Here is a 53,291-nt window from a genome sequence, read left to right on the forward strand (position 1 = left end):
CGTGGTCAGGGCGGCGAGCGCGACCAGCATCGGCCGGCGCAGCAGCGCCCGCAGCGGGCGGGCGTCGTCGGCGTCGGTCAGGGGACGGGGGGAGGGGCGCACCCCTGTGGTGTCGGCCGCCGGGCCCGCGTCCTTGAGGCCCGACGGCCCGGCCCGGGACGCTTCAGTTCCGCGCCGTGCGTGCCGATGCCGGGGAGGTCCGCCCCCTCCGATCGGAGCCCCATGACCCACGTGCTCGTCGTCGACGACGACCCCGTCATCGCCGACCTCGTCGCGTTCCGCCTCGGCCGGATGGGCCTCGAGGTGTCGGTCGAGCGCGACGGCGAGGCCGGCCTGGCGGCCGCCCGCGAGCTGCGCCCGGACCTCGTCGTCCTCGACTGGATGATGCCGCGGATGAACGGCCTGGAGGTGTGCCGCGCCCTGCGCGAGGACGGCGACGCCGCGCTCGCCCGCACCCCCGTGCTGCTGCTGACGGCCAAGGCCCAGGAGCCGGACCTGGAGCGGGGGTTCGCCGCGGGGGCCACCGACTTCGTCGCCAAGCCGTTCAGCACCCGCGAGCTGGTCAGCCGCGTCACCGCGGCCCTGCCGCCGGGCAGCGTCGTCACGTGACCGTCCCGCTCGCACCGGCGCTCGTGGCCGGGGCGGCGGTGACCGCGCTGATCGTCGTCCTGCTGGTCCTGGTCGGGGCAGCCCACCTCCTGCGCGGACGCCGCGTCGCCCGGGACGCCCGGCGCAAGCGGGAGCTCACCCCGCTGGTGCACGCCCTGCTGGACGACGGCCCCGCGGGCGGCGCGCCCCTCCCCGAGGCCGTCGGCGCGCCCGCCGAGCTCGACGCCATCGTGCTGGAGCTCCTCCCCCAGCTCCGCGGCAGCGACCGCGAGGTGCTCCGCCGGCTGCTGACCGAGCGGGGCGTCGTGGCCCGCGCGGTCGCCGACCTCTCGGCGCGCACGCCCTGGCGGCGCGGCCGCGCGGTGACCCTGCTGGGCTCCGCCGCGGGGACCTCGCACGTCGCGGCGATGACCCCGCTGCTGCGCGACCGCTCGCTCGAGGTGCGCTGCGCCGCGGCCCGCGCCCTCGGCAAGGCCGGTGACCCCGCCGCCGTCGACCCCCTCCTCCGGGCCACCCGGGGCGCCGGCGGCCTGCCCCACGGCGTCGTCGGCATGGCCCTGCTCGACCTGGGGACCGCGGCCCTCCCCGTGCTGCGCGACGCCCTCGCCGGCTCCCGCGGCGTCGCCCGCGAGCTCGTGGCCGAGCTGCTCGGCGTGCACGGCGACGCCTCCGCCGCCCCGCTGCTCGAGGACCTGCTCCGCGACGTCCGGGAGGACCTCGGCGTACGCCGTGCCGCGGCCGCCGCGCTCGGCCGCATCGGCTCGCCGACGTCGACCGAGCCGCTCGTCGCCGCGCTGACCCACTCCCCCGACGCCCGGCTCCAGCGCACCAGCGCCGAGGCCCTCGGGCGGGTCGGCGACCCGGTCGCGACCATCCCGCTGCTCGCCGGCCTGGCCGCCCCCGGGATCGCCGTCCGCAGCGCCTGCGCCGATGCGCTCGGCCGGCTCGGCGCCGAGGGGCGCCTCGCCCTCCGCGAGGTGGCCGACGGCCCCGGGGCCGCCGCCGACGTCGCCCGGGCCGCGCTCGACGAGCTCGACGGCGGGCTGCGCCGTCCCGAGCCGGTCGGTGCCCGGTGAGCGGCCTCCTCACCGACGTCGTCCTGACCGCGAGCTGGACCGTCCTCGGCTACACGCTGCTGCTCGACCTGAGCATGCTGGCCCTGGTGCTCCTGGGAGCCCGGCGGGTCGCCGAGGCCCGCCGGTGGCGCGGTGCCGAGGGGCACGGCGAGATCTTCGCCAGCCCGCTCACCCCGGCCGTCTCGCTGCTGATCCCGGCGCACGACGAGGAGGCGGGCATCCTCGACACGCTGCGCGCGGCCCTCGGCCAGCGCTACCCGGCGCTCGAGGTGGTGCTCGTCGACGACGGCTCCACCGACCGGACCTTCGCGCTGGTCGCCGAGCGCTACGGGCTCACCGAGATCGCCCCTCGCCGCACCGCGGAGCTCCCGGTCGACGGCGAGATCCTCTCGGTGCACCGGGCCACCACCGGCGACCCGCTGGTCGTCGTCCGCAAGACCAGCGTCGGCCGCCGCTCCGACGCCCTCAACGCGGCGCTGAACGTCGCCCGCCACCCGCTGGTCTGCATGGTCGACGCCGACTCGCTGCTGGAGGAGGACGCGCTGCTGCGGGTGGCCCGCCCGTTCGTGGAGGACCCGGCGAACGTCATCGCCGCCGGCGGGGTGATCCGCGCGGCCAACGGCGCCGTCACCGACCGCGGGACCGTGCTGGAGCCGCGGTTGTCGCGCAACTGGCTGGTCCGCATCCAGGCGGTGGAGTACCTGCGCTCGTTCCTGCTCGGTCGCACGGGCTGGGCCGACGCCAACGCGCTGCTGATCATCTCCGGCGCCTTCGGGCTGTTCCGCCGCGACCTGCTGCTGGAGATCGGCGGGCTGGACGCCCGGTCCCTGGCCGAGGACGCCGAGCTGGTCATCAGCCTGATCGAGCACCAGCGCCGGGCCGGCGCGCCGCACCGCGTCGTCTTCGTCCCCGAGCCGGTCTGCTGGACCGAGGTCCCCGAGACGTGGGGTGTGCTGGCGCGGCAGCGGCGGCGCTGGTCGCACGGGCTGGCGCAGCTGCTGTGGAAGCACCGGCGGATGGTCGGCAACCCGCGCTTCGGCGCCGTCGGCACGATGGCGCTGCCGTTCTTCGTGCTGTTCGAGCTGCTGGGCCCGGTCGTGGAGGTGTTCGGGCTGGCCTCGGTCGTCCTGGCCGCGGGGCTGGGCATCCTCGACCACGGCACCGCCGCGCTGATGGTCGGGCTGGCGCTCGCCGTCGGGACGCTGCTGTCGACCACGGCCATCGCCGTCGAGGAGCTGACCTACCACCGGTACCGGCGGGGGCGGGACCTGTGCGCCCTCCTGCTGGCCGCCCTCGTCGAGAACGTGGGGTACCGGCAGGCGCACGCCTGGTTCCGGCTGCGCGGCCTGGTGGCGGCGCTGACCTCCCGCGACCCGGTGTGGTCGGCCATGCCGCGCGTGGGCTTCGCCGCGGACCCGCGGCGAAGGCAGCTCGCCCCCGCGCGCTCGCTGTACTGACCGGAGACGTTGGTCGAGGAGCGCGTCCTGCCACCGCGTCCACTGCTCGTGGTCGACGCCGGCCGCGATCCGGCTCCTCGCCCGCTCCACCCACCCCGGAGGTCCCCACCCGAGCAGTACCTCTCTGCCCACCCGGGCGGGGCAGAGAGGTACAGCCCGCAGGGCACCACGGGCCGGGCCGGGGATCGGGGACAATGGGCCCCATGCGCTTCCTGCAGCGGCCCTCGCACGACCTCACCTACTCCGACGTCTTCATGGTGCCGGCGCGCTCCACCGTCGGGTCGCGGCTGGAGGTCGACCTGCGCACGCCCGACGGCGTGGGCACCACGATCCCGATCGTCGTGGCCAACATGACGGCGATCTCGGGCCGCCGCATGGCCGAGACGGTGGCCCGCCGCGGCGGCCTCGCCGTCCTGCCGCAGGACATCCCGGTCGACGTCGTCGCCGAGGTCGTCTCCTGGGTCAAGACCCGGCACCCCGTCTACGACACCCCGATCACCCTCTCCCCCACGTCCACGGTGGGCGAGGCGCTGTCGCTGCTGACCAAGCGCGCCCACGGCATCGTCGTCGTGGTCGAGGGCGGCTCCCCGGTCGGCGTCGTCACCGACGGGCAGTGCCAGGGCGTCGACCGCTTCACCCAGCTCTCCGAGGTGATGACCCGGCAGCCGCTGACGATCCCGGCCGGCACCGACCTCACCAAGATCTTCGACGTGCTCTCCGGCGAGCGGGTGAGCGCCGCCCCCGTGGTCGAGGGCGACCGCCTGGTCGGGGTCATCACCCGCAAGGGCGCGCTGCGCTCCTCGCTCTACCTCCCGGCGGTGAACGCCGACGGGCACCTGCTCACCTCGGCCGCCGTCGGCATCAACGGCGACGTCGCCGGCAAGGCCGGCGCACTCCTGGCCGCCGGCGTCGACGTGCTGGTCGTCGACACCGCGCACGGGCACCAGGAGAAGGCGATCGAGGCGGTGCGCGCGGTCCGCTCGGTCGCCGGCTCCGTGCCGGTCGTCGCCGGCAACGTGGTGACGGCGCAGGGCACCCGCGACCTGGTCGAGGCCGGCGCCGACGTGGTCAAGGTCGGCGTGGGCCCGGGCGCCATGTGCACCACCCGGATGATGACCGGGGTGGGGCGACCGCAGTTCTCCGCCGTCGAGGAGTGCGCCGCCGAGGCCCGCTCGCTGGGCAAGCACGTGTGGGCCGACGGCGGCGTGCGGCACCCCCGCGACATCGCCCTGGCGCTGGCGGCCGGCGCGGCGAACGTGATGGTGGGCTCCTGGTTCGCCGGCACCTTCGAAAGCGCCGGCGACATCCACGACGACGCCGGCCGGCTGTACAAGGAGTCCTTCGGGATGGCGTCGGCGCGCGCGGTCAAGGCACGGACGGCGACGCAGAGCGGCTTCGAACGGGCGCGGGCCGGGCTGTTCGAGGAGGGCATCTCCTCCTCCCGCATGTACCTGGACCCCCAGCGCCCCGGCGTCGAGGACCTGATCGACCAGATCGTCGCCGGCGTGCGCTCCTCCTGCACCTACGCCGGTGCGCGCACCGTCGACGAGCTGCACGAGCGGGCGGTGCTGGGGGTGCAGAGCTCGGCCGGGTACGAGGAGGGCCGGCCGCTGCCGACCAGCTGGTGACGCCGCTCCCGCTCCCGGTCTTCGAGGACCTCGTCGCCGACGCGCTGGACCAGGTGCCGCCCGAGCTGATGGCGCTGCTGGACAACGTCGTCGTCCTGGTCGAGGACCGGAACCCCGACGAGCCCGAGCTGCTCGGGCTCTACGAGGGCTACGCGCTGACCGAGCGCGGCTGGGACTACGGCGGGGCGCTGCCCGACCGGATCATGATCTACCGCGAGGCGATCTGCGACATCTGCGAGACCGAGGACGAGGTGGTCGACGAGGTGACGATCACCGTCGTCCACGAGATCGCGCACCACTTCGGCATCGAGGAGGACCGCCTCCACGAGCTCGGCTGGGGGTGAACGTAGCCTTGCCCCCCGTGCCCGAGAACAGCGCCGGACGGCTGCCGATCAAGATGCTGCACGACCGCATCCTGGTGTCGCTGCGCCGGGAGGACGGCGAGCGGCGCTCGACCGGCGGCATCCTCATCCCCGCGACCGCCCAGGTCGCCAAGCGGCTGGTCTGGGGCGAGGCCAAGGGGGTCGGGCCCAGCGTCCGGCAGGTGAAGGTCGGCGACCAGGTGCTCTTCTCCCCCGAGGACCAGCACGAGGTCGAGGTGCACGGCGAGGACCTGGTCATCCTGCGCGAGCGGGACGTGCACGCCGTCGCCGCCGAGCGCATCGAGGAGTCGACCGGCCTCTACCTCTGAGACAGGACCCCCTCGCCCCCCGCCCTTCGCGCGCTCAGGGCGGGACCCTGCGAGGGGGCCGCACGGTCACGGGGCGTCGCGGGCGTGCGCCTCGATCACCTCGGTCATCCCCAGGAGGAACCGGCGGACGACGGTGAGCTCGTCGTCCGAGAACCCCTCCATCGCGGCGAGCAGGTCCCGCTGCAGCCCGCCGAAGAACTCCGCGCCGGCAGCCATCGAACCGGCCGACATCTCCAGGGTCACCCGACGGCGGTCGGCGTCGTCCCGCACCCGGCGCAGGTGACCGGCCCGCTCCAGCCGGTCGACCAGCGCGGTCACCGACGCCGAGCTCAGCTCCACGGCCGACCCGAGCCGCCCGGCGGTGAGCGCCTCCCCGCGCCGCGCGGCGTCCATGACGGCGACGAGCGCCCGGACGTCGGTGCGCCCGAGCCCGTGCAGATCGGCGAACCGCTGCCCGACCGCATCCAGCTCCACGGTCAGCCGGCGAAGGAGCAGTGCGAGCTCCTGCCGGTCGACGTCCTCGGCCACCGCACCTCCACTCGCCATCGTGGTCCCGCCGTCCTATCATCTCGACGATCGAGATGATCGAGCATCTAGGGGAATCATGCCCGGCCGCCGCTCCGCCCGCTGGATCCTCCCGCTCCTGGTCCTCGTCGTCTGGCTCGGCGGCGCCGGCCCGCTCAGCGCCCTGGGCGCCGGGCTCACCGGCCTGCAGGAGAACGACGTCGCCGCGTTCCTGCCCGACAGCGCCGAGAGCACGCGGGTGCAGGAGCTGCAGCAGGGCTTCGCGCCGACGCAGTCGATCCCGGCGATCCTGCTGTGGGAGGGCGAGGGCGGCATCGACCCCGCAACCCTCGCCACCATCGCCGAGCGGGTGCAGCAGGCCGCCGACGTCGCCCGCGAGGCCGACGCGCTGGCCGGCGAGCCCAGCCCGCCGATCCCCTCGCAGGACGGCGAGGCGGTGCAGGCGGTCCTGCCGCTGAGCCCCGAGCTCGGCGACGAGATCATCCCCGTCGTCGCCGACCTCCGCGACACCCTGCCGGTCGAGGGCACCGACTCCTACGTCACCGGCCCCGGCGGGATCTTCGCCGACTTCGCCAACGGCTTCGCCGGCATCGACGGGCTGCTGCTGGCCGCCGCCTTCGGCGTGGTGCTGCTGATCCTCCTCGTCGTGTACCGCAGCCCGATCCTGCCCTTCCTGGTCATCGGCACCGCCGGGCTCGCCCTCACCGCGGCCAACGCCGTCGCCTACCTGCTGGCCGACGCCGGCGCCATCACCGTCAACGGCCAGAGCCAGGGCATCGCCGCGATCCTGGTGGTGGGTGCGGCCACGGACTACGGGCTGCTCCTGGTGGCCCGCTTCCGCGAGGAGCTCCGGTCCCAGCAGTCCGCGTACGCCGCGATGGGGACGGCGTTGCGCCGGTCGTGGGAGCCGATCGTCGCCTCGGGGGCCACCGTCGTCCTGGGCGTCCTCTGCCTGCTGCTCTCCGACCTGGGCTCGAACCGGGGCCTCGGCCCGATCTCGGCGGTGAGCGTGACCCTCGCGGTCGTCGCCGCGCTCACCTTCCTCCCGGCGGCGCTGACCCTGCTCGGCCGGGCCGCCTTCTGGCCGTTCCGCCCGGCGTACGGGGTGCAGCCGCCGGAGGGCCGTGGCTGGCAGCGGGTCGCCGCGCTGGTCGGCCGCCGGCCGCGCCGGGTCCTCGCGCTCAGCACGCTCGCGCTCGTCGCCGCCGCCGTGTTCGCGCCGGCCTACGACGCCAGCGGCATCACGTTCTCCGACGCGATCCGGGGCGAGTCCGACGCCGTCGCGGGGCAGGAGGCCCTGGGCCGCCACTTCCCCGCCGGGGCCGGCAGCCCCACGGTGGTCCTGACCCCGGAGGAGAACTGGCCCGCCGTCGCCGAGGCGGCCGCGGCGACCGAGGGGGTGGCCGCCGTGCTGCCCTTCACCGGGGCGGAGGGGCCGCCGCAGCCGGGAGCCGAGCCGCTGGTGGTCGACGGGCTGGTCCGGCTCGACGTCGTGCTCGCCGTCCCAGCCGACAGCGTAGAGGCCATCGAGACGGTGCAGGACCTGCGCACGAGCCTGGACGGCGCCGACCCCGCCGCCCTCGTCGGGGGCGACACCGCGAGCAACCTGGACACCCGCGAGACCGCCGCACGCGACCTCCAGGTGATCGTGCCCGCCGTGCTGGTGGTGATCACCGTGGTCCTCGCGCTGCTGCTGCGCTCCCTCGTGGCCCCGCTGCTGCTCCTCGGCACCGTGGTGCTCAGCGTCGGCGCCACCGTCGGCGTCGCCGCGCTGCTGTTCGACGGCGTCTTCGGCTTCCCCGGCAGCGATCCCACGATCCTGCTGATCGCCTTCGTGTTCCTCGTCGCGCTCGGGATCGACTACAACATCTTCCTCATGACCCGGGCCCGCGAGGAGGCCACGCGGCACGGCACGCGGGACGGCGTCCTGCGGGCCCTGGCGGTCACCGGCGGGGTCATCACGTCGGCGGGCCTGGTGCTGGCCGCGACCTTCGGCGCGCTCTCGGTGCTGCCGCTGCTGTTCCTGGTGCAGCTGGCGTTCCTCGTCGGCTTCGGCGTGCTGCTGGACACCTTCGTGGTGCGCTCCCTGGTGGTGCCGGCCGCCGTGCACCTCCTCGGCGACCGGGTGTGGTGGCCGAGCCGGCTGGCCCGGGGGCCGGACCGGGGCGCCGAACCCGACCGCGAGCTCATCGGCGCGGCCGCGGGCTGACCGGCGGGGGCCGCGCCGCTCCGGGAGGACTTCGTGCAGGCTGGCCCCATGACGACTGCGGACGGGCTCCGCCTCGCCGTGCTCGGCCCCGGCGGGGTGGGCGGGCTGCTCGCCGCTCTGCTCGCGCGGGACGGGCACGCGGTCACCTGCCTCGCCCGTCCGGGGACCGCCGCGCACCTGGACGCGCACGGCGTGCGGGTGGTCAGCGACCGGTACGGCGAGCTGACGGCGCGGGTCCGCGGCGCCGAGCGGCTGGACGGCCCGGTCGACGTCCTCCTGGTGACGACGAAGGCCACCCAGCTGGACGAGGCGCTCGACCGCGTGCCGGCCGAGACGCTGGGCGGCGCCGTGGTGGTGCCGCTGCTCAACGGCGTGGAGCACCTGGCCGCGCTGCGGGAGCGCTACGCGGCGGCGCGGGTGGTCGCCGGGACGATCCGGGTGTTCGCCTCCCGCCCCGCGCCGGGCGAGGTCCGGCACGAGGGGCAGCTGTGCGCGGTGCAGCTGGCCCCGGGCGCCGAGCCCCTCGCCGCTGCGCTCGACGCCGCCGGGGTGGACGTCGCCGTCCGCACGGACGAGGCCGGGCTGCTCTGGGACAAGCTGTGCTTCCTGGCCCCCATGGCGCTGCTGACGACCCGGCACGCAACCGACCTCGGCACGGTGCGCGCGGAGCACGGCGAGGAGTTCACCGCCGTGATCGCCGAGGTGGCCGCGGTGGCGCGGGCCGACGGGGCGGCCGGGGACGCCGCGGCGACCCGGGAGTTCGCCTGGTCGCTGCCCGGGGGCATGCGGTCCTCCATGCAGCGCGACGCCGGGGCCGGGCTGCCCACCGAGCTCGAGGCGATCGGCGGCGCGGTGCTGCGGGCGGCGGACCGGCAGGGCGTCGAGGTCCCGGTCACCCGGGAGATCGTCGAGGAGCTGCGCGCCCGCCTGGGCTGAGCCGGGTCAGCTGGCGGTGGCGATCCAGCAGGAAGAGCACGGCGCCGCAGCGCGGCCACCCTGCGTGGCCTACGACGGCGGCGAGCCGCGGCTCAGAGCTCCCCTGCGCGCACCCGGGCCAGCCACTGCCCGGCCTCGACGAACGCGTCGTCGGACGACTCCGCCGGCACCGACCGGTTGTCCCGCCCGTCGGCGCGCGCGTACGAGCCGAGGAAGCGGACGTCGTCGCACACCCGGTGCAACGCGGCCAGCGCCTCCCCCACCCGGGAGTCCGCGACGTGCCCCTCGCAGTCCAGGGAGAAGGAGTAGACGCCGAGCCGCTGCCGGGTGGGGCGCGACTCGATGCGGGTCAGGCTGATGCCGCGGACGGCGAACTCCCGCAGCACGTCCAGCAGCGCACCGGTGCGGTCACCGACGACGACGGTCAGCGAGGTCTTGTCGTTGCCGGTCGGCGCGGGCAGCGGGCCGGGCGGCTGCACGAGCACGAACCGGGTCACCGCACCCGCGGTGTCGGCGACGTCGTCGGCGAGCACCTCCAGGCCGTAGCGGTCGGCTGCGATCCGCGCGCAGACCGCGGCGTCGACCTTCCCTGCGGCCACGGCCGAGGCGGCGGCGGCGGTCGAGGCCGTGGGCATCGGGGGAACGCCGGGCAGCAGCTCGGCCAGCCGGCCGCTGGTCTGGGCGAGGGCATGCGGGTGGCTGGCCACCGACCGGACGGCGTCGAGCGCCGTCCCGGGGCGGACGGCGATGACGAACGCCACCTCGAGGTAGACCTCGCGGGTGATGACGAGGGTGGCGCCGTCGGCCAGGCCGTCCATGGTGGCCGGCACGGACCCCTCGACCGAGTTCTCCAGCGGCACGAGCGCCGCGTCGGCGTCCCCCGAACGGACGGCGGAGAGCGCCGCGGAGACACTCGGGTGGGGGTCCCGCCGTCCCCCGGCAGTGGCGATCGCCCTGCTCAGGGCCGCTTCGGCGAAGGTACCCTCGGGCCCGAGATAGGCGAACCGCGTCGGAGACGGACTGGGTGGCATCCCGGGCATCCGACGAGGGTAGTGCGCACGGTACGAGGCGGTCGCCCGGCCCGGTAGGGGTGTCGGGAACCGGCAGGACCGGCCCTCCGGGGCCCCACCGCGGAGGGAGGGATGCGTGACCGCCCGTCCGGCCCGTGTCGCTCCCGGCGCCCTGCAGACCCTCCTGTGGCGGCTGCTCGACGCCAGCGACCGGGAGGACCACGCCCCCTTCCTCGCCCTCGTCGACGAGGCCGACGACGCCTTCGCCGACGACCTCGGCGCGCCGTGGCCGGCCTGGCGGCACGCGTTCGGCGCCCGTCGCGCCCTGGTGGACGGCGAACCCGGCGCGGCCGCCGCCGGGATCGCGGCCGCCCGCGAGCAGCTCGACGCCTGCCCGGTGTCGGCCGAGACGGCGCTGCTCATGGCCTACCTGGCGCACGTCGAGACGACCGCCGACCACCTCGACTCCGCGATGCTGCTCGCCGTCGACGCCAGCCTGCTCACCGACGGGCCGTCCGCGCCGCCGTCCCGTGCCCTGCTGCAGGCCCACCGCTGGCTGTCGATGGCGCTCTCCGGCCTGGACCTGGAGGAGCTCGCCGTCCACCACGCCGTCCGCGGGCACCAGGTGGCCGCGGCCCTGCCCGACGTCGACGACCGCGGGCGGCTGCTGCTGCTCTCGGCCCGCCAGCACGTCGAGCTCGCGCAGACGATGCGCCGCCGCGGGGAGACCGAGCGCTCCGCCGAGCTCGCCGGCGAGGCGATCACCTGCGCCACCGGCGCGCGGGAGCTGGACTGGTCGCCCGACCAGGCCGACGCCGACCTGCTCGACGTGGTGCAGGCCTGGGCGCTGATGTGCAGCGGCGACCCGGACGCCGCGCTCGGGCCGCTGCGCCGCGTGCGGCGCGCGCTGCAGCGGGACGGCGGCCTGTGGCTGCGGGGGTACGCCGACCTGGCGCTGGCCCGGGTGCTCTCGGCGCTCGCCGCGCGCGACGGGCGCACCGCTCCCGGCGAGGAGGCGATCGACCTGCTGGTCGAGGCCTCCGGTGCCTTCGCCGCCGCCGGTGACCGCCGCCGCTACCGGCAGAGCCTGCTCGAGCTCGGGCAGGGCAACGCCGACCTCGGTCGCCCTGCCGAGGCGCTGCACTGGCTGGAGGCCTACCGCGCCGACACCGGCCGGGCGCACGCCCGCGGCCGGGCGCTGTGGGCGGAGATGTTCGTCCGCCGCAGCCGGCTGCGCGAGGCCGAGCGCCAGGAGGCGGTGCTCCGGCGGCACGCGCTCGAGGACCCGCTCACCGGGCTGGGCAACCGGCGCAGCGCCGAGCGGCGGCTGGGCGCCCTGCGGCTGGGCGAGGAGCCGCTGTCGCTGGCCGTCGTCGACGTCGACCGGTTCAAGGAGGTCAACGACGACACCTCGCACACCCACGGGGACGCCGTCCTGCGCCGGGTCGCCGACCTGCTGCGCGAGCACAGCCGCACCGGCGACGAGGTCTACCGCTGGGCCGGTGACGAGTTCCTCGTCGTGCTGCCGACGGCGACCGAGGCGCAGGCCGTGGTGGTGATGGAGCGGCTGCGCTCGGCGGTCGCCGAGGCCGACTGGCGGGACCTGGAGCTCTCCGCGCCGGTGACGGTCAGCATCGGCGTCGCGACCGCGCCCGCGGTGACCGACGGCCAGCCGAGCCCGGTCACCGGCTGGCGGTCGCTGTTCGACACCGCCGACCTGCACCTCTTCTCCGCCAAGCGCCTCGGCCGCAACCGGGTCCGCGCGCACGGGCCGGCCGAGGTGGGGCCGGCGGATCGCGGGGCGAGTGCGTGACCATCCTGCACGCGTGGGGCGGGAGGGACGAGGGACGGCGCGTTCAGCGTGACGTCCTCGACACTGTCGGTGACGACATGCACAGTGCGCTCGTGCCACCGGGAGCCCTGCACCACCGGGTGACCGCCGCCCTCAGCAACTGGCAGCTCGACGACGCCGAGCAGCTGCTCGCCGGGGTCGAGCGGGACCCGTCGCCCTACGTCGCAGCCACCCCGGCCGCCGACGCGCCCGAGGGCGCCCCGGTGTCGCTGGGCCGCGCGTGGGCCGACACCCTGCGCGCCGAGCTGCTGGTGCGCCGGCTCCGCGTCGCCGGGTTCACGCTCGTCGGCGACCCGGTCTCCGCCGCCGAGCCGGCCCTCGACCTGCACGCGGGCGTCGCCGGGCTGATCGACGGCGCCGGCGAGGGCTCCCCCGACGGCACGGAGCCCGACGCGCGGTCGGAGTCCGCCTCGCGCGCGGCGCTGGCCATCGCCCTGGTCCGCTCGGCGAAGGCCGCGTTCGACGCCTCCGACGACGCCCTGCAGCGCGCCGCCGGCCTGGCCCGGCATGCCCGCATCGAGCTGCTCTCGCGCCGGATCGACGCCGCGATGGACGAGGCCGTCGAGGCCGCCAGCCTGCTCGACCCGGGGCTGGCGCCGAGCCCGCTGCTGGTGGACACGCTCGGGACGCTGGCCGGGGTGCTCGCCGACCTCGAGCTGATGCCGCTGGCCCTGGACTACCAGCGCCGCTCGCTCGAGGCCGCCCAGGCGGTCGCCACCGGCCCCGCCGCCGCGGAGGGCGACCCCGACGTGCTCGTCGCCGTCGCCGCCACCCGCCTCGGCGAGCTCTGCGCCGAGCTGGGCGAGGGGCTCCTGGACGACGGCGCTCCCGAGTCGGCCGCACCGTACTTCGCCGAGGCCCGCGCGCTGGCCGAGCAGGCGCTCGTGCAGCTGCCGCCGGACTCCCCCGGCGTCGTCCCCGCCCAGGTCGTGCACGGGTGGGCCCTGGTCGGCATGGGGGAGCAGACGGCCGCGGTCGGGCCGCTGCGCGCCGCCGTGCGGCTCTCCGCCGCCACCGCCGACCGCGACCGCATGGCCTCGGCGCAGCTGGCCCTGGGGCGCGCGCTGCGCCGGCAGGGCGAGGGCCACGCCGCCGACGAGCACCTGGTCGCCGCGCTGACCCTGGCCACCGAGCACGGCCTGCCGCGGCTGCGCCGCGCCGCCCTCCGCGAGCTGTGCACGCTGCACGCCGACCTCGACGACGCCGGGCGGGCGCTCCCGTACCTGCAGGCCTACCTCGCCGACGAGCTGGACCGGGTCGACGAGCGGCGCACCCGCTGGGTCGAGCTGTTCGGCCGGCGCAAGAGCCTGCTGGAGACCGAGCGCGCCGCCGGTCAGCTGCGCCGGCAGGCCTACGAGGACCCGCTCACCCACCTGCCCAACCGGCGCTACGCCGAGGCGCGGCTGGACGGGCTGCTGGCGGCGGGCGACGTCCCGGCGCTGGCCGTGGTCGACGTCGACACCTTCAAGGCGATCAACGACACCGCCGGGCACCCCGCCGGCGATGCCGTGCTGCGGACCATCGGCGAGCTGCTGGTCGCCGGGGTCCGCGACACCGACGAGGTGTGCCGCTGGGCCGGCGACGAGTTCGTCATCCTGCTGCCCGAGACGACCGCCGAGCAGGCCGAGCGGGCGCTGGAGCGGATCCGGGCCTCGGTCGCCCGCTACCCGTGGGTGGATCTCGGCCTGGACGTCCCGGTGACCATCAGCGCCGGCATCGCCTCGGCCACCCGGGGTGACGACCGCAAGACCCTGTTCGCGGCCGCCGACGGCGTGCTCTACGAGGCCAAGCGCGGCGGCCGGGACCGCGTGGTGCGGCTGTCGGCGCTCACCCAGACGAGAGCCACCGACGGCGTCGCGCAGCCGTCCCCCGCCGCTCCCGTGCGCCAGGTGCCCGACGGGCCCAGCCCGGCGGAGGACGCCGCCCGCGCCGCCGCGGCCGTCCGGGAGGAGGCGGCCGGCTTCGCCGCGCTGCTCGGCGACGCGCACGCCCCGCTGGGTACCGCGCGCCCGGGGGAGCCGCTGCTCGTGCCGACCCCGCCCGCGCACCGCCCCGCCGAGGAGGTCGGCCCGGCGGTGGTCCGGGCTCCGGGCCGCACGGTCGACGAGGTGCTGGCCCTGGTCCGCCAGGCGCGCCGCGACACCCCCGACCGCCCGGTGCTCGTGCTGCGCGCCGCCGCGGAGACGCTGGTGGCGGTGGCCGGCGAGCACGGACCGGTCACCACCATGGACGGCGCCGCGATGGCCGCCGTCGTCGGCCCGCTGCCCGAGCCGGCCGGCCGCACCACCGTGCTGCGCGCCGCGGGCGCCGACCCCGTCGTCGCGGCCGAGGCGGCGTTCGTGGCCCGGGCCTCCGGCACGGAGGTGGTCCGCGTCGAGGACGGCTCCGTGCCCGACGGCACCGACTGCCTGGTCGTCGTCGCCGGCGCCGACGCCGCGGTCGTGACCTCGCTCGCCGCGCGCACCGACGTCCCGGTGGTCGCGGTGCCGACGTCGGCCGCGCACCCCGGCGGCCTCGGCGGGCTGGGCGCGCTCGTGTCGATGCTGCACCCCGCGGGGACCGGCGTGGTCGTCACCTCGGTCGACGACGGCTGCTCGGCCGGCATCTTCGCCGCCCGTGTCGCGCGGAGGAGCGCGCGGCGGCCGTGACCATCGGCTGGCTGGATCTCGCGGCCGGGGCCTCGGGCGACATGCTGCTGGGCGCCCTCGTCGACGCCGGGGTGCCGCTGGACGTGCCGGCCGAGGCGGTCGCCGCGCTCCCCGTCGAGCAGGTTCGGCTGACCACCGAGCAGGTGACCCGCCACGGGCTCGGCGCCACCCGGGTGCACGTGCACGCGCCGCCGTCGGACGTGCTGCGCACCTGGGCCGACGTCCGGGCGCTGCTGCACTCCTCGGCGCTGCCCCCACCGGTGCGCGACGGGGCGCTCGCGGTGTTCGGGCGGCTGGCCGTCGCGGAGGGCCGGGTGCACCGCATCGACCCGGCGCGCGTGCACTTCCACGAGGTCGGGGCGCTGGACGCCCTGGCCGACGTCGTGGGGGTGGTCGCCTCCTTCGAGTACCTGGAGCTGTCGCGGCTGACCGCCTCCCCCGTCGCGCTGGGCAGCGGCTCGGCCCGCGGGGCGCACGGCGTCGTCCCGCTCCCGGGCCCGGCGGTGCTGGAGCTTCTCGCCGGGGTGCCGGTGCACGCCGGCGCCGTGCCGGCCGAGATGTGCACGCCCACCGGCGCGGCCCTGCTCGCCGCCCGGGTGGAGGAGTGGACGACGCTGCCCGCGCTCCGCGTCGAGCGCGTGGGCGTGGGCGCCGGCGGCCGCGACCCGGAGCAGCTGCCCAACGTCGTCCGGCTCGTGCTGGGCGAGCCCGCCGAGCCCGCGCCGGCCCGCCCGGTGGTCCTGGAGGCCAACGTCGACGACCTCGACCCGCGGCTGTGGCCGGGCGTCCTCGACGCCCTCCTCGCCGCCGGCGCCTCGGACGCGTGGCTCACCCCGATCCTGATGAAGAAGGGCCGCCCGGCGCACACCCTGTCCGCGCTGTGCCGTCCCGAGGTGCTGCCCGCCGTGCAGGCCGCCGTCTTCGCGACGACGTCGACGATCGGGCTGCGGGTGGTCGAGGTCGGCAAGGTCGCCCTGGAGCGGGCGCACGCCACGGTCGAGGTGCTCGGCGCCCCCGTCGGCGTGAAGCTCGCCGTCTCCGGCGACCGGGTCGTGAACGTGAGCGTCGAGTACGAGGACGTCGCCGCGCTGGCCCGCGCCCGCGAGCTGCCGGTCAAGGAGGTGCTGCGGGCCGCCACGGCCGCCGCCGAGGCGGCCCACCCGGTCGCTCCGCCGGCCGAGGTCCCCCCGCTCTGGGGCTGAGCGCCGTCGCCGGCGCGGCCGGTCACCCCTGCGCCGCGCCCCACTCGGCCAGGCGGCGCTCCACCTCGGCCGGGGTCAGGTCCTCCACCCGGGTCATGACCGCCCAGCGGTGGCCGAACGGGTCGAGGACCGAGGCGAAGCGGTCACCGGTGACAAACGTGGACGGCGCCTCGCGCACCGTCGCCCCGCGCTCGACCGCGGCGGCGAAGACCGCGTCGACGTCGGCCACGTAGATGCACGTGGACCCGCTCACCCGGTCGCCGTCCCGGGTGGGCGCCACCAGGCCGTACTCGTCGTTCGGGTCGGACAGCTGCAGCCGTCCCTCGCCGAACTGGAGCTCGGCGTGCAGCACGGTGCCGCCGGGGCCGTCCATCCGGCTGACCAGCGTGGCGCCGAAGACCTCGCCGTAGAAGCCGATCGCCTCGGCGGCCGGGGCGCAGACGAGGAAGGGGGTGAGGGTCGTGTAGCCGGCGGGCTTCCAGGTCGTGGACATGCCGCGGATCGTCCCTACGCTCCGGCCGTGGCGTCTTGGACGAACACGACACCGCCCTCGATGCGCGGCGTCCTCCGGCCGGAGGAGACCGGGGAGGTGGCCGGGCTGCGCCGGGACGCCGCCGTCTCCGCCGCCCTCTCCCCCTTCGTGGAGCGCTACTGGTCGGTGCGCTGGGACCGCACCGGTCTGCCGCCCTTCCGCTCGGACGTGCTCAGCCACCCCTCGGTGAACGTGTCGGTCGAGAGCGGCACCCGGCCGCGCTTCGGCTTCGCGCTGCCCGCGGTGCTCGTGCACGGTGTCGTGTCCCGCCGGTTCACCGTCGAGCTCGTGGGAGTTGGAAGGGTCACCGCGGTGAAGTTCCGGCCCGGGGGCTTCGCCGCGTTCACCGGCAGGCGCCCCGGCCGCGAGACGGTGGCCCCGCTGGCCGGTGAGCTCGGGCTGGAGCCGGCCCCCCTGCTGGCCGCGGTGCTCGCCGAGGAGGACGACGCCGCGCGGGCCGCCGTCCTCGACGCCGCCCTGGCCCCGCGGGCTCCCGCGCCCGCACCGGAGTACCTCGACCTGCTCGCGCTGGTCGACCGGATGGCCACCGACCGTGAGCTGGTGCGGGTGGAGCAGGTCGCCGAGCTGGGCGGCACCGGCGTCCGCTCGCTGCAACGGTCGTTCGCGCGGTACGTGGGCCTGGGGCCGAAGGCGGTGCTGGCGCGCTACCGGCTGCAGGACGCCGCCGCGCTCATCGACTCCGGCGAGGTGACCGACCTCGCCGGGCTGGCCGCCTCGCTGGGCTGGTTCGACCAGGCGCACTTCAGCCGCGACTTCCGGGCGGTGGTGGGGCAGCCGCCGTCGGAGTACCTGCGCCGGGCGCGGGCGGCGCGCCCGGCGACGTGAGCCAATCCTCCCGATTGGCCTGCGGTCGCCGGGCCGGTCGTCACCGATGATCGCCGGGTGAACCAGCGTCTCCTGCTCGCCGGCGCCCCCGCCACCGTCGGGGGGACGCCCCGGCGGCTGCTGCAGCTCTACGCCGGGCTGGCCCTCTACGGCGCCTCCATGGCGCTCCTCGTCCGCTCGGCGCTGGGCGTGATGCCCTGGGACGTGCTGCACCAGGGGCTCGCGGGGCGACTCGGGTGGTCGCTGGGCACGGTCACGATCGCGGTGGGGGCGCTGGTGCTGCTGGCGTGGATCCCGCTGCGCCAGCGGCCCGGGCTCGGCACGGTGAGCAACGTCCTGGTCATCGGTCTGGCCGTCGACGCGACGCTCGCCGTCCTGCCCGCGCCGGGAGCGCCGGCGGCACGGGCCGGGTTCCTGGTCGCCGGCGTCCTGCTCAACGCGGTCGCCACGGCCGCCTACATCGGCGTCCGCCTCGGGCCCGGGCCGCGGGACGGCCTGATGACCGGCCTGGTGGAGCGCACCGGGCGGTCGGTGCGGCTCGTGCGGACCTCGGTGGAGCTCGGCGTCGTGGCGACCGGGTGGCTCCTCGGCGGCACCCTGGGTCTCGGCACCGTGGTCTACGCGCTGGCCATCGGCCCGCTCGTGCAGGTGCTCCTGCCGCGGCTGTCCCTGCCGCTGGCCGGATCAGCCCCGGCGGCGCAGCCCGAGGACCACGACGGGGACGACGGCGAGCACGAGCAGCGCGACCGCCCTGCCGCCGCCGCCGGCCCACGCTGCGAAGACCAGCAGTGACGACAGCTCGACCCCGGCGCCGGCGACCGAGGTGATGGTCGCGCGGTACGGGCCGCTGATCCGCCGCTGCAGCTCGGCCTCCGCGGCCACCAGCACCGCCAGGTAGACCCCGTAGGCCAGGCCCAGCACGACCACCACCGGCGGCCCGGCCGTCGCGGCGGCGAGCAGCAGCCCCGCGCCCGCGGCGACCAGCAGCCCGCCCAGCACGCGGCCCGGAGGGCGCACCAGCCGGCCGCCGAGCGCGGCGCCGGCGGCCCCGGCGAGCGAGACGACCAGCACGGCCGCCGGGACCGCGAGCCCGGGCACGCCGCGCTCGGCCACGAGCACCGGGAAGTACTCCTCCACCGCGTCCAGCCCGCCGACCAGGGCCACGGCCAGGACGGCGGCGAGCAGGGCCGGACGGCGCAGCAGCGCTCCGGGGCCCGGGGCCGCCTCCTCGCCGTCCCCGCCGTCGCTCTCCGCCTCGGGGAACCGCAGGGCCAGCCCGGCGGCGCCCAGGCAGGCGGCCGCGCTGACCCAGCCCACCAGCGGGTAGCCGCCGAGCGCGTGCAGGACCGTCGCCGCGAGCGCCGTCGGCACCTGCACGAGCAGCTCGGCGGCGGTCATGGCGGCGTGGACCCGGGCGAAGCAGTGCGCCGCGCCGATCTCGGCCAGCCCGTCGTGCACGAGCGCCTCCGCGGTGCCCGAGGTCCCCGCGCCGGCCAGGCCCCAGAGGACGAAGCCGACCGCGAAGGCGCCGGTCGACGGGGCCGCCGTCCAGACCACGAACGCCGCCGCCTGGAGCACCCCGGCGAGGACGAGCACGCCCCGCCGGGACCACCGGTCGGCGAGCAGCCCCGCCGGCACCTCGGCCACCAGGCCGGTGACCGACCAGAGGCCGAACAGCACCGAGAGCTCGGTGGCGGGCACCCCGGCGTCGAGGAACAGCAGGGCGTACAGCGGGTACAGCGGCACCCACTCGGAGAGCGCGGCCCAGCCGATGGCCAGGCGGGCGAGCGGCCTGGCCGCCGGGGGCAGCGGGGGCGGTGCGGATCAATGTCGGCGCATGACCGGGACGGTAGACCCGACGGCGCCCCGGCGCACCGGGGTTCTCGACCAGGGGGATGCCCGGGGGAGCCGCGGACCTACCCGTGCGGGGGAATCGACACGCCGTCCCTCAACCAGGCGGCGGCGCCCGCCGTTGCGAGACTGGACGGACCGGATGCGCCGGCCACGTCGGCGGGGGGACACAGGATGACCAGCACGGCCGGGCACACGCCGGCGCCCGGGCATCCGGACGTGGACCTCCCCCTCATGGACGCCGACCCCGCGCTCGAGGGCCTGGTGCGGGTGGCCGCCGCGGTCACGAACATGCCCTCCGCCGCGGTCATCACCATGGACACCGCCGTCATGCACGTCATGGCGGTCCACGGCTTCCGGGGTGCCGCCTGGCCGCGCGCGGGCTCGATCGTCTCGACGGTGCTCGAGCGGGGGCCCGGCGTCCAGACCTGCGACGACCTGACCGACGACCCCGGGTTCGCCCGCAGCCCCTGGGTGGACGGCCGCCGGGCGCGGATGCGCGCCTTCGGCACCGTCCCGGTGGTCGTCGACGGCCGCACGGTCGCCGCCATCTGCGTCTTCGACTCCACGCCGCACGCCTTCACCGACGAGGAGCGCGCCCGGCTCGCCGACGTCGCCGCCGCCGTGGGCACGCTGGTGCGAGCCGGGCAGCAGACCCGCGAGCTCGCCGACCTCGCCGCCGCCAGCCAGCTGGCCCGAGCCGAGACGGCGCGGGCGCACCAGGAGCTCGCCCGCTCCACCGCGTTCACGCAGTCGCTGCTGGAGGTGCTGCCCGTGGGGGTCATCGGCGGGGACGCCGAGGGGCGGGTCACCCTCTTCAACGCCGCCGCCCGCGCCTGGCACGGCCTCGACGCCGACCCGACCGTCGCGGTCGAGGACATCCCGAGGACCTTCGGGCTCACCGACGTCCACGGGACGCCCCTCGCCTACGGCGACGTGCCCTTCAGCCGGGTCTACACCGAGGGCCGCGTGGAGGACGCCGAGATGGGCATCGCCCTCCCCGACCGGCCCCTGCGCAGGGTGTCCGGCTCGGGCGTCCAGGTGCACGACGTCGACGGCTCGCTGCTGGGCATCGTCGTCACCCTCACCGACGTCACCGAGCAGCGGGCGCTCGAGGAGGCGCTGCGGGACGCCGCGCTGCACGACCCGCTCACCGGCCTGCCCAACCGGAACCTGCTGCTCGACCGGCTCGACCAGACCCTCGCCGCCGCGGAGCGGGCGCGCCGGCAGATGGCCGTCCTCTACTGCGACCTCGACGGGTTCAAGCCGGTCAACGACACCGCCGGGCACGCCGCCGGCGACGAGGTGCTGGTGGTGGCCGCCCGCCGGCTGGCCGCCGCGATCCGCCCCGGCGACACCGTCGCGCGCATCGGCGGTGACGAGTTCGTCGTCCTGTGCCCGGAGGCCGGCTCCGAGGGGGCCGCCCAGGTCATCGCCGACCGGATCACCGCCGCCTTCGACGAGCCCCTGCGCCAGGCCGACGGCGCGGAGCACGCCGTCGGCATCAGCATCGGGGTGGCGCTGTGCGGTCCCGGCGAGACGCCGGACTCCGCGCTGGCCGCCTCGGACGCCGCCATGTACCGGGTCAAGGCCGCCCGGCGGGAGGCGCGCGTCCCCGCGCCGCGGCCGGAGCCCGGCCCCGTCGTCCCCGCCCCCTGACCCCACGTCGCGCACCGCCCGGCGGCCGCTACGGTGGTCCACCGAGAGGTCGCCTGCCCGAGCCCCGCCCGGCAGTGCCGTGCGAGAAGGGTTCGTCGTGATCTGGTCGGTCGTCCTGGCCGCGTTCGTCCTGGTGCTGCCGGTCGAGCTCCCCGACAAGACGCTCTTCGCCAGCCTGGTGCTGGCCACCCGCTTCCCGCCGCTGCCGGTGTTCGTCGGCGTCGGCACCGCGTTCGGCCTGCAGGTGGCGATCGCGGTCACCGCGGGCTCGCTGCTGTCGCTGCTGCCCCAGGCGCTGGTCACCGGCGTCGTCGCGCTGCTGTTCCTGGTCGGCGCGGTGATCCTCTGGCGCAGCGCCACCGCGGGCGCCGAGGACGCCGGCGAGGCCGCCGACGTCCGCGAGCAGACGTCGTTCCTCCGGGCGGCCGCCATCTCCTTCGGCGTGCTCTTCGCCGCCGAGTGGGGCGACCTCTCCCAGCTCGCCACCGCGGGCCTGGCCGCGCGCTACGACGCGCCGCTCTCGGTGTTCGTCGGCTCCTGGGCCGCCCTGCTCGTCGTCTCCGGCCTCGCGGTGTTCCTCGGCAAGAACCTCGCCGACCGGCTGCCGATCGCGCTCATCCGCCGGGTGGCCGCGGGGTTGTTCCTGGTCTTCGCCGTCATCGCCGCCGTGGAGACCGTCCGCGCGCTGGTCTGACTACGCGAGCGTGGGGAGCCAGTCGGCCACCGCGCGCCCGATCTCGTGCGGCGAGTCCTCCGGGACGAAGTGGCTGCCCGCCACGGTGACCTCGGTGAGCGCCGGCCAGCTGCGCACGAACTCCCGCTGGCGGCCGACCAGGATCGAGCCGGGGTCGGCGTCGATGAACAGCTTGGGGACGTCGCTGCCGGCCAGCCACTCCCCGTACTGCTGGACCCGCTCCACCACGGCCGCCGGCTCGCCCTCGATCGGCAGCTGACGGGGCCACTCGAGCGTCGGCCAGCGGTCCTCGCGCCCCGGGAACGGCGCGCGGTACCGGTCGTGCGCCTCGGGGGTGAGCCCGCGGGCCACCGACGCCGGCAGGATCTTCTCGACGAACACGTTCTTGTCCAGCACGGCGGCCTCCCCGTTCGGGCCGCGCATCAGCTGGAAGATGTTGCGCGCGTCGGCGGGCCAGTCGTCCCAGGTGACCGGCATGACGATCGCCTCGGTGAAGGCGATGCCGCGGACCCGGTCCGGGTGGCGGGCGGCCCAGTCGAAGCCGAGCCCGGAGCCCCAGTCGTGCAGGACGAGCGTGATGCGGTCGCCGACGAAGACCCGGTCCAGGAACTCCTCCAGGTAGGCGGCGTGCGTGTCGAACGAGTACGTGCCCGGGGCCGGGTCGGGCAGCTTCTCGGACTCCCCCATGCCGATGAGGTCGGGGGCGACGCAGCGGCCGAGGTGCTGGACGTGCGGGATCACGTTGCGCCACAGGTAGGACGACGTCGGGTTGCCGTGCAGGAAGACGATCGACTCCCCGGTGCCGACGTCCACGTACGCCATCTCGGCGTCCTTGACGGTGATCCGCGTGCGCGGGAACGGGTCCTCGGGGGAGATGGCGTCGGGCATGCGCCGATCCTCACACGGACCGCGGCCGGTCCGCCGGGTCGGCCCGCCCGGCGCCCGCAGGCCCGTTCCTGGCGTTCGCCGTCGCCGCCGTGGAGACGGTCCGCGCCCTCAGCTGACCGGCGGGGTCAGCAGCGCCAGCCGCTCCACCAGCGCCGACAGCTGCCCGTCGAGGTCCGGCCAGCCCGGCGCGGGCGCGGCCGACCGCAGGGTGACCACGCCGTGCAGCGCCGTCCACACCAGCGTGGCCTCCTCGCGCGGGTCGATGCTGCGGGATCGGCCCGCCCCGACGCAGGCCTCGATGCCCTGGACCAGGACGGCGAACGCCATCTCGGCGCTGTCGGGCTTCCTCGGGCCGAACATGGCGCGGTACCGCGCCGGTGCGGCGAGGCCGGCCAGCACGTAGGTCCGGCACCCGGCGAGCAGCCGTCGCACCGGGTCGGACTCGCGCTCGACGGCTACCAGCACCGCCGACCGCAGCTGCTCGAAGCCCTCGTCCAGGACGGCGCGCAGCAGCTCGTCCAGGTCGGCGAAGTGGCCGTAGACGGCGGGCGCGCTGACGCCGGCCTCGCGCGCCACGCCGCGCAGGCTGACGGCGGCGATCGAGCCCTCGCGCTCGAGCAGCGTGGTGGCCGCGGCGAGGAGGTCGGCGCGGAGGTCGCGGGCGGGCACGAAGACAACTTTACAGGCGTTAAGGAAAGGGCCTACGCTGCTTTACACCCGTTAAGTCGAAGGAGGAGTCATGGGCCTGATCCCCGACCTCGCCTGGACCTCGCCCGCTCCGGGCCCCGGACCCGGCGTCGTGGTCGACACCCGCCTGCACCTGCGGCGGCTCCGGGACGTGCCGATGTTCTTCCGCACGTCCCTCGCCACGTACCGGCAGGCCGTGCGGAGCCCCGGTGCCCGCTCGGTGCGCATGCGCGCCCAGCCGCTGGCGCGCCGGTTCACGACGGTGTCGTGGTGGGACGACGCCGGGGCGGCGCGGGCCTTCGCGATCGCGGAGCCGCACCGCTCGGCGATGCGGTCCTGGCGCCCGCGCATGGACCAGGCGGACATCACCTGGCGGCCGGGCGTCGCCGGCGAGATCCCGGCGCTGGCGGTCCTCGAGCCCACGACCTCCTAGACCTGCCGCGCCACCAGCACCCGGAAGAGGTTCTGCAGCCGGTAGCCGCCGTCGCCGGTGCGGTAGGGCTCGAGGTGCTCCAGCACCGTGTCGCGCAGCGCCTCCGGTTCGGTCCGCCGCACGGCCGAGCGGGCGAGCGGGGTGACCATGAGCGGCCCGACCAGCTCGTCGGCACCGGCGTAGTCGAAGGGCACGACCACCTCGTCGAGCCGCTCGACCGCCAGCCCCGCCCGCTCGGCCATCGCCCGCAGCCGGGCCGGCTCGCTCACCGCCGGCCCGCGGCGGGGCCGGCCCGGCGCCAGCGCCTCCTGCAGCACCCGCAGGTCGCACTCCCGGTCCCGGCCCCACACCGTCGCGGCGACGACCCCACCCGCGCGCCCGGCCCGGTGCAGCACCGCGACCGGGTCGGCGACGTGCATCAGCAACTGGACGGCGGTGACGACGTCGAACGGCCCGGGCGGAGGGTCCTGCGCGTGCCGGACGAGGAAGGTCCCGCCGGGCACCGCCGCGGCCGCCTCCGCGACGGCGGCCGGATCGGTGTCGACGCCGGTCACGCGGGCGCCCCGGCCGGCCGCGCGCCGGGCAAGCTCGCCCGCGCCGCAACCCAGGTCGAGCAGGCGGGTGCCGGCGGTCACCGCGGTGGCGTCGAGCACGGCCTCGTGCAGCGCCGCGCCCCAGCTCTCCGCTCCCCCGCTCACCGGGCGACCATAAACGTGCTTGACCCTGACGCGACGTCAGGCTGTTGCCTTCTCCTCGTCAGATGGAGGGAGGGATCCGATGAACGTGGGCGAGGTCGCCGCGATGGCCGGCGTCACGGTACGCACGCTGCACCACTACGACCGGATCGGCCTGCTACGGCCGTCCGGGCGGACGTCGGCCGGCTACCGGCAGTACGCGCGGGCCGACCTGGACCGGCTGCACCAGGTGCTGGTCTACCGCGAGCTCGGGTTCCCCCTCGAGGAGGTCGCGGCCCTGCTGGACGACCCGTCCGCCGACCCCGCCGAGCACCTGCGCCGGCAGCACCGGCTGCTGCGGGACCGGCTGGACCGGACGCAGGCGATGGTCGCGGCCGTGGAGAAGGAGATGGAGGCGAGAGCCATGGGAACCGGACTGACCCCGGAGGAGCGGTTCGCGGTGTTCGGGGAGCACGACCCCGAGCAGTACGAGGCCGAGGTCGAGGAGCGCTGGGGCGAGACGGAGGCCTACGCGCAGACGAAGCGCCGGACCGCGGCGTACTCCAAGGAGGACTGGCTGCAGATCCTGGCCGAGGGGGAGGACGTCGAGGCCCGCTTCGCCGCCGCCCTGCGGGCCGGGGTCCCGGCCGACTCGGCGCAGGCGATGGACCTCGCGGAGGAGCACCGGCAGCAGATCAGCCGGAACTTCTACGACTGCCCGCCCGAGATGCACGCCGACCTGGGCCGGATGTACGTCGAGGACGAGCGGTTCGCCGCCCACTACGACCAGCGCGCGCCCGGCCTGGCGCAGTACGTCAGCTCCGCCGTCCAGGCCAACGCCGCCCGCCAGGGGTGACCGCCCTGGACCAGTGGCCGGCCGGCGAGATCGGCGATCCGGCCCTCTCCAGCGCCGGGATCCGGGCGGGATCGCCGATCTCGCGTGGTCACACCCGGATCAGCAGCTCCCCGTGCAGCATGCCGAGCCAGCCGTCGTCGGCGTCGGCCCAGCGCAGCCACGCATCGGCGATACCCTGGAGGTCGCCCGGCGTCGCCAGGCCGTAGGCCACAGCCTGCTCGGCGAAGGACGACGCCGTCGCCCGCCCCGCCCACGAGCCGCCCCACCACCGCCGCTCGGCCGGGGACGCGTAGCACCACGCCGAGGTGGACGCGGTCAGGTCGCGGAGCCCCGCCGCGTGCGCCCATGCCAGCAGCCGGCGACCGGCGTCGGGCTCGGCGCGGTTGCGGCGGGCCACCTGCTGGTAGAGCGCCAGCCACCGGTCGAGCCCCTCGTCGGCGGGGAACCAGGTGGTGGCCGCGTAGTCGACGTCCCGGACGGCGACCAGCCCGCCCGGCCGGCAGACCCGCGCCATCTCCCGCAGTGCGGCCACCGGGTCGGTGAGGTGCTGCAGCACCTGGTGGGCGTGGACGACGTCGAACGAGGCGTCGGGCAGGTCGAGGGCGTAGACGTCGCCGACGGCGAAGGCGACCTCGACGCCGGCGCGGTCGGCAGCGGTCCGCGCCTCGTCCAGCGGGTCCGCCGAGAGGTCGAGCCCGAGCACGCGTCCGGGCGCCACCCGGGCGGCGAGGTCGACGGTGATCGTGCCGGGCCCGCACCCGACGTCGAGCAGGTCGAGCCCCGGGCGCAGCGCGGGCAGCAGGTGCGCGGCGGAGTTCTCGGCGGTGCGCCACCGGTGCGACTGCAGGACCGGCTCGGCGTGCCCGTGGGTGTAGGTGTCCACGGGCGCAGTGTGGCCCGGCGTCCCGAGTAGTGGAACCGGCATCCTGCCTGATGAGATGCCGCCGTCCTCCCCCGTCGCAGCGCGTCCTCCCTCAGCGCCCACCGTGCGGGAGGACGCGCCATGATCAGGGAACCTGATCCCGGCGGACGGGCTCAGCCCTCGGCGAGGACCTGCTCGGCCACCGGCACCGCCCGCTCCCGGTCGGCGCGCACCAGCCCGATGCGGGAGCGGCGGTCGAGCAGGTCGGCCACCGTGCGCGCGCCCTCGTGCCGGACCGCGAAGCGCAGCTCCCCCACCGTCTCCGGCCGCCCGGCGACGACCAGCGCCGGTCCGAGCGCCTCCACCGCGGGCGCCTCGGTGCCGTACCGGGCGACCAGCCGCGCCGGTGCGGGCACCCGGTCCAGCGCCACCCGCGGCGCCGCCCCGGCGAGCGCGAGCCGCGCGGTGGTCGACCGCGCCGCGCCCCGCCCCAGCCGCGTCACGACGGCGTCCACGGCCTCCTCGGCCATCGCCCGGTAGGTGGTCAGCTTCCCGCCGACGACGGAGAGGACCGGTCCGTCCCACGCGAGCAGGTGCCGGCGGGAGAGGTCGGCGGTGGCGCCACCCGGCCCCGTGCCCGCCGACTCGGGCAGGACCAGCGGCCGGTAGCCGGAGTAGGCGCCCACCAGGTCGGCGCGGGTGAGCGGCTCGGCGAGCACCCGGTTCACGGTGTCGAGCAGCTGCCGCACCTCGGCGTCGGACGGTGCCGCGTCGTCGTCGGGGACCGGCCCCTCGACCGGCTCGTCGGTGAGCCCGAGGTAGACCAGGCCGTCGGGCTGCGGCAGCGCGAAGACGTACCGCGAGCGGGACCCCGGCAGCGGCACGGTCAGCGCGGCCGACGGCGAGCCCAGCCGCACGCCCGGCACGACGAGGTGGGAGCCGCGCGAGGGCACCAGCCGGATGCGGGGCGCGAGCCGCTGCGCCCACACCCCGGCGGCGTTCACCACCACCCCCGCCCGCACGGTGAGCGGGCCCTCGTCGGTGGTCACGTGCACGTCCGCGCCGTCGACGGCGGTGACGGTCGCGCCGGTGACCACCCGCGCGCCGTGGGCGGCCGCCGTCCGGGCCAGGGCGACGACGAGCCGCGCGTCGTCGGTCAGCTGCCCGTCCCAGAAGACGACGCCGCCACCGCCGGGCCGCACCGCGGGCACCAGCCGGCCGACGTCGGAGGCCTCCACCCGCCGGGTCGCGGGCAGCGAGCGCCGGCCGCCGGGCACCGAGAGCCGCACCGCGTCGCCGAGCCGACCGCCCAGCTCCGCGAGCGCGGTGACGTCGCGGCCGGCGGCATCGGGGACCAGGAAGGGCAGCGGGCGCACCAGGTGCGGCGCCGTCGCCCCCATGAGGACGGCGCGCTCGCGGGCGCTCTCCCGCGCCAGCCCGAGCTCGCCGTGGGCCAGGTACCGCAGGCCGCCGTGCACGAGCTTCGAGGACCACCGGCTGGTGCCCGCTGCCAGGTCGGTGCGCTCGCACAGCAGCACCGAGAGGCCGCGCGAGCCGGCGTCCAGGGCCACCCCGGCGCCGGTCACCCCGCCACCGACGACCACCACGTCGACGGCGGCCCCGGCGACGGCGGTTAGATCGCGGGCGCGGCGCTCGGGTGAGAGGGAGCCGATCACCCGGTCCCCCATCGCTGCGGCACCGGCAGACTGTAGCCGTGCCCGAGCAGCCGGAACTGACGATCCAGGGCTGGGGCCCGCGCCCCGCCACCCCGGGGGACGAGAGCCCCGACGGCGCCCTGACCAAGGCCGCGCGCCGCTACCTGACCCGCGAGCTGGGCTGGGAGCCCCGGCACACCCCGCCCGCCGCCGTGGACGAGATCCGCCTGGCGCCCTGCCGGCTGCCCGAGGAGGACCGGGCGGCCCTGGCCGGCCTGCTGGGCGAGGACCACGTGCGCACCGACCGCGACGCGCGGCTGCGCCGGGCCGGCGGCAAGAGCTACCTGGACCTGCTGCGCCGACGGGAGGGCGACGCCTCCGACGCGCCGGACGGCGTCGTGCTCCCGGGCACCACCCAGGAGACGGCGGCGCTGCTGGCGCTGTGCAGCGAGCGCGGCATCGTCGTCGTTCCGTTCGGCGGCGGCACCAGCGTCGTCGGCGGGCTGGCCGGCGTGGACGCCGACGACCGCCCGACCCTCGCCGTCGACCTCTCGCGCATGGCGTCGGTGCAGGCCCTCGACGTGCCGTCGTCGCTGGTCACCGTGGGTCCGGGCATGCGCGGGCCGGCCCTGGAGCAGGCCCTCGCCCGCGAGGGGCTGACCTTCGGCCACCTGCCGCAGAGCTGGGAGTTCGCCACGCTCGGCGGGTACGCCGCGACGCGGTCGGCGGGCCAGACCTCGACGGGGGTCGGCCGCTTCGACCAGCTCGTCGCGGGGCTCACCCTGGCGACGCCCTCGGGGGTGCTCCAGCTCGGCCACCCCCCGGCGTCGGCCGCCGGGCCCGACCTGCTCGGCCTGGCGCTGGGCTCGGAGGGGACGCTCGGCGTGATCACCGAGCTGACGCTGCGGGTGCGGCCCAAGCCCTCGGCCAGCTCCTACGAGGGCTGGTCGTTCCGCACCTGGGCGGCCGGGCTGGCCGCGCTCCAGCTGCTCGCCCGCCACGACCTGCTCCCCGACGTCGTCCGGCTCTCCGACGCCGACGAGACGAAGGCCAACCTGCTCATGGCCGCCGGCACCGGCGCGCGGGCGCTGCGGGGCGGGTTGCGGGCCCGGGGCCACGGCGAGGGGTGCCTGCTCGTCGTGGGCTGGGAGGGGGTGCCCGACCTGGTGCACGCCCGGACGCGCGCCGCCGCGGCACTGCTGCGCGACGGCGGCGCGGTGCGGCTCGGCCGCCGGGTGGGTGACTCGTGGCGCCGGCACCGGTTCGAGGCGCCCTACCTGCGCGACCGCCTCATGGACGGCGGCCTGCTGGTGGAGACGCTGGAGACCGCGGCCACCTGGACGGCGCTGCCCACCGTGTACGACACCACCCGCCGGGCGCTGCAGGAGTCGCTGGCCCGCGGCGGGCACCGGCCGTTGGTCATGGCCCACGTCTCGCACGGCTACGCCACGGGCGCCTCGCTCTACTTCACCGTGCTGGCCGACCGCGACGACGCGCTGCCCATCCAGCAGTGGCTGTCGGCCAAGCGGGCGGCGACCGACGCGCTCCTGGCCGCGGGCGGGACGCTCACCCACCACCACGCCGTCGGCGCCGACCACCGGCCGTGGCTGGAGCGCGAGGTGGGGGCGCTCGGCGTCGAGGTGCTGCGGGCGGTGAAGGAGCGGCTGGACCCCCGCGGCATCTGCAACCCCGGCGTCCTCCTCCCCGACTGAACGCCCCGCGCCATGATCAGGTGACCTGATCGTCGAGCGTCCTCCCTCACGGTGTGCGGTGAGGGAGGACGCTTCATGATCAGGTCACCTGATCGACGAGAGGCCGGCGCGGCGCCGGGAGGGCCGGGGTCAGGGGCCCGTGACGCCGGGGGCGATCTCTCAGAAGGCGTGGCCGAAGGAGAAGACGCGCTCCGGGTCGACCGCCGCCTTCACCTCGGCCAGCCGCTGGTAGACCCCGGGCGGGTAGGCCGCGGCCACCTCCCCGGGGCCGGAGACGTCACCCAGGAAGTTGGTCAGGCACCCGGGGGCCCGCCACGGCGCCATCGCCCCGAGCACGCCCCGCCCGACGGCGGGCACGATCTCGGCCAGCTCGGGCACGCCCGGCCCGAGGGCCAGCATCGAGAAACCCCCGTCGCGGCCGGCCACCGCGTTGGGCACCTTCGGCGCGCGGGCGAAGGCCCCGCCGAGCTTGCGCAGCTCGACCATCATGAGCGGGATCTCCGCCTGCGGGCCGGCCACGGCCAGCAGGGCGTCGATGCCGTCGTCGGTCAGCTCGGTGAGCAGCTGCCCCTTCTCCCACGCCGGCACGGGGTCGACCGGGTCCATGTGGATCGAGTCCATCTCGTCGGTCCGCATCGGCCCGATGAAGCCGAGCAGGATCCGGCCGGCCCGCATCATCGGCTCGACCAGCCGCTGGCCCTCGTCGAAGTCGGTGCCGCAGTAGGCGTAGCGGAGGTGGACGGCGGTCTGCCCACGCAGCGGCGGCGGGAGGAACTCCATGTCGGGCAGCCGGAGGATCGCGATCGAGGTGCCGACCTCCTCCGGCAGCTCGCGTGACCAGCGGCCGAAGGCGTGCAGGACGGCGGCCATGTCCTCACCGGCGAAGAAGACCCCGCCGGCGTACAGGCCGGTCAGCGGGACCAGGTCCATCTCCAGGGCGGTGACGACGCCGAAGTTGCCCTTGCCGCCGCGGACCGCCCAGAAGAGCTCGGGCTCGGAGTCGGGGGAGAGCGTGCGCTGCCGCCCGTCGGCGGTCACGATCTCCACCGCCCGGACGTGGTCGGCGGCGAACCCGTGCTTGCGGCCGAGGGAGCCCACGCCGCCGCCCAGCGTGTAGCCGATCACCCCGACGTCGGACGACGAGCCGCACAACCCCGCCAGGCCGAACTCGGCGGCGGACTCCATGAGCCGCTTCCACTTCACCCCGGCCTCGACGCGGACGGTCCGCCGCTCGGGGTCGATGAACAGCCCCTGCATGCGGCGGGTGGTGATCATCATGGAACCGGCGGCGTTGCGCACCGGGCCGTGGCCGGTGGCCTGGACGGCGACGCGCAGACCACGGGCGACGGCCCAGGAGACGGCGGCGGCGACGTCGGCGGCGCAGGTCGCGCCGACCGCGATCGACGGGGTGTGCTGTATCGCGACGTTCCAGGTGGCCACCTCGGCGGCCAGCCCGTCGTCGCCGGCGGCGTAGACGGGACCGTGGACGAGGCCGCGGAGCACGTCGACGTCCGCCGCGGGGAACGGCGGTACGAGGGCGTTCACGGCGTCGGCGTCCAGGAGGGCGACGGGCTGCTCGGGCTCGCGGGGGAGCTCGGTGAGGGACATGCGGATTCCTCTTCGCTGCCGCGGTGGTGACCGCGGGTGGGGCACCGCGGTCGGGCCGCGGCTTCTCGGGACGGCGGAAGCGTGCGCGGCCCCGCTTGCCGCGAGCTTGGAGCCGACTTGCACGAGCACCTTGCGGCCCGCTGCAGGCCCACCGCGCGAAAAGGGGTGCCCCCGGGGGCGCCGCGCTGGGAGCATCCTGCGGCGTGCGCTTCCGAGTCCTGGGGCCGCTCGAGGTCTCCGGCCCCGACGGCAGCCCCGCCGACGTGGGCGGGGCCAAGCCCCGGGCGCTGCTGACCCTGCTCCTGGCGGAGGCCGGCCGGGTCGTCGGCATCGACCGCATCGTGAGCACGCTCTGGGGCGAGGAGCCGCCCCCGACGGTCACCGGCACCCTCCAGGCCTACGTCTCGCACCTGCGGCGGGTGCTGGAACCGGGCCGCGGCCCGCGCGAGGCGCCGACCGTGCTGATCACCCGCCCACCGGGCTACCTGCTGCAGGTCGAGGCCGACGACCTGGACCTGCTGCGCTTCGCCCGGCTCATCGAGGAGGGCGACCGCGCGGTGACCGCCGGCGCACCCGCGCGGGGCGTGGCGCTGCTGGACGAGGCGCTGGGCCTCTGGCGCGGGGAACCGCTGGCCGAGCTGGGCGACCTGCCCGCGGCCGCGAGCGACCGGCTCCGCCTCACCGAGCTGCACGTGCGCGCCCGCGAACGGCGCTGCGACGCGCTGCTGGCGGTCGGCCGCCCGGAGGCCGCCGTCCCCGACCTGCAGCACCTGGTGTCCGAGCACCCCCTCCGCGAGCGGCTGTGGGCCCGTCTCGTGACGGCCCTGTACGCCGCCGACCGGCAGGCGGAGGCGCTGGACGCCTGCCGCCGGTGCGCCGACCTGTTGCGCGACGAGCTGGGCATCGACCCCGGGCCGGAGCTGCGCGACCTGGAGCAGGCCGTGCTGCGGCAGGACCCGCGACTGCTGGAGCGGCTGCCCCGCCCCGTGCTGCCGCCGGCTCCCGCGCCCGCGCCGAGCGCCTCGGTGGACGCGCTGGTCGGCCGCCGGGCGGAGCTCGACCAGGTGCGCGCGGTCGCCGAGCAGGTGGCCGGCGGGCGATCCGCCGTCGTCGTCATCGAGGGCGAGGCGGGCATCGGCAAGACCCGGCTCGCCGAGACGGTCGCCGACGGTGCCCGGCTCCTGGGGTGGCCGGTGGCGTGGAGCCGCTGCGCCGACGACACGGGTGCGCCGCCCCTGTGGCCGTGGACGCAGGTGCTCGAGCAGCTGGGCCAGCCGGAGCTGGTCCCCGACGAGGCGGCCGGGGACGACGCCGACGCAGCGCGCTTCCGGCTGTTCCAGGACCTGCGCGCCCGGCTGACCGCCGCGGCATCCCGCCCCGCGCTCGTCGTCCTCGAGGACCTGCAGGGCGCCGACACCACGTCGGTGCAGCTGCTCGGCCTGCTCGCCCGCCACCTCCCCCGGGCGCCGGTGCTGCTGGTCGTCACCGCGCGGACCGTCGGCGAGCCGCTGCCCGAGGCCGTCGCGGACTGCCTGGCCCGGCTCGCCCGCGAGCCCGCCGCCACCTGCCTGCGGCTGCGCGGGCTGGACGCCGACGACGTCGCCGCGCTCCTGACCGCTCAGCTGGGCTCCCCGGGCGACCGCGCGCTGGCCGCCACCGTGCACGACCGCACCGGCGGCAACCCGTTCTTCGTCGTCGAGCTGTCGCGCTGGATGGTCGGCGCCCACGACCTCCACCTGGACGTCGTCCCGGTGCCGCCGTCGGTCGGGGAGGTGCTGCGCACCCGGCTCGCCCGGCTGCCCGCGGGCGCCCGCGAGGTGCTCGAACTGGCCGCCGTCGTCGGCCGCGAGGTGTCCCTGGGCCTCCTGGAGGCGGCCGGCGTCGCCGTCGACGACGCGCTCACGGCGATGGACTCGGCCCTCGCCGTCGGCCTGGTGGTCGAGGGCGGGCGGCCGTGGAGCTGGCGGTTCGCCCACGCGCTCGTGCAGGAGGTGCTGGCCGGCGACCTGCCCGCGGTGCGGCGGGCGCGGCTGCACGCCCGCGTCGGCGAGGCGCTCGAACGGCGGATCACGACGTCCACGGACGACGGGCTCGTGGAACGGCTCACCCACCACTTCGTCGAGGCGCTCCCCGTGGTCGGGCCCGGCCCGGCGCTGCTCTACCTGGGGGCGGCCGCCCGCGCCGCGCGGGCCCGGCTGGCCCACGGCGAGGCCGCCGCGCACGGCCGGCGGGCGCTGCAGCTGCTCGACCCGGAGGCGCCGGACGCGGCGCGCACCCGGCACGACCTGCTCACCGCCCTGGGCAACGACCTGCTCCGCAGCGGCCAGCTGACCGAGGCGCGCGAGGTGGTGGCCGAGGCGATCTGCCTGGCCCGCCAGCTCGACGACCGGGAGTGCCTCGCCGAGGCGGCGGCGGTCTGGGGCAGCGTCACGCTGTGGAACTGGCGACCGCACGGGGTGGTCGACGAGGACATGGTCGCCGTCCTGGAGGACCTGCTCGCCGAGCGCGGGGACGGCGACGACCCGACCACGGCCCGGTTGCTGGGCACCCTCGGCGTCGAGCTGGCGTTCGGCCCCGACGACCGCGGCGTGCGGGCCGCCGGGCAGGCGGTCGCGATGGCGCGGCGGATCGGCGACCCGGAGCTGCTGGGCCGGACCCTGAACAACCTGAGCCTGGCGGTGTGGGGGCGTCCGGGCGCCGCCGAGCTGCGGCTGGCGGCGGCCGACGAGTCGTTGGAGCTGGCCGGTCGCGGGCTGCCGCGGCGCACCGAGTTCCTGGCGCACCTGCACCGGGCGGCGATCCGGCTGCACCTCGGCGACCTGGCCGGATTCGAGGCCGATCACGCCCAGGCCCGGCGGCTGGCGGTGTCGCTGAGCGGGCCGGAGGTGCGCCCGCACGTGCTCTGGCAGGCCGGCGGGCTGGCCTGGCTCCGCGGCAACGCCGCCCGCGCGGAGGAGCTGACCACCGAGGCCTACGAGCTCTTCCGGCGGGTCACCCCGCACGCGCGGCACGCCTACGCGGCGCACCAGTTCACCCTGCGGCGGGCCGACCACCGCCAGGGCGAGGCGCTGCCGCTGCTGGTCGAGACCGGGGACGAGGGCAACCCGCTGCTGCAGGAGATGGCGGTGCTGGCGGCCGCCGAATCGGGCGACCTGGCCGAGGCCCGCCGGCTGCGCGCGCGCTGGGGCCGCACGCTGGTGCGCGACTGGGCCAGTGACGTCGCGCTGTACCTGCAGGCCGAGAGCTCGCTGTGGCTGGGGGACGAGCGGGACTGGGCGTCGGCGGCGGAGTCGCTGCTCCCCTACCGCGGCAGGCAGGCGGTCCTCGGGACGCCGGCGCTCACGCTCGGCGCCTATGACGAGCTGCTGGGCCGGATCGCCGAGCGGCTGGCCGACCAGGCCGGCGCGCGGCGGTGGTGGACGGCGGCCCGGGAGCAGGGTGCGCTGGTCGGCTCACCGCACCAGGTGGCGCTGGCCGAGTCCCACCTGCGCCGGGTCGCGGCCGAGCCGACCCCCGCCTGACCCCGGACGCGGGGTCCCGGCCCCCCGGCAGTCCCGGCCCGGGGACGCCGTCCTCCCTCACCGTGGCGCGTCCTCCCTCACCGTCTGCAGTGAGGGAGGACGCTCGATGATCAGGTCACCTGATCATCGCGGGTGGGGCTCAGGCGGTGGTGGCGATGCCGCCGTCGACCGGGATGACCGCGCCGGTGACGTAGGCGCCCGCTCGCGAGGAGAGGTAGACGACGACGCCGGCCATGTCGTCGGGGCGCCCGATGCGGCCCAGCGGCGACTTGGCCGCGATCTCGGACCCGAAGGCGTCCAGCGTGGCGGCCATCATCTTCGACTCGAACGGCCCGGGCGCGACGGCGTTGACGGTGATGCCCTGGGGCCCGAGCTCCTTGGCCAGCACGCGGGTGAGCTGGTGCAGCCCGGCCTTGCTCGCGGCGTAGGAGTAGGTCGGCATCGGATTGACGTGCAGGCCGTCGATGCTGCCGACGTTGACGATGCGCGCCGGGTCGCCCTCGGCCGCCGCGGCCCGGAGCCTGGGCAGGAACGCGCGGGTGAGGAAGAAGGGCGACTTCAGGTTCAGGTCGAGCAGCTTGTCCCAGGCCGACTCGGGGAAGGTCTCGAGCGGCTCGCCCCAGGTGGCACCGGCGTTGTTCACGAGGATGTGCACCCGCTCCTCGTGCCGGCCCACCTCCTCGGCCAGACGGATGCACTCGGCCTCGGTGGAGAGGTCGGCCGGGATCGAGACGACGGTGCCGAACTCCGCGAGCTCCGCCGCCGCGGCGTCCCCGGCCTCGGCCTTCCGTGAGCTGATGTAGACCTTCGCCCCCGCCTGCAGCAGGCCCCGGGCCATCATCAGGCCGATGCCGCGGGTGCCCCCGGTGACCACAGCCACCTTGCCGGTCAGGTCGAACAGGTCCACGGGTACCTCCGGTTCGGCGTCGCGGCGCCGTCGTCGGCACCGACCCCGCACCCTAACGAGGCGGTCCGCACGCTCCTCCACGACGCCGTCGTCGCCGACCTGTGCCAGCCTGGCGGTCATGATCGAACCCGCCGCGACCCCGGGGGCCACGAGCGAGGTCGGCCCGCTGCGCACCGTGATGCTGCACCGCCCCGGCCCGGAGCTGCGCCGGCTGACGCCGCGGAACAACGACCAGCTCCTCTTCGACGGCGTCCCGTGGGTGGCCCGCGCCCAGGACGAGCACGACGCCTTCGCGCAGGCGCTCAGCGACCGCGGCGTCGAGGTGCTGCACCTGGCCATGTTGCTGGCCGAGGTGCTCGCGGTGCCCGCCGCGCGGGCCGACCTGATCGGTGCCGCCGTCGACGACCCGCGGCTGGGCGCGACCCTGCAGCGCGACGCCACCCGCCACCTGACGGGGCTCTCCCCGGAGGACCTGGCGACGGCGCTCATCGCGGGCCTGGCGCACGAAGAGCTGCGCGGCCACGGGCTGGCCTACCAGATCATGGACCGCTCGGACTTCGTCGTCCCCCCGCTGCCCAACCTGCTGTTCACCCGCGACTCGTCGGTGTGGATCGGCGGCGAGGTGGCGGTGACCTCCCTGGCCATGGCCGCGCGGCACCGGGAGAGCACCATCACCGCCGCCATCTACACCCACCACCCCCGCTTCGCCGGGTCCGGGCAGCTGTACTCGCCGGGGCTCGAGCACCTGGAGGGCGGGGACGTGCTGCTCCTGGCCGAGGGCGTGGTCGCCGTCGGCGTGGGCGAGCGGACGACGCCCGGCGGTGCCGAGCGGCTGGCGCGGCGGGTCTTCGCCCGCGGGCTGGCGCACACGGTGCTCGTCGTCCCCATCGCCCAGGAGCGGGCCACCATGCACCTGGACACGATCGCCACCATGGTCGACGTCGACGCGATGGTGATGTACCCGGCGGTGGCCGACTCGCTGGTCGCCTGGACGGTCACGGCGCCCGCCGGCTGCCCCGCCGACGACGCCGACACGACCGACCTCGTCGTCAGCGGCCCCGAACCGTTCGTCGCGGCGGCGGCGCACGCGATGGGCATCGACAAGCTGCGGGTGATCGACACCGGCCTGGACCCGGTGACCGCCGAGCGGGAGCAGTGGGACGACGGCAACAACACCCTCGCCCTGGCCCCGCGGCTGACGGTGGCCTACGAGCGCAACACGGTCACCAACGCCGCACTCGAGGCGGCCGGCATCGAGGTGGTGCGCATCGCGGGCTCGGAGCTCGGCAGCGGCCGCGGCGGTCCGCGCTGCATGTCCTGCCCGGTCTCCCGCGCCCCGCTCTGAGCCCTCCGCGGCGAGCGGCGGGCTACGACCGGGGGACCGCCCGCTCCGACGAGCCACACCGGTGATCCCGGCCACTACGCTGCCAACTTCCTGCGCCGGCCCGGCGCTCGGCGGAGGGACGGTGCGGTGGCAGGCACGGGGACGGCACGGCGGACCGGCCGGATCGCGGGGATCGGCGGCGGGCTCGTCGGCTACCTGGTCTTCGTCGAGTTCACCAGCGGCGTGCTGCAGGGCTACTACGTCCCGCTGCTGACCGACATCGCCCGCTACCTCGGGGTCAACGACGCCGACGTCAACTGGCTCGAGGCCGCCCAGCTGATGCTCTCGGCGATCGCGGTGCCGGTGCTGGCGAAGCTCGGTGACCTGCACGGGCACCGGCGGGTGCTGCTCTGGTCCTCCGTCGTCGTCGCGCTCTCCACCGTCGTGCTGGCCTTCGCGCAGAGCTTCCCGCTGTTCCTCGTCGCCTGGGCGCTGCAGGGCATGTACGTCGTGTGGCTGCCGCTGCAGGTGGCGCTCATCTGGGACCGGTCCCGCCGGACGCCCGGCGCGGCGAGCCAGACCCGCCGCGCGACCGGGCTGATCGTCGCCGCCCTGCAGGCCGGCGCGATCGTGGGGGCGCTCACCGGCGGGCAGATCGGGCAGAGCCTCGCCGACTCGTTCTGGCTGGTGCTCATGGCGCCGCTGGTCCTGGTCGTCGGCGTCTGCGTCGTCGTCGCCCTGCGCGTGCCGGAGAGCCAGGACCGCACCGGCGGCAGCATCGACACGACCGGCGCCGCGGTGCTGAGCCTCGTGCTGCTGGTCATCACCGGCGGCCTGAGCTTCGTCCGCCTCAACGAGGATGCGCTCTGGCCGTGGGCGGTCACCGCGCTCGGGCTGCTGCTGCTGGTCCCGTTCGTGCTCTACGAGCTGCGCCAGGACGACCCGCTGGTCGACTTCCGGGTGCTGCGCAGCTCCTCGATGTGGCCGGTGCAGCTCACCGCCGGGCTCTTCGGCATCAGCGTGCTCGGCGCCCAGGGCCCGCTGTCGACGTACGCGCGCACCGATCCGGAGGTGTACGGCTACGGGCTGGGCCTCTCCACCAGCGAGGTGTCGGTCGTCATCGGCGCCTACGTGATCTCCATGCTGGTCGGCGCGAGCCAGTTCTCCCGGGTGAGCCGGCTGACCACGCCCCGGCGCACGCTGATCGGGGCGGCCACCCTCACCGGCACCGGCTACCTGCTCCTCGTGCCCTTCCACGACACGCTCGCCCAGATGCTCACCTGCATCGCGATCGCCGGGCTGGGCTCCGGTGCGCTGGTCGCGGCCCTGCCGGCGGCCGCCGCAGCCGCGGCCCCGGTCGGCCGCACGGCGGTGGCCACCGGCCTGACCAACACGACCAAGGTGCTCGGCGGGTCGTTCGCCTCCGCGACCTTCGCCCTCGCGCTGGCCTCGAACGTGCCGCTCCTGCCCGACGGGTCGGCCGGCACCGCCGGATCGCTGTCGGGATACATCACCGTGTGGGTCGTCTGCGGCTCGGCGGCGCTGCTGGCCGCGCTGGCGCTGCTCGTCGTCCCGAAGCTGGCCTTCTCCGACCCGTCCGTCCCCGAGCCCACCGAGGAGTCCCGAGCATGAGGCGCGCGCTGGCCCTGGCCGCGACCGGAGCCGCCGCCGCGGCCGCCACCACGACCGCCCGGCGGGTCGCCCGCTTCCGGCCGGTGGAGCAGCCGGTTCCGCCGGTCGACCTGACCGGTCTGGACGCCGACGCCGCGGCGCAGCGGCTCGCCGAGCTGATCCGCATCCCGACGATCTCCTCCCGGGACGCCGACCAGGTGGACGCCGCGGCGTTCGAGGCCTACCGCGCCCGGCTCGCCGAGCTGTACCCGCGCACCCACGAGGCGCTGGAGCGCGAGGTGCTCGGGGCCGGCGCGCTGCTCTACCGCTGGCGCGGCACCACCGACGAGCCGCCGCTGGTGCTCATGGCGCACTACGACGTCGTCCCGGTCGCCGGCCAGGAGTGGACCCGCGACCCGTTCTCCGGGCTGGTCGAGGACGGCTGCGTGCACGGCCGCGGCGCGATCGACGACAAGGGTTCGATGGTCGCGATCCTCGAGGCGGTCGAGGCGCTGGTGGCCGAGGGCTTCGCGCCCCGGCGCGACGTCTACCTCTCGTTCGGCGACGACGAGGAGGTCGCCGGCGTCGGCGCCCGGCTCGCGGTCGAGGCGTTCACCTCCCGCGGCATCCGGCCCTGGGCCGTCGTCGACGAGGGCGGCGCGGTGGTGAGCGGGATGTTCCCCGGCGTCCCGGGGCAGGTCGCCGTCGTCGGGCTGGCGGAGAAGGGCCTGCTGGACGTCGAGCTCGTCACCACCGACCCCGGTGGGCACGCCTCCTCCCCGGCCCCCGGCGGCGCACCGGCGCGGCTGGCGAAGGCGATCCTCGCCCTCGAGGCCGACCCGTTCCCCGCCCGGCTGCACGACGTCGTCCTCGGCATGATCGACGCCGTCGGGCGGCGGGCCCCGCTCGGCCACCGCGCGCTGTTCGCGCACGCCGCCCAGCTGCGGCCGGTGCTGGCGTCCGTGCTGGCCCGGGCCGGCCGGGAGGCGGGTGCGATGGTGCGGACGACGGTCGCCGTGACCCGCCTCGAGGGCAGCCGGGCCTCCAACGTGCTGGCCACCCGGGCCCTGGCGCACCTGAACATCCGGATCGCGCTGGGCGAGAGCGTGCAGTCGACGGTGGAGCGGCTGCACCGCGTGATCGACGACCCGACGGTGGAGGTCCGGGTCGTGTCGGGCAACGACCCGTCACCGGTCTCACGGGCCGACAACGAGGCGTTCGCGCTGATCGGCGCGGCCGCGCGCGCGACCTACCCCGAGGCCGTCGTGGCGCCGTACGTGATGGTGCAGGCCAGCGACGCCAGGCACTTCAGCCAGATCTGCGACAGCGTGTACCGCTTCATGCCCTTCGACCTGAGCCGGGAGGAGCTGTCGGCGCTGCATGCAGCCGACGAGCGCATCTCGGTCGCCGCCCTGCACCGGGGTGCGGGGTTCTTCCGCCACCTGGTCCGCCACCTCTGAACCGCTCCCCGGGAGCTCCGCCCCTCCCCACACCGGGTGGGCAGAGGCGGAGCCGCCGGACCGGGTTCACAGTCGCTGGTTGAGGCGGTGGTAGGCCGCGCTCCAGCGCAGCTCGTTGGCCAGCGAGCGCCGGGTGGTGCCGGCGCCGATGAGCACCAGCTCGGTCGCGAAGATCTCGGCGAGGTCGGTGAGCTCGTCGGCGCCGAGCTGCGTGGTCAGCACCGTGTGGTGCGGGCCCCCGGCGGTCAGCCAGCCCTCGGTGGACGTCGAGAAGTCAGGCCGCGGCTCCCACACCGCCCGCGCAACGGGCAGGTTCGGCAGCGGCTCGGACGGCGGCACGACGTCGATCTCGTTGGCCACCCAGCGGAAGCGGTCGCCGAGGTCGGCCCAGCCGATCACGACGCCCTCAGCGGGCGCCGCGTCGAAGACCAGGCGGGCCGGGTCCTCGCGACCCCCGATCGAGAGCGGGTGCACCTCCAGCGAGGGCCGCCCGCCGGCGATGGTCGGGCAGACCTCGAGCATGTGGGCGCCGAGGATCTTCGGCGTCTCCGAGGCCAGGTCGTAGGTGTAGTCCTCCATGAACGAGGTGCCACCGGGGAGCCCGGTCGCGGCCGTCTTCAGCACGCGCAGCAGCGCGGCGGTCTTCCAGTCGCCCTCGCCGCCGAAGCCGTAGCCGTCGGCCATGAGCCGCTGCACGGCCAGTCCGGGCAGCTGCCGCAGACCGCCGAGGTCCTCGAAGTTGGTCGTGAACGCGCCGAATCCGCCTTCGGTGAGGAAGCGGCGCAGCGCCACCTCGATCCGCGCCTGGTACCGGACGGCGTCGTGCTGCGCGCCCCCGGGCCGGACGTCGGCCGCCATCTCGTACAGGTCGCCGTACTCCTGCACCAACGAGTCGACGTCCTCGTCCGCCACGGCGTCCACCACGGCCACCAGGTCGTTGACGCCCCAGGTGTTCACGGACATCCCGAACCGGAGCTGCGCCTCGACCTTGTCGCCCTCGGTCACCGCGACGTCGCGCATGTTGTCGCCGAAGCGCGCCAGCTTCAGCTCCCGCGCGGCGGCGGCGCCGACGGCCGCCCGCGCCCAGGAACCGACCCGTGCCCGCACGGCCGGGTTGCCGACGTGGCCGGCGACCGTCGCGCGCGGCTGGCGCAGCCGGGTGAGGACGAACCCGTGCTCCCGGTCGCCGTGGGCGGCCTGGTTGAGGTTCATGAAATCCATGTCGATCGTCGCCCACGGGAGGGCGGCGTCGGCCTGGGTGTGCAGGTGCAGCAGGGGTTTGCGCAGCGCGTCGACGCCGGCGATCCACATCTTCGCGGGCGAGAACGTGTGCATCCAGGTGATGACGCCGAGGCACGCAGGGTCCTCGTTGGCCTCGCCCATGATGCGCCGGATGGCGTCGGCGTCGGTCAGCACCGGCTTCCAGACCACGCGGACGGGCACCTCGGCGGCCTCGTCGAGGGCGGCGGCCACACGTCGGGACTGCTCCGCGACCTGCTGGAGGGTCTCGTCGCCGTACAGCCCCTGGCTGCCGGTCAGGAACCAGACCTCGCGGTCGTCGAACGGGGCAGTCACACGTTCCTCCATCAGCGTTGTCCGTACACGTTCTGGTACCGGGCGTAGAGCGAGTCGATGTCCGCCTGCGCGATCGGGATGGGCTCCCCGAGCTGGCGGGAGAGGTGGACCGTGCGCGCGACGTCCTCGGTCATGACGGCGGCCTTGACCGCGGCCTTGGCGTCGCGGCCGACGGTGAAGACGCCGTGGTTCTGCATGAGCACGGCCGGCGAGCGGGAGCCCCGCAGCGTGGCGACGACGCCCTGGCCGATCGAGTCGTCGCCGATGAGCGCGAACGGGCCGACCGGGATCGGCCCGCCGAACTCGTCGGCCATCGCCGTCAGCACGCACGGGATCTCCTCCCCGCGAGCGGCCCAGGCCGCGGCGTACGGGCTGTGCGTGTGCACCTGCCCGCCGACGTCGGCCATGTGGCGGTAGACGTAGGCGTGGGCGGCGGTGTCCGAGGACGGCGCCTTGACCCCGTCGACGACCTCCCCGTCCAGGTCGCAGACGGTGATGCCCTCCCACGTCAGCTCGTCGTAGGAGACTCCGCTGCCCTTGATCACGAACAGGTCCTCGCCGGGGACGCGGGCGGACACGTTGCCCGCCGTCCAGGTCACCAGCGCGTAGCGGGTGAGCTCGGCATGCAGGGCGGCGACGTGCTCGCGCAGCTCGCGGTGGGTGCCCCGCTCGGTGCGGGTCTGCGTGGCGGTCATGCCAACTCCTCGGTCGGGACGGCGGAGGGCGTCTCGGGTCCGCCGGTCCCCGGCGTACCGACCCCTACGTGCTCCACGGCTGCGCGCTCGACCGGGAGCGCGGCGACGTACCGCTGCATGAACGCGTCGAACCCCTCGACGTCGGCGGGGTCGGGCTCCACGGTCAGGCCCGTGCCGGTGAAGACCGTCCTGTCCAGGTAGTCCGCCAGGCTCTGCCCGGGCTCAGCCCGGGTGGCGAAGGCGGCCAGGACGGCGATGCCCCAGGCGCCCCCCTCGCCGGCGACGTCGCCGACGGAGACCGGGGTGTCGATCGCAGCGGCCAGGAAGCGTTGTGCGACGCCCTCGGTCTTGAACAGGCCACCGTGCGCGAACATCCGGTCCAGCCGCACGCCCTCGGTCTTCTGCAGGACGTCCATGCCGATCCTCAGCGTCGCCAGGGACGAGTACAGGTGGGCCCGCATGAAGGTTCCGAGGTCCAACCGGCTGTCCGGGGAGCGCAGGAACAGCGGCCGGCCCTCCTCGAGACCGGTGATCGGCTCCCCGGAGAGGTAGTTGTAGGCGAGCATCCCGCCGCCGTCGCTCGCCCCGCCCAGGGCGGCGGTGAAGAGGGTCGCGAAGACCTCCGACGGGCCGGCGTCGGAACCCAGCGCGCGGGCGAACTCGGTGAACAGCCCGGCCCAGGCGTCCAGCTCGCTGGCCCCGTTGTTGCAGTGCACCATCGCCACCGGGTCCCCGGCCGGCGTGGTGACCAGGTCCAGCTCGCGGTGCGGCCGGGCGAGGGCGCGCTCGAGCACGACCATGGCGAAGATCGACGTCCCGGCGGAGACGTTGCCGGTGCGCGGGGCGACCGAGTTGGTGGCGACCATCCCCGTGCCCGCGTCACCTTCGGGTGGGCACAGCGGGCTCCCGGGGCGCAGCCGCCCGGTCGGGTCCAGCAGGGCCGCGCCCTTCTCGGTGAGCGTCCCGGCCGGCCGGCCGGCGACCGCGATCGCGGGTAGCAGGTCGGCCAGGCTCAGCTCGACCCCGGCCTCGGCGGCCAGCTGGTCGAACCGGGCCAGCATCGTGGCGTCGTACGAACCGGTGGCGCCGTCGATCGGGAACATGCCGCTGGCATCCCCGATGCCCAGGACCTTCTCGCCGGTGAGCTGCTCGTGCACGTGGCCGGCCAGGGTCGTCAGGTGATCCAGGCGGCCGATGTGGTCCTCACCGTCCAGGATCGCCTGGTACAGGTGCGCGACGCTCCACCGGTGCGGGATGTTGACGCCGAACTCCGCGCTGAGCCGCTCGGCCGCGCGGCCCGTGTTCGTGTTGCGCCAGGTGCGGAAGGGCGTGAGCAGCTCGCCGTCGGCGTCGAACGCGAGGTAGCCGTGCATCATCGCCGACACGCCGAGGGAGCCGACCGCTCCCAGCTCGATCCCGTGACGGCGCCGAAGGTCCTCGGCCAGGGCCGCGACGCTCTGCTGCACACCCGTCCAGACGGCCTCCAGCGAGTACGTCCACAGCCGGTCCACGAGCTGGTTCTCCCAGTCGTGGCTGCCCACGGCGAGCGGAGCGTGGTCGGGACCGATCAGCACCGCCTTGATCCGGGTCGAGCCGAGCTCGATCCCCAGGGCCGTGCGACCGAGGGTGATCGCCTCACCGGGGTGCATGCCCGCACCGACCTCGCCCATCAGGCCTCCTGCCTCGTCGTTGTGATCGTTCACATCAGCCTGTCACGGTGCCGGCGGACCGGTGCTGGACCGGACCACCAGACTCGCCGGCACCGGGTCCGGGTGCGGCTCCTCACCCCGGAGCCGGCCCAGGACCAGGTCCACCCCGCGCCGGCCCAGCTCGGCGAAGTCCTGCCGGACGGTGGTCAGGGGCGGGACGAAGTACGGCGCCTCGGGCAGGTCGTCGAACCCGACGACGCTCAGATCGCCGGGCACCGAGAGACCGGCGTCGTGCAGCGCCGCCAGCAGGCCGAGGCTCATCTGGTCGTTGGCGGAGAACACCGCCGTGATCGGTTCACCGTCCCGGCGCCGCGCCACGACCGCCTGGCCGGCCGCGTAGCCGGAGGCCGGCGTCCAGTCGCCGCGCGGCAGCGCCTCGGGCACCGGCACGCCGGCGGTGCGCAGCTCGGCGCGCCAGCCGTCGGTACGGCCACGGGCCTCCTGGGAGTCGGCCGGCCCCGGTAGGTGGTGCACCGTCCGGTGCCCGAGGTCGAGCAGGTGCCGGACCGCCGTCCGGGCCCCCGCCACCTGGTCGATCGCCACCGCGGGCCGGTCGTCGGCACCACCCACCTGGACGGCGACGAGCGGGACCGGCGGCGCCAGCCGGCTCACCGCGTCGGCCGCGTCGTCGTAGGTGGACAGGGCGACGACGGCGTCCACCCCGTGGGCGACCAGGTCGTCGACCGCCGTCCGCATCGCCTCCGCGGTGGCCTCGTCGAGGATGGTCACCGACAGCGCGTACCCGGCTGCCCGGGCCGCCTTCTCCAGGCCGATCATCGTCTGCGCCGGCCCGTACTGGGCGATGTTGACGGTGACCAGCCCGAGGGTGCGGCTCGACCCGGTGACCAGGGCACGGGCAGCACGGTTCGGCCGGTAGCCGAGCTCGAGGATCGCCTGCCGCACGCGTTCCCGGGTGAGCGGGGCGACGCTCGGGTGATCGTTGATCACCCGCGACACCGTCTGGTAGGACACGCCCGCTCGCTGCGCGACGTCGGCCAGGCCGGGGGCGCGGGTCCCCGTCACCTCGGCAGCCATGGAGCCTCCCTCCTACGCGCCCGGAGCGGCGGGGTCGACGACGCGCCCGATCAGCGGGAGGCGCCGGCGCGGCGCTTGTTGTAGACGTCGAAGGCGACGGCCAGCAGCAGCACGAGCCCCTTGACCACGGACTGGATCTGCTGCTCGACGCCCATGAGCTGCATGCCGTTGCTCATCACCGCCATGATCAGGCCCCCGACCATGGCGCCGACGACCGTACCGACGCCACCGGTCACCGCCGCACCGCCGATGAAGGCCGCGGCGATCGCGTCGAGCTCGAACATGTTGCCCGCGGCGGGCTGGGCGCCGTTGGACCGGGAGGAGTAGATGACCCCGGCGACCCCGGCGAGGAAGCCCATGTTGACGAAGATCCAGAAGTTGACCTTCTTGACCTTCACGCCGGAGAGCTGCGCGGCGGCCAGGTTGCCGCCGATGGCGTAGACCTGGCGGCCGAAGACGGTGCGCTTGGTGACGATCCCGTAGGCGATGACCAGCACGGCCAGGATGATCAGCACGATCGGCAGCCCGCGGGCGTGGGCCAGCTGCCAGGCGAAGTACATGACGACGGCGCCGACCACGGCGATCCGGGCGATGAACGCCCCGAGGGACCCGACCGGCTGCTCGTAGCGCACGCGGGCCGCCCGGGTGCGCCAGGCGCTGACCGCGTAGCCGCCCACCGCGACCGCACCGATGAGCAGCGTGAACGCGTCGTAGCCGTAGCCGCCGAGCAGCCCGTTGAGGAACCCGGTGGCCACGTCGGTGTACCTGTCCGGGAAGGGCGACAGGGAGACGTTGTCGAGCACCTGCAGGGTCAGGCCGCGGAACAGCAGCATGCCGGCGAGGGTGACGATGAAGGCCGGTATCCCGACGTAGGCCACCCAGAACCCGTGCCAGGCCCCGACGAGGATGCCGACCCCCAGGGCGGCGACGATGCCCACCCACCAGGGCAGGCCCTGCTGGATGACCAGTACCGCGGAGACCGCCCCGGTGAGCGCGACCACCGACCCCACGGAGAGGTCGATGTGCCCGGCGATGATCACGATGACCATGCCGATGGCCAGCACCAGGATGTAGGAGTACTGCAGGATGATGTTCGTGATGTTGCCCGGGCGCAGCAGCGTCCCGTCGGTGAGGATCGTGAACAGCAGGACGATCGCGACGAAGGCGACGTAGATGCCGCTCTGCCGCATGTTGCTGGTCAGCTTGTGCCAGAGGTTCTTGTCGTCGTCGGGCCGCGTGCCGGGGGCGGCGGCGCCGGGAGCCGGGGTGATCGACTCCTCCTGGGGCACGGTCTTGGTCACGCCGCGGCCTCCTTGTTCTTCGTCATGAGCGCCATGAGGTTCTCCTGGGTCGCCTCGGCCACCGGCAGCTCACCGGTGATCCGGCCTTCGGCCAGCGTGTAGATGCGGTCACAGATGCCGAGCAGCTCCGGCAGCTCCGACGAGATGACGACGACGGCCTTCCCGTCCGCCACCAGCCGGTTGATGATCGTGTAGATCTCGTACTTCGCCCCGACGTCGATCCCGCGGGTCGGCTCGTCGAGGATCAGCACCTCGGGGTCGGTGTAGAGCCACTTGGACAGCACGACCTTCTGCTGGTTGCCGCCCGAGAGCTTGCCGACGATCGAGGAGACGCTCGGCGCCTTGATGTTCATGCTGCGCCGGCTGTCCTCGGCGACCTTGGTCTCCTCGTTGTCGTTCACCCAGCCGGCGCGCGACAGCTTGCCCAGGGCGGCGGCCGAGATGTTCTGCCGGATGTCCTGGATCAGGTTGAGGCCGTAGTGCTTGCGGTCCTCGGTCGCGTAGGCGATCCCGTGGTCGATCGCCTCGGCCACGGTGCGGGCCTTGATCTCCTTGCCGTGCAGGAGGAGCCGGCCGCCGGTGTACCGCCCCCAGGCGCGGCCGAAGATGCTCATCGCGAACTCGGTGCGCCCGGCGCCCATGAGACCGGCGATCCCGACGACCTCGCCGGCCCGCACGGAGATCGACGCCTGGTCGACCACCAGCCGGTCGTTGACCGGGTGCCTCACCGACCAGTCCTCGACGCGCAGGACCTCCTCGCCGGGGTGCGACTCGCGGTCGGGGTAGTAGCTCTCCAGGTCGCGGCCGACCATGCCGCGGATGATCCGGTCCTGGGTGACCTCACCGGCGTCGAGGTCGAGCGTCTCCACCGTCTTCCCGTCGCGGATCACGGTGACCTGGTCGGCGATCGCGGTGATCTCGTTGAGCTTGTGCGAGATCATGATGGAGGTGATCCCGCGCTCCCTGAGGTCGCGCAGCAGGCCGAGCAGGTGGGCGGAGTCGTTGTCGTTCAGCGCGGCCGTCGGCTCGTCGAGGATGAGCAGCTTGACGTCCTTGGACAGCGCCTTGGCGATCTCGACCAGCTGCTGCTTGCCGACGCCCAGCTGGCCGACCGGCGTCGTCGCGTTCTCCCGCAGGCCTACCGAGCGCAGCAGCTCGGCGGCCTCGGCGTTGGCCCTGTTCCAGTCGATCAGCCCGCCGCGGCCGCGGCGCTCGTTGCCCAGGAAGATGTTCTCGGCGATCGAGAGGTAGGGGACGAGCGCGAGCTCCTGGTGGATGATCGCGATCCCGGCGTGCTCGCTGTCGCGGATCCCCGAGAAGGAGACCGGCGTGCCGTCGAAGACGATCTCGCCGTCGTACTCCCCGGCCGGGTAGACGCCGGAGAGGACCTTCATCAGCGTGGACTTGCCGGCGCCGTTCTCTCCGCAGATCGCGTGGATCTCACCGCGGCGCACGGCCAGATTGACGTTCTCCAGCGCCTTCACACCGGGGAAGGTCTTGGTGATGGAGCGCATCTCCAGGATGTTGTCGTCCATGGACTCCGTCGTCCTCGTCCGTGTCATCGCGTGCTGCGGATGTGTGGGTCCAGGGGCCGGCGCCGGCCGGCGCGGTGGGGCAGCCGGCCGGCGCGCCCTCTGGTGGTGCGGCGCTCGTGCTGAGTGGACCTGCGGCGGTGCGGACGTGCGGTGGTGCGGTGGTGCTGAGGTTCCCGAGCCGGGCCCGGCGGCGCCGTCGGCAGGCCGCCGGGCCCGGAGCGGGAGGGCAGGTCAGTCGGCCTGGCCGGCGTCGACCTCTGCCTGGGTGTAGTACTCGGTGTCGATCAGGGTCTGCTGGATGTTGTCGGCGAACACGGTCTCGACGGGCAGCAGGTAGGACGGGACGACCTTCACGCCGTTGTCGTACGTGGTGGTGTCGTTGGCCTCCGGCTCCTCACCCTCGAGGAACGCCTCGGCGGCGATGACGGCCTGCTCGGCCAGCTGCCGGGTGTCCTTGAAGATCGTCGAACCCTGGGTGCCCTCGGCGATCAGCTTGACCGAGGCGATCTCGGCGTCCTGACCGGTGATGACCGGCATCGGCTTGGCGTCGGTGCCGTACCCGGCGTTGGCCAGCGCGGTGATGATGCCGCGGGACAGGCCGTCGTAGGGCGAGAGGACGCCGTCGACGACCGAGCCGTCGTTGTAGGCGGAGGTCAGCAGGTCCTCCATCCGCCGCTGGGCGGTCTCCTGCTGCCAGCGCAGGATCGCGGCCTGCTCGATGCTGGTCTGGCCCGACTTCACGACCAGGGTGCCGTCGTCGATGTAGGGCTGCAGCACCGACATGGCGCCCTCCCAGAAGAAGGTCGCGTTGTTGTCGTCCAGCGAGCCGGCGAACAGCTCGACGTTGAACGGACCCGCGACGTCGGTCTGCTCGCCCTCGCGGTCGAGGATGCCGAGCCCGGTCAGCAGGGCGTTGGCCTGCGCGACGCCGACCTCGAAGTTGTCGAAGCTGACGTAGAAGTCGACGTTCTCGCTGTCGCGGATCAGCCGGTCGTAGGAGATGACCGGGATGCCGGCGGCGGCCGCGGCGTCGAGCTGGCTGCTGAGCGCGGTCCCGTCGATGGCGGCGATGATCAGCGAGTCGGCGCCCTGGGTGATCATCTGGTCGATCTGCTGCGCCTGGGTGGGGATGTCGTCGTTCGCGTACGCCAGTTCGACCTGGTAGTCCAGGGCCTCCAGCTGCGACTCGACGGCCTCGCCGTCGGCGATCCAGCGCTCGGAGGTCTGGGTCGGCATCGAGACGCCGACCAACATGTCCTCGGCGCTGGCGTTCTCGTCGCCGGCGCTCGAGCCCCCGCCGGCGCCCTCGCCGCCGCACGCCGCCAGGGTGAGCGCCAGAGTGGCGCCCAGTGCGGTCAAGCCGAGCCGATTGCTCACATTGGCCTCCTCGTCGAAGCATCTGCCGCCGAGCCTCGGCGCTCAGACCCCGCACCTGCGGGAGCACCAATGTGAACGTTCACAACGGGTGTCGTCAAGAGGCCCGGACGTCACGGTCAGGTAACGCCGCGGCCATCTCCGCGTCACCCGTCCGAACGGAGGAGAGCCCGTCGGCCGGTGCAGCGCGTCGCTCGGGACGTCCTCCTCGCCGGGAACGTCAGCTCCGCCGCGCCGTGCGGTGCGTCCCCGAGGCGCCCCCGTCGGCGAGCGCCGCGACCGCCGGCAGCAGCACGCCGCGGCCCGGCCCGGGAGGCGGCGCGCGCGCACCGGTGGCCGTCGCGGCAGCCTCCGCACACAGCGCCCTGACCGGTCGCCGGCGGGCGGTGCCCGGTCCCGCGCCCCGGCGGTGCGGGGGGGGGTGGGGACGGGGGTCAGCGCAGGGTGATCTGGCGGGACAACAGCCCCGCGCGGGCACGCCGCTCGTCGGCGGTCAGCGGCGCGGTCTCGGTGAGAGCCTTCTCCAGCCGGCCCTGGAACTCGCGCGCCGGCGCGATCCAGTCCTCGGCGGGGGTGTCGGCAGGCAGGTCCCACACCGGGACGACGAGGCCGTGGGCGCGGAAGGCGCCGGCGTACCGGGTGCCCTCCCCGAGGAGGATCTGCTCGGCGGCCGACAGCCGGGCCAGCGCGTCGAGGAGCTGCTCCTCCTTCTCCGCCCGCACCCAGCGCAGGTGCGCCCGCTCGCTGCCCGGACGCACCCAGTAGGCGGCCTCCAGCCCCTCGAGCCGCACGGTCGGCAGGATCGCCTCGTTGGCCTGCGCCAGGCCCGCGCGCGCCGCAGGGCTCGGGTCGGTGCCCTCCAGCCAGAAGTCGAACGTGTCGTGCACGGTCACCTCGAGCGGCGCGGTGAGGTCCAGGACCTCCTGCAGCCGCGGGCCCGCCGACCCGGCGCCACCGATGGGGCCCGGGTCCACCGGCGCACCGGCCGGGGCCTCCAGCGCCGCGGCGATCGCGGTGCCGAGGTCGCGGCTGACGTCGTCCGACGAGGTCGCCAGCTGGGCACCGACGAGGATCTGGCCGTTGGCGCGGACCAGGCCCGGGGCGCCCCCGGGCAGCACGCTGGCCAGGGTCAGCTCGCGGCCGTCGGCCGAGCGCAGCGTCGCCGTCGCCGCCGGCACCAGCTCCCGCAGCGCCACCCAGTCCGCCTCGCCGGGCAGACCCTCGAAGGGCCGCGTCACCGGCGGGGCGTAGCCCGACCCGTGGCAGTGCTTGTAGCGGCGGCCCGACCCGCAGGCGCAGGGGGCCTTCGGGTTGACGCCGCCCTCGGCGACGGGGGCGGTGGCGGTGGAGCGCTTGCGGGAAGCCATGCGGGTCAGCGTAGGTGGCGGCGCGCGGGGCCCCGCCCCGAGGCTCCTAGGCTTCCCGGCATGACCGTGGCCGCCGATGCGCTCGACCTCCGCGCCCCGTCGTTCGTCGCCGACCCGTACCCGGCGTTCGCGCGGGCGCGGGCGCAGGCGCCCGTGCAGTGGCACGAGGGGCTGGGGCTGTGGCTGGCGCTCACCCACGCCGAGTCCAACGCCGTGCTGCGCGACCGGCGGCTGGGCCGCATCTGGCGGGACAGGGAGCCGGCCGAGCGGTTCGGCAGCTTCAACCTCATCCACCGCAACGCGATCCTGGAGATGGAGCCGCCGGACCACACCCGGCTGCGGCGGCTGATCACCAGCGCGTTCGCCCGGGGCCACGTGGAGCGGCTGCGGCCCTGGGTCGAGGAGCTGGCCGGCCGGCTGGCCGACGACCTGGTGGAGCGCTCGGCCGGGTCCGAGCCGGTCGACCTCCTCACCGGCATGGCCGAGCAGCTGCCCGTCGCCGTCATCGCCGAGCTGCTGGGCGTCCCCGAGGCCGACCGCCCGCTGCTGCGGCCGTGGTCGAACGCGATCGTGAAGATGTACGAGTACGGGCGCACGGCAGCCGTCGAGGAGGCGGCCGAGCGCGCGGCGGACGAGTTCGTCACGTACCTGCGCCGGCTCGCCGCGGAGCGGCGCACCTCCCCCGGCGAGGACCTGCTCTCCCACCTGGTGTCGGTCCGCGACACCGACGGCGACAAGCTCACCGAGGACGAGCTGGTCACCACCTGCATCCTGCTGCTCAACGCCGGCCACGAGGCGACGGTCAACGTGACCGGCAACGGCATGCTGGCCCTGCTCCGCCACCCCGACCAGCTGTCCGCCCTGCGCGCCGACCGCACCCTGCTCCCGGCCGCGCTGGAGGAGCTCATGCGCTTCGACCCGCCGCTGCAGCTGTTCGAGCGCACCGCCACCGCCGACGTGCAGATCGGCGGCGTCACCGTGGGCGAGGGGCAGAAGATCGCCGCGCTGCTCGGCGCGGCCAACCACGACCCCGCCGTCTTCGCCGAGCCCGAGACCCTCGACGTCCGGCGCACCGACAACCCGCACATCGCCTTCGGCGCGGGCATCCACTTCTGCATCGGGGCGCCGCTCGCGCGGGTAGAGCTGCAGGCCACGTTCGGCGCCCTCCTGGACCGGACGGCGGTGCTGGAGCTCGGCGGCGAGCCGGTGCGCCGCCCGGAGTTCGTGATCCGCGGCCTGGAGACGCTGCCCGTCGTCCTCGGTCGCTGACCGGCTCCCCGCCGTCCTGGCCCACCTGATCACCGAGAGGCCACGGCTAGATCGTGAGCGCGGTCACTGGCAGGATCCGGCCATGCGCGGCTTGATGCAGGACTACCCCCTCACGATCGACTCGATCTTCCGGCACGTCGAGCAGCACTACGGCGACGGGACGATCGTCACCAACAACCCCGGCGGGGTGACCCGGGCGACCTACGCGGAGTGGGCCCAGCGGACCCGCAAGCTGGGCGGCGTCCTCGACACCCTCGGCATCAGCGCCGAGGGGCGGGTCGGCACCTTCGGCTGGAACAGCCAACGGCACCTCGAGCTCTACTTCGCCGCCCCCTGCACCGGGCGGGTGCTGCACACACTCAACGTGCGGCTCTTCCCCGAGCAGCTGACCTACATCGCCAACCACGCCGAGGACGAGGTCGTCTTCGTCGACCGCACCGTGCTGCCGCTGCTGTGGCCGCTGATCGACACCATGAAGACGGTCAGGCACGTCGTGGTCATGGACGACGGCGGCGCCAACGAGGTCCCCGACGACCCGCGCGTGCTGGACTACGAGACCCTCCTGGCCGCCGCCCAGCCGGTCGAGTTCGCCGTCACGGACGAGTGGCGGGCCGCCTCGATGTGCTACACGTCGGGCACCACGGGCAACCCGAAGGGCGTCGTCTACTCGCACCGCTCGACGGTGCTGCACGCCATGGCCGCCATCGCGCCCAACGCCTTCAGCCTGAGCGTCCGCGACGTGGCGATGCCGGTCGTGCCGATGTTCCACGCCAACGCGTGGGGCATCGCGCAGGCGGCGCCCGCCGCCGGCGCCTCGCTGGTCATGCCGGGCGCGATGATGCAGCCCGAGAACCTGGCGAAGCTGATCGTCGACGAGGGCGTCACCTTCACCGCCGGCGTCCCGACCATCTGGCAGGGCGTGCTGCCCCACCTGGCCGGCCAGCCCCACAAGCTGCGCGACATCGGCTGCGGCGGCTCGGCCGTCCCGAAGGCGCTGAGCGAGGCCTACCGCGAGCAGGTGGGCATCCCGATCCTGCAGGCCTGGGGCATGACGGAGACGTCGCCGGTCGCGTCGTCGGGCATCCTGCCGCGCCGGTTCCAGGACGCCGACGACGCCACCAAGGCCGACCGCCGGGCCCGCGCCGGCGTCCCCCTGTTCGGGGTCGAGGCCCGCATCGTCGACGCCGACACCCTCCAGCCGCAGCCGTGGGACGACCAGGCCACCGGTGAGCTGCAGGTGCGCGGGCCGTGGTGCGCGCAGGAGTACTACAACCCCGACGCCGGGGTGGAGCTCACGACCGCCGACGGGTGGATGAAGACCGGCGACGTCGCGGCCATGGACGAGTACGGCTCGATCCGCATCGCCGACCGCACGAAGGACCTCATCAAGTCCGGCGGCGAGTGGATCAGCTCGGTCGACCTGGAGAACGCGATCATGAGCCACCCGAAGGTGAAGGAGGCCGCGGTCGTCGGCATCCCGCACCCGAAGTGGGACGAGCGCCCACTCGCCTGCGTGGTCCTCAAGGAGGGCGAGGAGTCCACGGAGGAGGAGATCCTCGACCACCTCCGGCCGCTGGTGGCCAAGTGGTGGATGCCCGACGCCGTCGAGTTCATCGACGAGGTGCCCAAGACCAGCGTCGGCAAGTTCTCCAAGAAGGACCTGCGCAGCCGCTTCGCGGAGTACGAGCTCAAGAGCTGAGCCGCGGGGGGGGGGGGGGGGGGGGGGGGGGGGGGGGGGGGGCGCGGCGGGCCGCGCGGCCGACCGGCCCCGGACCCGTGGGGGGGCGCTGGGGGGGGGGCGGGGGCTG

Annotated in this window: 44 protein-coding genes (1 of these 44 only partly in view); 24 read left to right on the forward strand and 20 right to left on the reverse strand. The window is 75.4% G+C overall.

Features of this window, described 5'->3' with window-relative positions; all coding sequences use genetic code 11:
* Nucleotides 1-102 carry the start of a response regulator gene (locus tag ACI794_RS17000; RefSeq protein WP_456616943.1) on the reverse strand. Its footprint begins 2,682 nt before the window's first position, so only the first 102 of its 2,784 coding nucleotides appear in the window; it begins with the start codon at nt 100-102; its stop codon lies off the left edge, out of view.
* Between the two features lie 120 nt (nt 103-222).
* On the opposite strand from ACI794_RS17000, the gene ACI794_RS17005 reads away from it, so the two are divergent.
* The 6 genes from ACI794_RS17005 (at nt 223) to ACI794_RS17030 (ending at nt 5,461) form a co-directional block, all read left to right on the forward strand.
* Nucleotides 223-609, forward strand: a complete 387-nt coding sequence (locus ACI794_RS17005) for a response regulator transcription factor (RefSeq protein WP_456600796.1) — start codon at nt 223-225, stop codon at nt 607-609.
* Complete coding sequence (locus ACI794_RS17010) at nt 606-1,685, forward strand: HEAT repeat domain-containing protein (protein ID WP_456616944.1); 1,080 nt, start codon at nt 606-608, stop codon at nt 1,683-1,685. Before ACI794_RS17005 ends, ACI794_RS17010 begins: the two co-directional genes overlap by 4 nt.
* Nucleotides 1,682-3,142, forward strand: a complete 1,461-nt coding sequence (locus ACI794_RS17015; protein ID WP_456600798.1) for a glycosyltransferase family 2 protein — start codon at nt 1,682-1,684, stop codon at nt 3,140-3,142. The genes ACI794_RS17010 and ACI794_RS17015 overlap by 4 nt, the downstream gene beginning before the upstream one ends.
* A gap of 203 nt (nt 3,143-3,345) precedes the next feature.
* Nucleotides 3,346-4,770 carry a GuaB1 family IMP dehydrogenase-related protein gene (locus tag ACI794_RS17020; RefSeq protein ID WP_456600799.1) on the forward strand — a complete coding sequence of 475 codons (1,425 nt, stop codon included), beginning with the start codon at nt 3,346-3,348 and terminating at the stop codon, nt 4,768-4,770.
* Nucleotides 4,767-5,114 carry a metallopeptidase family protein gene (locus ACI794_RS17025; protein WP_456582475.1) on the forward strand — a complete coding sequence of 116 codons (348 nt, stop codon included), beginning with the start codon at nt 4,767-4,769 and terminating at the stop codon, nt 5,112-5,114. Before ACI794_RS17020 ends, ACI794_RS17025 begins: the two co-directional genes overlap by 4 nt.
* Nucleotides 5,115-5,131: 17 nt before the next feature.
* A complete protein-coding gene (locus tag ACI794_RS17030) occupies nt 5,132-5,461 on the forward strand; it encodes a GroES family chaperonin (RefSeq protein ID WP_456582476.1) in 330 nt (109 codons plus the stop codon).
* Between the two features lie 66 nt (nt 5,462-5,527).
* Here the strand turns inward: ACI794_RS17030 and ACI794_RS17035 are convergent, their stop codons facing one another.
* Nucleotides 5,528-5,989: a MarR family transcriptional regulator gene (locus ACI794_RS17035; RefSeq protein WP_456600800.1), complete on the reverse strand. Its 462-nt coding sequence runs from the start codon at nt 5,987-5,989 to the stop codon at nt 5,528-5,530.
* Between the two features lie 76 nt (nt 5,990-6,065).
* On the opposite strand from ACI794_RS17035, the gene ACI794_RS17040 reads away from it, so the two are divergent.
* Nucleotides 6,066-8,195 carry an MMPL family transporter gene (locus ACI794_RS17040; protein ID WP_456600801.1) on the forward strand — a complete coding sequence of 710 codons (2,130 nt, stop codon included), beginning with the start codon at nt 6,066-6,068 and terminating at the stop codon, nt 8,193-8,195.
* A gap of 48 nt (nt 8,196-8,243) precedes the next feature.
* Nucleotides 8,244-9,131: a ketopantoate reductase family protein gene (locus ACI794_RS17045; protein ID WP_456616945.1), complete on the forward strand. Its 888-nt coding sequence runs from the start codon at nt 8,244-8,246 to the stop codon at nt 9,129-9,131.
* Nucleotides 9,132-9,223: 92 nt separating this feature from the next.
* Here the strand turns inward: ACI794_RS17045 and pheA are convergent, their stop codons facing one another.
* On the reverse strand, nt 9,224-10,171 hold the full coding sequence (gene pheA / locus ACI794_RS17050) for a prephenate dehydratase (protein WP_456600803.1): 948 nt from the start codon (nt 10,169-10,171) through the stop codon (nt 9,224-9,226).
* Nucleotides 10,172-10,277: 106 nt separating this feature from the next.
* Here pheA and ACI794_RS17055 point away from each other — a divergent pair, with 106 nt between their 5' ends.
* The 3 genes from ACI794_RS17055 (at nt 10,278) to larC (ending at nt 15,843) form a co-directional block, all read left to right on the forward strand.
* Nucleotides 10,278-11,954, forward strand: coding sequence for a diguanylate cyclase (locus ACI794_RS17055; RefSeq protein WP_456600804.1), 1,677 nt, complete (start codon nt 10,278-10,280; stop codon nt 11,952-11,954).
* A gap of 92 nt (nt 11,955-12,046) precedes the next feature.
* Complete coding sequence (locus tag ACI794_RS17060) at nt 12,047-14,641, forward strand: diguanylate cyclase domain-containing protein (RefSeq protein ID WP_456600805.1); 2,595 nt, start codon at nt 12,047-12,049, stop codon at nt 14,639-14,641.
* Nucleotides 14,638-15,843: a nickel pincer cofactor biosynthesis protein LarC gene (larC, locus tag ACI794_RS17065; protein WP_456616946.1), complete on the forward strand. Its 1,206-nt coding sequence runs from the start codon at nt 14,638-14,640 to the stop codon at nt 15,841-15,843. Before ACI794_RS17060 ends, larC begins: the two co-directional genes overlap by 4 nt.
* A gap of 22 nt (nt 15,844-15,865) precedes the next feature.
* Here the strand turns inward: larC and ACI794_RS17070 are convergent, their stop codons facing one another.
* The gene (locus tag ACI794_RS17070) at nt 15,866-16,336 is read right to left on the reverse strand and encodes a VOC family protein (RefSeq protein WP_456600807.1); all 471 of its coding nucleotides are present in this window, start codon (nt 16,334-16,336) and stop codon (nt 15,866-15,868) included.
* Between the two features lie 27 nt (nt 16,337-16,363).
* Here ACI794_RS17070 and ACI794_RS17075 point away from each other — a divergent pair, with 27 nt between their 5' ends.
* Both ACI794_RS17075 and yczE read left to right on the forward strand, forming a co-directional pair.
* Nucleotides 16,364-17,221 (forward strand): helix-turn-helix domain-containing protein, encoded by an 858-nt coding sequence (locus ACI794_RS17075; protein WP_456600808.1) that lies wholly within the window; start codon nt 16,364-16,366, stop codon nt 17,219-17,221.
* Between the two features lie 57 nt (nt 17,222-17,278).
* Nucleotides 17,279-18,013 carry a membrane protein YczE gene (gene yczE / locus ACI794_RS17080; RefSeq protein WP_456616947.1) on the forward strand — a complete coding sequence of 245 codons (735 nt, stop codon included), beginning with the start codon at nt 17,279-17,281 and terminating at the stop codon, nt 18,011-18,013.
* Here the strand turns inward: yczE and ACI794_RS17085 are convergent.
* Entirely contained in the window at nt 17,906-18,967 is a 1,062-nt protein-coding gene (locus ACI794_RS17085; protein WP_456616948.1) for an MFS transporter, read from the reverse strand. The genes yczE and ACI794_RS17085 overlap by 108 nt on opposite strands.
* A gap of 279 nt (nt 18,968-19,246) precedes the next feature.
* On the opposite strand from ACI794_RS17085, the gene ACI794_RS17090 reads away from it, so the two are divergent.
* Complete coding sequence (locus ACI794_RS17090) at nt 19,247-20,731, forward strand: diguanylate cyclase domain-containing protein (RefSeq protein ID WP_456616949.1); 1,485 nt, start codon at nt 19,247-19,249, stop codon at nt 20,729-20,731.
* A gap of 97 nt (nt 20,732-20,828) precedes the next feature.
* The gene (locus ACI794_RS17095) at nt 20,829-21,425 is read left to right on the forward strand and encodes a TMEM165/GDT1 family protein (RefSeq protein WP_456600813.1); all 597 of its coding nucleotides are present in this window, start codon (nt 20,829-20,831) and stop codon (nt 21,423-21,425) included.
* On the opposite strand, the gene ACI794_RS17100 is transcribed toward ACI794_RS17095, so the two are convergent.
* Both ACI794_RS17100 and ACI794_RS17105 read right to left on the reverse strand, forming a co-directional pair.
* Complete coding sequence (locus tag ACI794_RS17100; protein WP_456600814.1) at nt 21,426-22,313, reverse strand: haloalkane dehalogenase; 888 nt, start codon at nt 22,311-22,313, stop codon at nt 21,426-21,428.
* 108 nt (nt 22,314-22,421) lie between these two features.
* Nucleotides 22,422-22,982 (reverse strand): TetR/AcrR family transcriptional regulator, encoded by a 561-nt coding sequence (locus tag ACI794_RS17105; protein WP_456600815.1) that lies wholly within the window; start codon nt 22,980-22,982, stop codon nt 22,422-22,424.
* A gap of 70 nt (nt 22,983-23,052) precedes the next feature.
* On the opposite strand from ACI794_RS17105, the gene ACI794_RS17110 reads away from it, so the two are divergent.
* Complete coding sequence (locus ACI794_RS17110) at nt 23,053-23,433, forward strand: hypothetical protein (protein ID WP_456600816.1); 381 nt, start codon at nt 23,053-23,055, stop codon at nt 23,431-23,433.
* Here ACI794_RS17110 and ACI794_RS17115 read toward each other — a convergent pair.
* Entirely contained in the window at nt 23,430-24,131 is a 702-nt protein-coding gene (locus ACI794_RS17115) for a class I SAM-dependent methyltransferase (protein WP_456600817.1), read from the reverse strand. The two genes, ACI794_RS17110 and ACI794_RS17115, sit on opposite strands and share 4 nt — an antisense overlap.
* 79 nt (nt 24,132-24,210) lie before the next feature.
* On the opposite strand from ACI794_RS17115, the gene ACI794_RS17120 reads away from it, so the two are divergent.
* Nucleotides 24,211-24,963 (forward strand): MerR family transcriptional regulator, encoded by a 753-nt coding sequence (locus tag ACI794_RS17120; protein WP_456616950.1) that lies wholly within the window; start codon nt 24,211-24,213, stop codon nt 24,961-24,963.
* 88 nt (nt 24,964-25,051) lie between these two features.
* Here ACI794_RS17120 and ACI794_RS17125 read toward each other — a convergent pair whose 3' ends face one another.
* Nucleotides 25,052-25,846: a methyltransferase domain-containing protein gene (locus tag ACI794_RS17125; protein WP_456616951.1), complete on the reverse strand. Its 795-nt coding sequence runs from the start codon at nt 25,844-25,846 to the stop codon at nt 25,052-25,054.
* Nucleotides 25,847-25,998: 152 nt separating this feature from the next.
* A complete protein-coding gene (locus ACI794_RS17130) occupies nt 25,999-27,501 on the reverse strand; it encodes a glycerol-3-phosphate dehydrogenase/oxidase (protein WP_456616952.1) in 1,503 nt (500 codons plus the stop codon).
* 38 nt (nt 27,502-27,539) lie between these two features.
* On the opposite strand from ACI794_RS17130, the gene ACI794_RS17135 reads away from it, so the two are divergent.
* A complete protein-coding gene (locus ACI794_RS17135) occupies nt 27,540-29,192 on the forward strand; it encodes an FAD-binding oxidoreductase (RefSeq protein ID WP_456616953.1) in 1,653 nt (550 codons plus the stop codon).
* A gap of 159 nt (nt 29,193-29,351) precedes the next feature.
* Here ACI794_RS17135 and ACI794_RS17140 read toward each other — a convergent pair whose 3' ends face one another.
* Nucleotides 29,352-30,800, reverse strand: coding sequence for an FAD-binding oxidoreductase (locus ACI794_RS17140; protein WP_456616954.1), 1,449 nt, complete (start codon nt 30,798-30,800; stop codon nt 29,352-29,354).
* A 203-nt stretch (nt 30,801-31,003) separates the two neighbouring features.
* On the opposite strand from ACI794_RS17140, the gene ACI794_RS17145 reads away from it, so the two are divergent.
* Nucleotides 31,004-34,321, forward strand: coding sequence for a BTAD domain-containing putative transcriptional regulator (locus ACI794_RS17145; protein WP_456600823.1), 3,318 nt, complete (start codon nt 31,004-31,006; stop codon nt 34,319-34,321).
* Nucleotides 34,322-34,460: 139 nt separating this feature from the next.
* Here ACI794_RS17145 and ACI794_RS17150 read toward each other — a convergent pair whose 3' ends face one another.
* Nucleotides 34,461-35,228, reverse strand: coding sequence for an SDR family oxidoreductase (locus ACI794_RS17150; RefSeq protein WP_456616955.1), 768 nt, complete (start codon nt 35,226-35,228; stop codon nt 34,461-34,463).
* A 118-nt stretch (nt 35,229-35,346) separates the two neighbouring features.
* Between ACI794_RS17150 and ACI794_RS17155 the strand changes: the two genes are divergently transcribed.
* The 3 genes from ACI794_RS17155 (at nt 35,347) to ACI794_RS17165 (ending at nt 39,623) form a co-directional block, all read left to right on the forward strand.
* The gene (locus tag ACI794_RS17155; RefSeq protein ID WP_456616956.1) at nt 35,347-36,573 is read left to right on the forward strand and encodes an arginine deiminase; all 1,227 of its coding nucleotides are present in this window, start codon (nt 35,347-35,349) and stop codon (nt 36,571-36,573) included.
* Nucleotides 36,574-36,699: 126 nt separating this feature from the next.
* Nucleotides 36,700-38,184, forward strand: coding sequence for an MFS transporter (locus ACI794_RS17160; protein ID WP_456600826.1), 1,485 nt, complete (start codon nt 36,700-36,702; stop codon nt 38,182-38,184).
* A complete protein-coding gene (locus tag ACI794_RS17165; protein ID WP_456600827.1) occupies nt 38,181-39,623 on the forward strand; it encodes a M20/M25/M40 family metallo-hydrolase in 1,443 nt (480 codons plus the stop codon). The genes ACI794_RS17160 and ACI794_RS17165 overlap by 4 nt, the downstream gene beginning before the upstream one ends.
* Nucleotides 39,624-39,689: 66 nt before the next feature.
* Here ACI794_RS17165 and araA read toward each other — a convergent pair whose 3' ends face one another.
* The 8 genes from araA to ACI794_RS17205 form a co-directional block, all read right to left on the reverse strand.
* Complete coding sequence (gene araA / locus ACI794_RS17170) at nt 39,690-41,198, reverse strand: L-arabinose isomerase (RefSeq protein ID WP_456616957.1); 1,509 nt, start codon at nt 41,196-41,198, stop codon at nt 39,690-39,692.
* A gap of 11 nt (nt 41,199-41,209) precedes the next feature.
* Nucleotides 41,210-41,893 carry an L-ribulose-5-phosphate 4-epimerase gene (locus ACI794_RS17175; protein WP_456600829.1) on the reverse strand — a complete coding sequence of 228 codons (684 nt, stop codon included), beginning with the start codon at nt 41,891-41,893 and terminating at the stop codon, nt 41,210-41,212.
* Nucleotides 41,890-43,563: a xylulokinase gene (locus ACI794_RS17180; RefSeq protein ID WP_456600830.1), complete on the reverse strand. Its 1,674-nt coding sequence runs from the start codon at nt 43,561-43,563 to the stop codon at nt 41,890-41,892. The genes ACI794_RS17175 and ACI794_RS17180 overlap by 4 nt, the downstream gene beginning before the upstream one ends.
* Nucleotides 43,564-43,605: 42 nt before the next feature.
* Complete coding sequence (locus ACI794_RS17185) at nt 43,606-44,637, reverse strand: LacI family DNA-binding transcriptional regulator (protein ID WP_456600831.1); 1,032 nt, start codon at nt 44,635-44,637, stop codon at nt 43,606-43,608.
* A 50-nt stretch (nt 44,638-44,687) separates the two neighbouring features.
* Nucleotides 44,688-45,938: a multiple monosaccharide ABC transporter permease gene (gene mmsB, locus ACI794_RS17190; protein ID WP_456616958.1), complete on the reverse strand. Its 1,251-nt coding sequence runs from the start codon at nt 45,936-45,938 to the stop codon at nt 44,688-44,690.
* Nucleotides 45,935-47,473: a multiple monosaccharide ABC transporter ATP-binding protein gene (gene mmsA / locus ACI794_RS17195; RefSeq protein WP_456616959.1), complete on the reverse strand. Its 1,539-nt coding sequence runs from the start codon at nt 47,471-47,473 to the stop codon at nt 45,935-45,937. Before mmsA ends, mmsB begins: the two co-directional genes overlap by 4 nt.
* 231 nt (nt 47,474-47,704) lie before the next feature.
* Nucleotides 47,705-48,850 carry a multiple monosaccharide ABC transporter substrate-binding protein gene (chvE, locus tag ACI794_RS17200; RefSeq protein ID WP_456616960.1) on the reverse strand — a complete coding sequence of 382 codons (1,146 nt, stop codon included), beginning with the start codon at nt 48,848-48,850 and terminating at the stop codon, nt 47,705-47,707.
* Between the two features lie 431 nt (nt 48,851-49,281).
* Complete coding sequence (locus ACI794_RS17205; RefSeq protein WP_456600835.1) at nt 49,282-50,214, reverse strand: DUF5926 family protein; 933 nt, start codon at nt 50,212-50,214, stop codon at nt 49,282-49,284.
* A gap of 60 nt (nt 50,215-50,274) precedes the next feature.
* Here ACI794_RS17205 and ACI794_RS17210 point away from each other — a divergent pair, with 60 nt between their 5' ends.
* Nucleotides 50,275-51,483 carry a cytochrome P450 gene (locus ACI794_RS17210; RefSeq protein WP_456616961.1) on the forward strand — a complete coding sequence of 403 codons (1,209 nt, stop codon included), beginning with the start codon at nt 50,275-50,277 and terminating at the stop codon, nt 51,481-51,483.
* 82 nt (nt 51,484-51,565) lie between these two features.
* Nucleotides 51,566-53,182, forward strand: coding sequence for a long-chain fatty acid--CoA ligase (locus ACI794_RS17215; protein ID WP_456600837.1), 1,617 nt, complete (start codon nt 51,566-51,568; stop codon nt 53,180-53,182).
* The last annotated feature ends 109 nt before the right edge of the window (nt 53,183-53,291 follow it).

The sequence above is a fragment of the Blastococcus sp. SYSU DS0541 genome (assembly GCF_054050875.1).

What these genes read in the sequence shown, in the direction of transcription:
- ACI794_RS17005 (WP_456600796.1), top strand. Translation starts at nt 223, where the DNA reads ATGACCCACGTGCTCGTCGTCGACGACGACCCCGTCATCGCCGACCTC.
- ACI794_RS17020 (WP_456600799.1), top strand. Translation starts at nt 3,346, where the DNA reads ATGCGCTTCCTGCAGCGGCCCTCGCACGACCTCACCTACTCCGACGTC.
- ACI794_RS17040 (WP_456600801.1), top strand. Translation starts at nt 6,066, where the DNA reads ATGCCCGGCCGCCGCTCCGCCCGCTGGATCCTCCCGCTCCTGGTCCTC.
- ACI794_RS17045 (WP_456616945.1), top strand. Translation starts at nt 8,244, where the DNA reads ATGACGACTGCGGACGGGCTCCGCCTCGCCGTGCTCGGCCCCGGCGGG.
- pheA (WP_456600803.1), bottom strand. Translation starts at nt 10,171, where the DNA reads ATGCCCGGGATGCCACCCAGTCCGTCTCCGACGCGGTTCGCCTATCTC.
- ACI794_RS17070 (WP_456600807.1), bottom strand. Translation starts at nt 16,336, where the DNA reads ATGTCCACGACCTGGAAGCCCGCCGGCTACACGACCCTCACCCCCTTC.
- ACI794_RS17090 (WP_456616949.1), top strand. Translation starts at nt 19,247, where the DNA reads ATGACCAGCACGGCCGGGCACACGCCGGCGCCCGGGCATCCGGACGTG.
- ACI794_RS17100 (WP_456600814.1), bottom strand. Translation starts at nt 22,313, where the DNA reads ATGCCCGACGCCATCTCCCCCGAGGACCCGTTCCCGCGCACGCGGATC.
- ACI794_RS17110 (WP_456600816.1), top strand. Translation starts at nt 23,053, where the DNA reads ATGGGCCTGATCCCCGACCTCGCCTGGACCTCGCCCGCTCCGGGCCCC.
- ACI794_RS17120 (WP_456616950.1), top strand. Translation starts at nt 24,211, where the DNA reads ATGAACGTGGGCGAGGTCGCCGCGATGGCCGGCGTCACGGTACGCACG.
- ACI794_RS17140 (WP_456616954.1), bottom strand. Translation starts at nt 30,800, where the DNA reads ATGTCCCTCACCGAGCTCCCCCGCGAGCCCGAGCAGCCCGTCGCCCTC.
- ACI794_RS17155 (WP_456616956.1), top strand. Translation starts at nt 35,347, where the DNA reads ATGATCGAACCCGCCGCGACCCCGGGGGCCACGAGCGAGGTCGGCCCG.
- ACI794_RS17165 (WP_456600827.1), top strand. Translation starts at nt 38,181, where the DNA reads ATGAGGCGCGCGCTGGCCCTGGCCGCGACCGGAGCCGCCGCCGCGGCC.
- ACI794_RS17175 (WP_456600829.1), bottom strand. Translation starts at nt 41,893, where the DNA reads ATGACCGCCACGCAGACCCGCACCGAGCGGGGCACCCACCGCGAGCTG.
- ACI794_RS17180 (WP_456600830.1), bottom strand. Translation starts at nt 43,563, where the DNA reads ATGGGCGAGGTCGGTGCGGGCATGCACCCCGGTGAGGCGATCACCCTC.
- ACI794_RS17185 (WP_456600831.1), bottom strand. Translation starts at nt 44,637, where the DNA reads ATGGCTGCCGAGGTGACGGGGACCCGCGCCCCCGGCCTGGCCGACGTC.
- mmsA (WP_456616959.1), bottom strand. Translation starts at nt 47,473, where the DNA reads ATGGACGACAACATCCTGGAGATGCGCTCCATCACCAAGACCTTCCCC.
- ACI794_RS17205 (WP_456600835.1), bottom strand. Translation starts at nt 50,214, where the DNA reads ATGGCTTCCCGCAAGCGCTCCACCGCCACCGCCCCCGTCGCCGAGGGC.
- ACI794_RS17210 (WP_456616961.1), top strand. Translation starts at nt 50,275, where the DNA reads ATGACCGTGGCCGCCGATGCGCTCGACCTCCGCGCCCCGTCGTTCGTC.
- ACI794_RS17215 (WP_456600837.1), top strand. Translation starts at nt 51,566, where the DNA reads ATGCGCGGCTTGATGCAGGACTACCCCCTCACGATCGACTCGATCTTC.